Origin of the sequence: Nocardia sp. CWNU-33 (assembly GCF_046764895.1) — a bacterium.
GTDB lineage: Bacteria > Actinomycetota > Actinomycetes > Mycobacteriales > Mycobacteriaceae > Nocardia.
In genome coordinates this window covers 1-57,539 of record NZ_JBKOQN010000034.1, presented here as the reverse complement: position 1 = coordinate 57,539, position 57,539 = coordinate 1, and the positions used below count along the sequence as shown (strand labels likewise).

Sequence of the window (57,539 nt, the reverse complement as noted above, 5' to 3'; positions counted from 1 at the left end):
GACGGTCTTACTGCTAATGTGGGCCAGTCGTCGAGTTTCGGACGACTGGAAGGGCTTGCTTTGTTCGGTCGGTGATTATCGAAATCATCTGTCCTGCAGGGACTGTGAGACGACGATGGTGAGACTGTGGTTGGCCTCGCCAGAACTCCGGTCCTCGGCACTGATCTCTTTGCCGGGGTCACGATGGTCGGCAACTGCGAGGAAGGACTGAACGAAGCGATGTGGCGGGAGGCTGTAAGTCGATGATCGAAGCGCGCAGCATGCCGTCGAAACCCCGGCGAACCCCTGACCTCTCTCGACGCACGTGACCGAGGCGAATGCCCGCATTCACCGATTTCGTCGAGTTTTTGATCCATCGTCTGGAGTCACGCCTATGACCAAGCCGCACTCGCCGTTGTCGGCCGCGCCCAACGCAACCACGAACGGAACCTGCCCCGTCGCGCACGGCTCACCGATCCGTACCGATGGTCCCCGTGTCTCGCTGCACACTCCGGAATTCGCCGCCGACCCGCACCGTGCCTACCGCGAGATGCGCAGGCAGTACGGTTCGATGGTGCCGATGGAGCTGGCCCCGGATGTGCCGGCCACCTTGGTGATCGGCTACAACACCGCACTGCGAATCCTCAACGACCCGGAGCATTTTCCGGCCGACCCGCGGACCTGGCAGCAGCACGTGCCCGACGACTCCCCCATCAAGCCGATGATGGAGTGGTATCCGAACGCGCTACGCAACAGCGGAGCCGCGCACGCGCGCTATCGCCAGGCCTACACCGCGAGCATCGACGGAATCGACCTACACGCTCTACATTCCACGGTCGAAAAGGTCGCCGTTCCACTGATCAATACTTTTTGCGAGGCCGGTTCGGCCGATCTGGTGTCGCAGTATGCGTTGCCGCTGGTCTTCGAGCTGCTCAACCAGTTGGTCGGCTGCTCGACGGAGCTCGGACAGCGGGTTGCGACCGGAATGGCCGCACTCTTCGACACGGTCAACGCCGCTTGGGGCATGCAGACGCTCAGCGAGGCGCTGATGGAGCTGATCCATCAGCGCCGCGCCGAGCCCGGGGACGATGTCACCTCGCGGCTCGCGCACCACCCCGCCGAACTCGACGACACCGAAATGCTCTCCCAGCTGATCAGCTTCTACGGCGCCGGTATCGAGCCGCAGCAGAATCTGATCACCAATACCCTGCTGCTGATGCTCACCGACGACCGGTTCGGCGGCGAGGTCCTCGGCGGGAGCCTATCGACTCGCGACGCGCTCGATGAGGTGCTCTTCAACGACCCACCGATGGCGAACTTCTGCATGAGTTACCCGAAGCAGCCGATCCTCATCGAAAACACCTGGCTGCCAGCACATCAGCCGGTCCTCATCAGCCTTGCCGGCTGCAACAACGACCCCGAGATCCGCGGTGGCGACCGCACCGGCAATCGCTCGCATCTGGCGTGGAGTGCTGGGCCGCATGCGTGTCCGGCAAAGTCGGTGGCCTACATGGTCGTGCAGGACGCTATCGATCAGCTGCTCGACGCCCTTCCTGAGATGCAACTGGCCGTGCCGCAGGACGAATTGGTCTGGCGGCCGGGTCCTTTCCACCGGGCGATGGCCGCACTGCCGGTCGTGTTCCCCAAGTCCCCTCCGTTGAACCTGGTGTAAGGAGCGTCTGATGGAGCATGAACCGATAGTCCTGGACACAGCCGGTCTCGACATCCAAGGCGAGTCCGCCCGGATCCGCGCGCGCGGGCCGGTGGCGCTGGTGGAGTTGCCCGGCGGAGTGCCTGCGTGGTCGGTGACCGACGCTGTGGTGCTCCGTAGCCTGCTGGCCGACCCGCGGGTATCGAAGGACCCGCGGCAGCACTGGGCGGCGTACATGAACGGCGAGATCACCGAGGCGTGGCCGTTGCAGCCGTGGGTGGCGGTGGAAAATATGTTCACTGCATACGGCAGCGAGCATCGGCGGCTGCGCAAGTTGGTCGCGCCGGCGTTCACGCATCGTCGGACTGCGGCACTGCGGCCGCGGATCGAGGAGATCACCGAGAATCTGGTGGCACAGCTCGCGGCGACACCGCGTGGTGAGTCCGTCGACCTGCGTGCACGATTCGCCTATCCGGTGCCGATCCAGGTCATCAGCGAGCTGATGGGTGTGCCCGACCATCTCGGCGCCAGCATTCACAGGTGCGTCGACGGGTTCTTCGACACCTCCTTCACACCCGAGCAGGCGCAGGCCAACTACCTCGAGATGTACCAGCTCATCAGCGAACTGGTGGCCTACCGGCGCCAGAGGCCCGGCGAAGACATCACCAGCGTGTTGATCGCCACCCGCGACGAGGACGACGGCACACAGCTGACCGAGAAGGAACTCGTCGACACGCTGATGCTGGTCATCAACGCCGGACACGAGACCACGGTCAACCTGCTCGATCAGGCGATCTTCGCACTGCTGACGCATCCCGGGCAGCGCGCTGATGTGGTCGAGGGCCGGGTGCCCTGGTCGGATCTGGTGGAGGAGACGCTGCGCTATGAAGCGCCCGTCGCTCATCTGCCACTGCGTTATGCCGTCGACGACATCGACATCGACGGCATCCGCATCCCCAAGGGCGAGGCGATCCTCGCCTCATATGCAGGCGCGAGCCGCGACCCGAAGGTGCACGGCGCGACTGCCGACGAGTTCGACGTGCACCGCGCGACCAAGGACCAGCACGTAGCCTTCGGCCACGGCGCTCACCATTGCATCGGCGCTCCCCTCGCCCGCATGGAGGCCGCGATCGCGCTGCCTGCGCTGTTCAACCGTTTCCCCGACCTGCGTTTCGCTGTGGACCCGAAAGATCTGGCGCCGGTAGGCAGCTTCGTCTCCAACGGACATGCACAGCTGCCGGTCTACCTGGATTCAGCGGAGTAACACAGCGGCCAGTACTTGGCGGAGTTCATTCGCGGAATGACATAGGTGGCCGCCCGGGTCGGGTGTCCTCGGTGGCCACCGAATCCGGCCACAGCCGGCCCGGGCGATACCAATTTCTATGTCCGCCTGCTCATCACGCCCACAACACTTCACGCAACCGCGGGGCGAAGGCCGCCGGGTCCTCCACGAAACCGGTATGGCCGCCCGGAAAGAGCACGGGCTCGACCCCGAGCATCTCCCCCAACTCCTGCGAGGTGCGCTCACACAACTGTCCGGCGGAATCCGCGCCGAGACCGATCACGATGCGTGCGGCCGTCGCACGCAACGCCGCCGAATCGGGTTCCCACGAGGTGGTTGCGCGGAGCTCGTGCGCGAACCAATAACTCTCGCTTGCCTGCTGCCCGGGCTCGCGCTCCCCACCGAAGATCTGTTCGAGCACCGGCTCCGGCATCCGAATGTTGGCCTGCGCCATGAACTTCCGCCAGGCGCCCAAGGTATCGCCGCCCTGATGGGTGGCAATGATCTCTTCGGTTTTCGCCCGCTGCTCCGCGCGGTCGTCGAGCAGTGCGAGCAACGGCGGCTCGTGCGCAACGACCGTAGTGACCAGATCGGGCTGGGCTTGGGCCAGCGCCAGGGCGGTGACGGCGCCGCCGCTGGAGCCGAACACCACGGCCGGGCCCGCGCCGACGGAGGCGATCAGGCGGGCGAGGTCGTCGGCGCGCAACTCGGGGGTCGAGTCCTGTGTCGGGTCGTCGAGCAGGCTGCCCTGGTGGCCGCGCGGGTCGGTGGTGAGGACGGTGTGATCGGTGGCGAGCAAATCCGCCAGCGGCGCGAAGGCCGCCGCGTCCATGGGCGCACCGACCAGAACAACCAGTGGTCCGGTACCACGCAGCTCGTAATGCAGGCGGGCGCCGGGTACGTCGAGAGTGCCGGTAGTCGCGGGGGCGGTCGAAGTCGAGGTCATTGATTCTCCTGGTGGAGTAGTCCTGCAGGTCCATGAGTGTTGACTGTGGCCACGCCGAAAACTCATCGGTCGGTCGGATATCCCCTGGACAATGCTACTTGCACCTAGAGATATTAGGTTTTAACCTAGGAGTCCTAGGAAGGTAGGTGTGCATGTCCCCACGCGCCGGTCTCACGGCCGACAAGATCGTCCATGCGGCGGCCGATCTGGCAGACGAGGTCGGTTTCGACAACATCACCGTCTCGGCACTGGCACGGACTTTCGACGTCAAAGACGCGAGCCTGTACTCGCACATCAAGAACATCAAGGATCTGCGCCAGCGGGTGTCCCTCCTGGCCGCCGAGGAGAAGACGACCCTGATCGCCGCGGCGGTCGCCGGTCTCGCGGGCCGCGACGCGCTCGCCGCCTACGCCAACACCTGGCGTCGGTATGCACTCGCCCACCCTGGTCGCTACGCGGCGACCCAGATGCCGGTAGACCCCGCCGCGGCGACCGCCTCGCCGGGCCTGCGCCGGGCCATCGACCTGACCTACCGGATGCTGCGCGCCTACGGCCTCGACGAACCCGACCTCACCGACGCGGTTCGCCTGCTGCGCAGTACCTTTCACGGCTACACGAACTTGGAAGCCACCGGCGGCTTCGGGCACTCGCGCCCGACCGAGGCCTCCTGGGACCGCATCATCGACGCACTGCACATCGCACTCGAACAGTGGCCGTCGACCGACAACAAGGAGTAGAAGTAATGCGAAGCGAGACATTCAAGGTCCCCGGTGCGACCCTCTTCTACGAGATCCGCGGCAGCGGCCCGCTGCTGCTGATGCTGCCGGGCAGCGGCGGCGACGCCGCCATCTTCGACCAGCTCGCCGAGCCGCTCGCCGAGCATTTCACCGTCGTCGCCATCGACCCGCGCGGCTATTCACACAGCACTCTCGACGATCCGGAACGCGGGGATCTGACCGCCGAAGTGATGAGTGACGACGCCTACCGCCTCCTCGAACATCTCACTCCCGCAGGCGAAGACGCCTACGTCTTCGGCGGCAGCGGTGGTGCGGTCGTCGCCCTCGATCTGCTCGCGAAGCACCCCGAACGCCTTCGACTCGTCATCGCCCACGAACCCCCGATATTCGGAATACTGCCCGACGCGGCCGCACATCGCGCGTTCATCGAGGAGGTCTGCCGGCTGCTGCACACCAAGGGCCCCGCCGCGGCAGGCGCTCGGTTCGCGGCAGGGGTCGGCGTCACCATGAAGGGCTTCCCCAACCCTGACGACCTTCCGCCCCGCCCGGCCGGGTTGATTCGCCGGCTCTTGGCCAACGGACCAGTAATGATGGCGCACGAACTGCGACCGATCACCTCGTATCTGCCCGACGAGGCCGCGCTCGCGACCGTTTCCGACCGCCTCGTCCTCGGTGCGGGTGAGCTGACCCGCGGGAAGCTGCCGCACCGCCCGGCCGCTGCCCTCGCCGAAAACCTCGGTCTGCCGCTGACGATATTCCCGGGCGGTCACAGCGGATTCACCGACGAACCGGAGGCGTTCACACAGCTTTTGCTCGACCTGCTGCTGGGTGCCCGCAGCGCCACGAGCTGAACCGGCCGGGCCCACTGCAACAGCGGTGGGCCGGTCTCGGCCTAGGGTTGACGGTATGCGCGCCAACAAAGGTTTAACCTTCGGCATCTACGCCGCAAGCCAGGTAGGCACCAGCACCGGAGCCCCCGACGATGTCGCGGCGATCGACACGCTCGTCGCCGCGCTGCAGTCCGGCAAACCGTTCGTCGTCCGCGAGTACCTGCATTATCTTGGCGCCGAACCGGAGCCGGAACGCGTCGCGGTGGTGGATCCGGAACGTGAGCTGCGCGGTCTCACCCTGCCCGACGAGTGGTACGTGGACCAGCGCCGCCAACTCGATCTGGTCCTCAGCTATCTGCCGACCACCGCCGACATCCCGGGCTGGCTGGCCTTCATCGATCGCGCCATCCACCGCTACGGCGCGATCACTCGATTCCTGCAGATCACCCTCGAACCCAATTTCCCCATCCCCTGGATCGACGGCAGCTCACCCGCGGTTCTCGACGCACTCACCCACGGTATGGCCCACGCCCGCCGCGCACTGAACCGCCTCGGCCACACCCACGTCGAACTCGGATTCTCGGTGGCCGAACCGCCCGAATGGCTCGGCGGCGACACCGACTTCTGGCAGCACCTGTCCAAGATCCCCGCCGCGGACTTCGCCGACCACGTCGATTACGTCGGCCTCGCCCTCTACCCCGACGCCTTCTCCCCCGTCGCCCCCGCGGGGACACCAGGCAACCTCATCGAACTCACCGAACACGCCATCCGCCACCTCCGCGAAACCAGCCTCCCCACAGCACATCTGGATTTCGCACCACTGCACATTGCCGAAAATGGCAGCCCCACCGGACCGGACCGCTCCCCCCGCCACCAAGCCGACAGCCTCGAGCAGATGCTCGAAACAATCATCGACGCCGCGCCTGTTCACAACATCACCCACTACGAATTGTTCGGCCTACGCGACGCCGACTCCGCAGCCCCCGAACCCACCAACCAGCTGGGTATCACCACCGACGACTACCGCCCCAAACCCGCATTCACGCTGTACCAAACGTTGATCGACGAGCACTCGCTACCCTGATAGGAACTATCTTTCGCGTTCACTCGCAACAGCCGCGACCAACCCCTCCAGGTTGTCCGCCGCAACACCCTGTTCCTGCTCGACGCTGACCCGGGCGGTCACAAGTCCGGCTGGGACTGTGGATCTAAGGGTGTTTCCGGCCTGATTCGCTGAACAAGGTTCAGCGGGAAGGTGCCGTGATGACGACACTCGATGCCGTGGCGAGGAAGAAGAGGCCGGAGGCCTCGGCGGCGGAGCTGGCAGCGGCGCCGCTGGTCCAGATGGCCAAAGAACAGGGCTTGTCCCTGACCGGGCCGGATGGGCTGCTCGAACAGTTCACCAAGACGGTCCTCGAGACCGCGTTGAACGAGGAGATGACCGAGCACTTGGGTTTCGAGCCGAACAGGCTCCTGAGGACCGGGACTCGGGCAACGTGCGCAGCGGGACCAGGGCGAAGACGGTGCTGACCGAGACGACCGGGCCGGTGCCGATCGAGGTGCCCCGCGACCGCGACGGCAGTTTCGAGCCGCAGATCGTCCGCAAGCGGCAGCGCCGGTTGACCGGGGTCGATGAGATCGTGTTGTCGCTGTATGCGAAAGGACTGACCACGGGCGAGATTTCGGCGCATTTCGCCGGGATCTATGCGGCATCGGTGTCGAAGGAGACAGCCTCGCGCAGCACCGACAAGGTGGTCGCGGAGATGCAGTCGCGCGCGACAGGCATGATCGGGCCGTGCTGACGATCATGCCCTGACCTGAGAGCGCACAACATCTCCGCGGACGGCAGAGCCGCAGCCAACAACGTCGTCAGTCTGCCGCGGGGCGCTGCACACGCACGCGCCCCCGCGACTATCACTCGCGGTAACTTCTCGATGTGCACGGCCGAACTAGGGCCCGAACTTCGGTCCGCGGCCAGAAAGCAGGCGGGTGCGGTGGTTACGAGGATCCGGCGCTGCCGGTGGGGAGGAGCATTCTCCACGGCCAGAACGCGTCGCCCGAGCCGGTGGAGTCCCGGCAGAATCCTTCGTGACAGGTGAATGGTCCTTGGACGTCGGTAGCCGTCGAATCGGGAGGACCGCCGACGAGAAGGCTTGCCATGGCGAGAGCGGGCGCGGCGACGGAGAGTGCGAGTCGAGCACGCACGTGGTTGGACATATCCTGTTCCTTTGAAATACCTTGTGGGCAAGGTGATCCGGAGATTTTTGGAAGGGTTGGCGCGGTTTATCGTCCGCCGAGTCCGGTGGTGGCGATGCCGCGGAGAAAGGCTCGTTGGGCGATCGCGTAGACGATGACCAGCGGTAGCAGGATGAGCATCGCCGCGGCCATGAGCACGGGCCATTTGGATACGTATTGGCCCTGCATCCATACCAGGCCGAGGGTGAGGGTGCCGATGCTTTTGCGTTGCACCATCACCAGGGGCCACAGGAAGTCGTTCCAGACGTTGACCCAGGTGAGTACGGCGAGCACCATGGCGGCGGGTTTTGCGTTGGGTAGCAGGATCCGCCAGTAGATCTGCCAGGGCGAGCACCCGTCGAGGACGGCAGCCTCCTCGAGATCCTTGGGCAGCGTGCGGAAGAACTGCCGCATGAGGTAGGTGCCGAAGGCGCTGCCGAACAGGCCCGGAACGATCATCGCCCACGCCGTATCCATCCAGCCGAAGGCTCTCATGAGGATGAACTGCGGGATGACGGTGACCGTGAGCGGGACCATCAGCGTGGCGAGGTACAGGACGAACAGGGTGTCGCGGCCGGTGAACTGCAGTCGGGCGAACGCATATCCGGCCAGCGAACAGAAGAACACCTGACCGACGGTGACGGCGCCGGCGTACACCACGGTGTTGAGCAACATCCGCCAGAACGGCATCAGCGTGAACACGTCCGCGTAGTTGGACCATTGCGGATGCGCGGGAAGCAGAACGGGCTCACCGACCTCGGCTTCCTTTTTCACCGAGCCCGACAACGCCCACAGGATCGGAAACAACGCACACCAAGCCGCCGCGATCAATGCGGTATAGAGCGCGACGCCGCGGACGACGCTGAGCTTGATCCTTCGTTCGGTCGACCCAGCCATCAATCCTCCAGAGAGTACTTGCGCGACAATCGCAACTGCAGCACCGTGAGCACGAGCAGGATCGCGAACATCACCCAGGCCAGTGCAGAGGCATAGCCGAAGTCCAGGAACGCAAAGGCGTGCTGGAACAGCATGATTCCGAAAACGTAGGTTCCGGTCTCCGGTCCGCCGTGGCCGCCGGTGAGCACGTAAACCTGGTCGAATGCCTGGAAGGCGTTGATGACCGAGATGACCACCACGAACGACAGCACGCCGCGGATCAGCGGCACCGTGATGGAGAAGAACCGCCGTATCTCTCCGGCGCCGTCGATTCTGGCGGCCTCGTACAGCGATTCCGGCACATCTTGCATCGCGGCCAGCAGGACGACGATGGCGAACGGCACGCTCTTCCACACGCTGACCAGACACAGCGAGACCATCGCCCACGTCGGGTCGACCAGCCAGGGAACCGGACCCAACCCGATCCAGCCGAGCATGATGTTGAGCAGCCCGCCATCTGTGTTGAACACGAACTGCCACACCACGGCCATGACGACCGATGAAACAGCCAGGGGCAGAAATAGAATCGTCCGGAAGATGCCGATACCTTTGATCTTCCGATTCAGCATCGCCGCCACGACCAGACCGATCACGACTGTCGGCACGAGTGTTCCGAGGGTGAAGATCACCGTGTTGCGCAACGCGATGAAGAACAGCGGGTCCGCGGTCAGCAGGGTACGGAAGTTGGTCAGCCCGACGAACTGCGGCGGCGTGAAAAGGTCCCATTTCTGCACACTCATATACAGCGAGAACCCGAGCGGGAAAACCATGAACACCGCGATCGCCGCCAGGTTCGGTGCGATGAACGCCAGCCCCCACCGCCGGCGGCGTCGAGCCCGCGCTCGGCGCTCCGCCGATTCCGCCGGAGTGGGGTCCGTGGTGATAAGTTTCGCGAGCAGAGTCATGGTTTGCGCAGCACCTCATCGACGTCGCGGGACAGGCCGGTCTTCAATGAGGTCGCGGGCTTCGTTCCGCGCAGCACAGGCCCGAAGCTGCGGTCCATCAGTGCGTCGATTTCCTCCCATACCGGGGTGACCGGGAGGTAGCCCGACTGGGCCGGACCGTCCGTGAGCACCGCGAGGTTGCCTACTCTGGCATGGGCTTTCGCGAATCCCGGCGAGTTCACCGCGGACCTCAGTACCGGCACGAAAAGGCCGGATTCACCGATGAGGGCTTGGCCGACCGGCCCGGTCACGAACTTCACGAACTCCCACGCCTGTTGTTTTCGGGGACTGCTCGCCGCGATGGCCAGTCCGGTCGTTCCGATATTCGAATGGGCGCCTCGGCCTTTCGGACCGGCGGGCAGCACCGTGACGTCGAGATCCAAACCGTCGGCGTGGGTGAACGTGCCGTAGCGCCAGTGTCCCCCCATTGCCATGGCGGCCTTGCCCAGCGCGAACATGTCCATTGTGGACATGGATTGTTTGTCGACCGGCGTCGGCGCCACCTTGTGCTTGTTGGACAGGTCCGCGTAGAACTGGACACCGTCGAGGAAGGCGTCGTCGTCGAAATTGATGTGCGCGGGATTCATCCGCGGGGTCGACCACGGCGTGCCGTTGTTCATCCCGAACAACCCTGCCGAGTAGTACGGCACCCAGGTATCGACGAAACCCCATTGGGTGACCTTCCCGGATCGGTCCCGTTTGGTCAGAGCCCGCGCGGCGGCGAGGAACTCGTCGAAGTTCCACGGCTGATCCCACCGCGCCGGCGGCGGCTTCAGCCCGGCGTCGGCGAACAGCTTCTTGTTGTAGAACAGGAAGTTCCCCGACCACTGCTCTGGGAACGCATACTGTCCGCCCTCGAACTGGAACGTTTCGTACAGTGCGCCGACGCTGTCGGTCTTCAGCTCTGCGGCGAACGCCGGATCGGAAGCGAGCATGGTGTTCAGATCGAGCAGCACCCCCCGGTCCGCCAGCCCGGCATAGGTCAACTCCCACGCCATCAGCACATCCGGGCACTTGCCGCCCGCGCAGAACGTCGACATCTGCTGCATCGGATCGGGCCCGGACAACACCGTACGCACGCTGATCTCGGGACGCCGACGCTGAAATTCGTCGATGATCTTCATCCGGCCCTTCACCTCTTCCGGATTGGCCTGGAAGAAGAACGTCAGCGCATCATCGTCGTCGTCACCACACGCCGCCGCTGGCAGCGCCCATGTCGCGACACCCAACGCGCCGGCACCACGAAGAAAACCTCGCCGCCCGAACGACTTGTCGAACATGTGGCTCCTGGATGTCCGTGACAACCGGTCATATATAGCTACCCACTTCGCGTCCCGCTGTTTAACGTACCGCTATATCGCGGCATATCTCAATGCATGTCAGCGCTGCCGAGCCACCTCCGGTCAGCCCGGCCGGAGGGCCGCATGCGCGGTACGTCAACGACCACACGCTCGTTCGTGACGACACCGGGCGGTGGCATCTGTTCGGGATCACCCACCCTCCAGGGCACAACCCTCCGTAGTCACGATGTTTGTTGCCCCCAGTCAGTGGCGGTCATCATCCTGTCGACCGGCGGCGAGCCATCGTTGGTGGCGAAGATCCAAACTTCACTAAGGATTTCACGCACCGGAGTCTTGGACCATGCGGTCCTAGATCTGGCCGATAGCCAGGTCGAGCGCGCCGAACCGGCGCCCGCGCGCCTTGAGTGCGGTGACAGGCCGCCGGCATCGGCCTCGTGCCGGTCGCCGACAATAGGCAACCAATGGTTGCGCAATGGCCGATGGCCGACTAGCGTGATGCGCAACCAAACGTTGCACATAGAGGAAGTGGGATGAGTATGGAGTACGGCAGCATCGAACGAGAGATCCACGTCGACGCCTCGCCCGAGGTGGTCTTCGAGGTCGTCAGCAGCCCTGAGCACATTTCGCAATGGTGGACCGACGATGCCGAGATCGAAGCGACTCCCGGCGCGGTCGGTGAGCTTGTCTGGGGTGACAGGGTGGAAGTCGTCCCGATCACCGTGGTGAACGCTGAGCCGCCTCGATTGTTCTCGTTTCGCTGGTGCTATCCCGAGGGCAAGGTCGACGACTCCGCCAACTCGATGCTGGTCACCTTCGAGCTCACCCCGTCGGGCACCGGGACCAAGATTCGGCTCACCGAGACCGGGTTCCGGGAGATGGGCTGGGAGGCCGCGAAATTGGAGGAGCAGTACCGCGAACACAGCGTCGGTTGGGACACCTTTGTTCCCCGACTCGGAGAGTACCTCGCGCGGCTGGTGTCGACCCCGTGATCGGCGCCGTCGACGACGACCTGTGGTCCGCGGTCGGGGATCCGACCCGTCGGCGGATGCTCGACCTGCTCCTGGCCGACGGCGATGGCACCGCTACCAGCCTCAGTGAGCGGCTACCGGTGACACGGCAGGCCATCGCGAAACATCTCAGCGTGCTCGACCGCGTCGGCTTGGTGTACGCCACGCCCGCCGGGCGAGAGAGGAGGTACCGAGTGGACGAGGCGCAACTTGCTCGTGCGGTCGCACAACTGTCCTCGGTGGGGGCGGCGTGGGACGCCAGGCTCCGACGCATCAAGCGGATCGCCGAAGCGATTCAGCGCGAGAAAGACCAGCGCGGCGTATAGCCGTGAATTCATTTAGATCCTACGGGAATCAGCACTGGAAAGAGGAATCGAAAATGGTGGACATCCTGCACAGGGTTGGAATCACATCGGCTCCGGCCGAGGTCTACGCGGCCTTGACCACCACCGAGGGGCTTGCCGACTGGTGGGCGACCAACACCCGAGGTGAAGGCAACGACGTCGGCGGTGTGCTCCAATTCCGGTTCAGCGCCGGTGGATTCGACATGAAGGTCCTCGAGCTCGTCCCGGACAAGCGCGTGCTGTGGGAGGTGGTCGATGGACCCGAAGAATGGATCGGCACACATGTGAACTGGGACCTTGATCAGGTCGACGACTACACCATCGTTCTCTTCAAACACGAAGGCTGGAAGGAGCCGGTGGAATTCATGCACCACTGCAGCACCAAGTGGGCGGTGTTTCTGATGAGCCTGAAGTCGCTGATCGAAACCGGGAAAGGCGCTCCGGATCCCCACGATGTCCAGATCAGCGACTGGCACTGACGGTCCGCTCGAATCGGAAGGAAATCCGGGGTCTCGCACGCCGGAGTCACGACAGCACCTCCACCGACAGCATCGCTGCCGGTGGAGGTGGCGTCATGCAGCGGCCCCGAATACCCGATCGATCGAATTGACCCCTCGCTCGATGCAGCCAACACCGCCATTCCGTTTCAGCGAACCTGTTGCTGCCCACCGCCGGTTGCGCTGGGTAGGATCTCGCTCTCGGATTCGCAGACGCGCGTGACGGGATGGTCGGCGGCCTTGAAGTCGCACGCACCCTTGGCTGTGAATGGTTCGACGAGCTGGGCGAGGTAGCCGACGGGGTAATCGGGTTTGGCGGCCATGCCGAAGTCGGCGCTGCTGAACTGGCGGGCGGGATCGTAGCTGTAGGTGCGCAGCAGATGGTCCCAGATGAGGGTGAACAGGCCGAAGTTGACATCGCCAATGCCTGCCCATTTGAGGTGGTGGAATCGGTGGCCTTCGTTGAGGGCGAGGATGTACTTGAACGGGCCGACGCGATAGTCGGTGTTCGAGTGCTGCAGCAGCAGCTGCACCGCGACCGCAAGAGACAACGCGGAAGCGACCGGGACCGGGAGGCCGACCACCACGAGTGGAGCGACCCCTACGGCCATTTCGATCATTTGGTGCAGGGGGTGTTTCATCAGCCCGTTGAGCCCGTAGAACCGGGTGACGCTGTGGTGCACAGCATGAAACCGCCACAGGACACCGATTTTATGGCTCGCGTAATGGGTCAGGGTAATACCGAGGTCGGCGACCAGGATCGCGATCAGTACCTGGGCGACGAAGGGCCAGCTGCCACGCCAGATCCCCGCACCAGGAACGAGGGCAGCCAGGGCCGGGATGACTGCAACGCTGGCAAGGATGAGGGTCTCGTTGACGAAGGTGTGGGCCGTATCGCGGCCGACGTCCCCGCTGGGAGTGTTCCAGCTCTTGCGATAGGGCAGGACGCGTTCGGCGGCGAATGACAGCGCGATGGCAGTGCCGAGCAGGGCCAGCAGCCATAGTTTGTCGGCGCCGCTCGCGGCTAGAGCAACGCCGAGACCGTTGATGCCCAGCAGCATCAGCGGTGCATAGCCGTAGCGGATAAGGGGGCGGGCAATCGTTGACATGGGTTCAGCGTCGCCGCCGTACCCTGGCGGGGGCTTGTAGAAATCAGCTGACCTGCGCTGGAGGTGGGGGCCGCCAGCCGCTGGCGATGAGGGCTTCGGTGGGGGTGATGCCGAACAGGTCACGGCAGGTCTTGGTGAGGTGGGCGCTGTCGGTGAAGCCCGCGGCATGCGCGGCGTCGGTGAGTGAGCCGCCCGCACGGACGCTGTTCACGGCCAGTTGCAGCCGGGTCCAGCGCCGCCACGCCGCATACGGTAGCCCGACTTCGGCGGCGAACAGGTGCGACAGACGGCTCGGAGACATCGCCACCGCCGTGGCGAGCGCACCCAGCGACGGCGGGCCACCTGGAGTCGTGGCAGCTACACGCAGCGCCTCGGCCACCACCGGATGCGAGGACCGTCGCGGTGGTGGGGGTGTCGAATATCGTAGCGGCAGTGGCGGTGTGGATCGCGGTATGGCGGCGGTGATCCAGCTCGACACCTCGCCAGGAGGTAGGCCGTTCAGTCGAGCCAGGGCGGCGCGGCCGGTGCTGCTGCCCGAGTCGAGGTAGGCAAGGAATCCCGTGGTGGCTGGGGTGGCGCGGACTTCGTGGCGGGCCCCGGGTGGGATGATCGCCACCTGAGCAGCGGCGGTGTGGCCCGTGGTGTCGGTGAGTGTCAGCGCGCCCGCGGTGACCAGAAGGACCTGGATAGCGGCGTGAGAATGTGCTGCGGTGTCACCGATTTCACCGGTGAACGCCATCAGCCCAGGAGTGAACACCACCCCACCGAGCCACCGCGGCACGCTCACCGCTGCTCACTGCAACAGGGCAGGCGCGCGGCGTTAAGCAGAGTGAGGGCGGCGCCGGCCCAGAACACAGACGACATTGCGTGAGTGTAGGCATCGGCGGCCGTCCCGAGCAGCGGCGTCGGGGTTCGGGCCACCTGGAGGCGCTTTGTCGAGATCAAGGCGCGACGTCAGGAACGCTTGAAAAAAGACTAAGACCATGTCTCATGTGGATGATTTGGCCTTCGCGAGTTTCTTGTAGCCGGTCAGCGCTGCGGCGAGGGTGAGGAAGCCCAGGAAGTGCGTGGCCTTGCGGTCATAGCGAATGTTGAGCCGGTGATAGCCGGTCAGCCAGGAGATTGTTCGTTCGATGACCCAACGGTGGCGGCCGAGGCGGTCGCTGGATTCGATGCCCTTGCGGGCGATCCGGACGCCGATACCCCGGTCACGGACCCATCGGCGCAACTCGACGTGGTCGTATGCCTTGTCGGCGTGCAGTTTTGCCGGTCGGCGGCGGCGTGGCCCGCGCCGCGATCGTACCGCGGGGATCGCCCGCACGAGCGGGCGTAGCGCTTCGGCGTCGTTGGTATTGGCCGCCGAAATACCCACGGCCAGAGGGATTCCGGCGCGATCAGAGAGCACGTGGATCTTCGATCCGGACTTACCTCGATCGACCGGGCTCGGGCCGGTCATATCGCCCCTTTTTTCGCTCGCACCGACGCCGCGTCGATCACCGCCCGCGACCAGTCGATCAAGCCCTCGCTGCCCAGCTCGTCCAGCACCGCGCGGTGTAATCGCCGCCAGAGACCGGCCTTGGTCCGGGCGGTGAACCGGCGATGCGCCGTCGGGACGGTGACCCCGAACGAGGCGGGCAGCATCCGCCACGCACATCCGCTGGTCAGCACGAACACCACGGCGGTGAACACCTCCCGCTCATCGACCGGCGCGGTACCGCCACCCTGCGAGCGGGTCTCGAACTTCGGCAACAAAGGCTCCACCAGCGCCCACAACCCATCCGGCACCAGACGGTGCGACAGATCATCGACCACGACCAGACATCATGCGGCACAACCGGTTACGACACACCTCGAACGAATGACAACGACGTGAGACACGGCCTAAAAGCGCTGCAAGAATCCGGAAGAATTGATGGTCGACTTGTCGATTGGGCTACTCACCTCAGGAATATCGGCAACGAGGGCGCACACGATCTCGACTTCGAGCCCGATCGGGAGGAAGCTCTCGATTCACAGGCGTTGCTCGAGGGCGTAGTCAGATATGTCTACATCGACCAAGCTCGTTATGAAGATGCCAAGCGCCGGTGGGAGTACCGACGCCTTCCCGCTCTGGATATCACCTACGAGATCAGCCAGTACCAAAACGGATGTCTGGTTCTCACGATTGTGAAGCCGCCTGAAGCGGTGGACCAACAGAATGACGATGGTAAGCGGGCAATCGGGGGCTGGGTTCATCACAAGATCGGGTTCACGCGACCGGGTGAAGTTCCGGGCATCGAAAGCAGGATCTGGGCATCGTGCCGAACGACAACCACCGTGTGGTTGCAGGTCCGGAACTTTCGGGTCGGAAGCTGGAACAAGGTGCTTGTCGACACGCCTCTGGGGCACTGCAACGCCGACGTGCACAACGATGAGCCGCCCTTCTGAATCTTCGGACTGATGACGCGCGGCATGGGGCATGATCGGGCGTTCAGTGTGATCACACACGTACGCGTACACGCCTGTACAGCAACGGATTACGCCACGCAGGAAATACTGCCTTACCTGGTCTTTATCGGTACAGAGACATACACAGGCGGACAAACGATTACGTCGCTTGACTCACTGTTGATCGGCAAGCTCATCCATGAGAACGCCTACCGCACCTTCGACTTCGGCGCCGTCTCCGCATTGGTCGACAAGGTGGCGAACGGAATACGCAATCAATCTCCGCCTCCGACAACGACACCACCACCACCACCGACCACAACGACGACCACCACGACACCGCCGCCACCCGATCGATCTCCTGACGGAAATTGTGGAAACCCATGGGAATGGAAGGATTACTGGGTCGGGTGCGTAGTTGTATGGCGCAACGAACCCATCAGCGTCGGCAGCGCAGGGAACTACTCGATAACAGATACGAACATGCCGACCGATATCGTGAGCTATCACTACACGCCCACGGGAAGAGTGCAACTGGGTGCGCTCGGCCTGACGACAGGCACCCCCACCGAATGATGCGACGCAAGCAGCGGCCAGTCCGAAACCCTTGGGGCACATCAACTGCAGCGGCAGGAATCTACATCACGCAAGCCGAATACGTCACCGGCAGCGGCAGCCGCACCGTCGATTGGTACTTGGAGATCGTCGAACGACCATGACAACCACGTGTGTCACGCCGCCCATTCATTGTGGCGACCGCGCGTGTACCCGTCGCCACGACGGGATCGACAGATAGGTCGCCGCGCGTAGCAACCACTCGACGGGACCGTAGGAATGCGTGCGCAGCCACCAGCTGCTCACTGCCAACTGCGTGGTGTAGGTCAGTAGGGCGATGCCGATTACCCCGGCGGGCGGGATGGTGTCGACCAACGCGAAACCGTAGCCGGTGTAGACCGCCATCAACACCACCGATTGCGCGATGTAGTTCGACGCCGCCATTCGGCCTGCAGGCGCGAGCCATCCGATGACGCGAGCGGTGCGCGCCGACTGCGCAAGCAGCACGATCCCGGCGATGTAGGCGAAGGTCATCAGCGGGTTGATCAGTTCCTGCACACCACCCCAGAAGGACGGCACCGGGCACCAATCCATCGAGCCGGCGAACGACACCGCCGAGACCGGAAGGCCGACACCGAGACCGAGCCACAGCGCGCGAGGCGAGCAGCGGCGCAACGTATCTCGGTCTTCGAACAGTTCGCGTCGGCCTGCCGCCATGCCGATCAGGAACAAGCCGAGACTGGTGATGCCCTGAGTGAACCAGATCAGCACACCAGGAATCCCGGTGCCAGCGACACTTGGGTGGCAAAGGTGTCGGCCGAGCTTCCAGTGAACCCCTCGTGAATCTCTGGTAAGTCGAATACCTCTGCGAGGCCGCTGATCACGTCGGCCGAGCCGGGCAGAAAGGCCCAGACAGACCACATCGCGTAGAGGATCGCGCCGGTGATGACGGCGGTACACGGTGGGAGCTTACGCAGCAGGATCAAAATCAGGCACAGGACCGCATACAGTGTCAGGATGTCGCCGATCCACAGCAGGAAAACGTGGGCGAGCCCGATTGCCATCAGCGCGGGGGTACCCGCCGCGGTTGTGATGTCGCGCTCGTCGGTGAACCTCAGCGTGCGGGTATGGGTCCCGTTCATGAGGAGGCTCCTTTCCCTCCAGCCCCTCGGCTAAGGATGCCGCGAACCGACCGCGCTGCAACGAGTGTCGTGCTACTCGAATCGGCGCGATCCGGCTACTCACCGGTCGGGATCGGAAGGTGGGCGGGACCACCGACGGCGTCCATTGCCGCCGTGGAAGCAGCGATCGACGCTTCAGTTGTAGGTCTGTGTGACACTGGCGAGCAGGTGCTCGAGTGTGTCATAGGTGGGTGTCTCGATCACGTCGATCAGATCGGCGGGCACCGGGACGTGGTTGTCCGCCGTGACTTTGGCGAACGGGGCGGTGTCGCCGGTGCGGAAGCCGTGTTCGGCGGCGAGCCGCTGCAGCTGCGGGTCGGTCGACAACAGCCGCCCGATTCGGTCGCCTTCGGCGTTGAGCGGCACCAGTGTGTGTTTGGACAGCACCGTCGGCGACGGGTAGGTCAGCACCATCCCCGGCTTGACCTGTCCGCGCGCAGCAGCCTCGACGAACTGAGCTTCATAGATCAGCACCAGCGGGGTCGGGCCCATGCCTGCCGAGAGGTACTCCTTGAACGGGCCATCACTGGAGTTCTCGGTGTAGCCCTGGCGGGCGAACAGCTTCGACACCGAGGACAGTACGGCCTGCTCGGCGGCGGGGCCCTGCACGACGGTGTTGTCATTGGCGACGTAACTGGCGATAGCCAGGTACATGACGGCGGAGTTCGAGCTGCGCGGATCGGTCGTGGACACCACGATGTTCTTGCGCACCGGATAGGCCGTGTTGCCCGGCAGGAAATCCCACTGGGTATCGGTGCGGGCGAGCTCGAGGTAGCGGGCCATGTCGAAGGTGGCGACCGGACCGGGACGCACGACACCCGCCGCGGTCAGCAGATCCGCGATCGGCTGGAAAGTCGCGATCGCCATCGGCGAGGAGAACGGCGTGTATTTCGCGGTGATGTTGCGGGCACGCTGGATGCGTTCGGCGGCGGGACCGCTCGACGGGAATGCGAAATCGTATTTGCTCAGGTCGACCGAGGTGGCGATCTGCCGGGAACCGGCCGGATCGACCTCGATCTTCACACCGTTGCGGGCCAGCGCCTCGACAACTTTCGGGTCGGAGAAGAACGCTATCTTCTCCGACCCGACCACGCCGTGCAACGTGGCAGGCGATTGCGCGACAGGCCCCGTGATGGCAGGTGAATCTGGTTGGCGCACAGCAATTGTCAGCACAATGGCGGCGACAATAGCGGCAGCCGCGATCGACAACGCCGCGATGCGCTTGCCGGCAAAGACCGCGCCGATGGACTGTCTCAAATCCGTGTTCCGCAGTCTGCCAGCGCCCGATTGCGCTGTCGAGGAACCAGATTCGGCCACCGGGATGACCGCGCCGTCCTCGGCCGAGGACGGCGCCGCCTCCAGTTCCCGCCGGGCAATACGTTCGACCAGAATGGGGACGAACTCTCGAACGGGATGGCCGTCGAAGCGACTGCGGGCGGCGCCGACCACGGTCTCGACGCGCTCGACAGGGTAAGTGTCGGTGAAGCTTTCGACCAGACGATCAGTCAACCGGCGGATCGCCTGCTCTTCGCGAACGGTAGGAACACCCACCACAATCTCCTCGGCCTCGAATCGGTCTGGAGTCGCGAGAAGCTCACCCGGCCTGCCCGCGCCGCGCCGAACGCTACCGGCATTTCCGGGGGGTCGACACCGCGGCGTTCACCACTCTTGGAGACATTCGACGCAATAATACGTGCGCCGACGGACTGTCGGAATATCCGGATTCAACGGACTTTTACCAGTTCAGAGCCTTGCCGGAACAGCGATCTCCGCACCGAAGAGCAAGTTCGGCATCCGCGAGACGACTTCCGTCCGCCGTCCTTGTGGCACGCAAAGTTCAACGCCCCCACGGATACTCGCCACCAGTCGTTGCCCTGATGTTTGCAGTGCCGCGAAGACACCCCACCGTGGCGAGCGCCGCCGGACCGAGCCGTCACGTAACCAGCATTTGCTCTGTCACAACCCTTTTCGCCATGCCCGCCAGTCCCCGATGAAACCGAGGACGGCGAATCACGACCGCCCACGGTCCGATCAGCCAGGTCAGCATCGCCACGGTGGCGACGAGACCAGCCGCCGATCCGACGTCGCGATATGAGTGGAACTACACCTCGGGCGTCGGTTCGATCAGTGTGCGCAGGTCGGGCAGATTGCCGATGCGCTGGGTCGCGGGCCGCTGTGGCGCGTCGGTCTGCGGTGATCCGGTTTCACGCAGTCGCGCGCGAATCTGCGCCGGCGTCTTGCGGCCCGAGCTCGCGGCAGACATGCCCTGGTAGGAGGCGACAGCGCCGACCACGATCGGCGACGCGCTGGAGGTGCCGCTGAAGACGTCGGTGTACCAGAGGTCCTCGTCGGAGCCGCCCTGCAGGTCGCCGTATCCGGTGGTGCTCACCTCACGCCCCCAGCCCTGCACGTCGACGCGAGAGCCGTAGTTGGAGAAGGCCAGTCGCGACCGCGCCGGTCCGTGATCGCGGCCGTGGAAGCCGGGTGGCGGAGCGCCCGCACCGACGACGATGGCGCCGGAGTCCACGCTGCCACCACGGAACGGATTGCGCCACGACACCGGGAAGTCGGCAGGACGCGTGTCGTACAACGCATCGTCCAGGTTCTCGGCCCCGTTTCCGCCTGCCTCGACCACGATGACACCGCGGCCGATGGCGTAGCGGATCGCGGCGTTGTCGTCGGGCCACCATTCGATCGCGATGTAGCCGCGCTGATCGGGCCGCCCCGCATAGTTGAATCGAGGTCCGGGCCGGTGGAGCTCGAGCAGGATGATGTCTCCGGCGCTCAGCGCGTCCGCGGCCGTGCGAATCGCGGCCGCGGAGCCGGCTCCCCCGAAGATCGACACCGCCCGGATACTCGCCTCGGGCGCAATGCCGGTGATGCCGAAGGCATTCACGTCGCCGCTGATCTCACCGGCCACCGCGGTGCCGTGGTCGCGCCAACCCAGGTCGGCGGACGGACTGCCGCCGATCACGCCACCCTGGTTGTCGAGCAAGTCTTCATGGGTGAACCGCCAAGCGCCCTCGACGTCGACGATGCGAATCCCGGTGCCGCGGCCGCCCGGTCGAGTCCAGGCCCAGCGTGCGTTGACGCCTTGCGGCGCCGCGTCCAGATAGCCCTGGCGCGCTTCGAAATTCGGAGTCACCGGCGGTGCGTCGGCGATCGAGGGTGCGACATCGACACCCGCGTCGATCGGCGGCGCGATGGGCGGTTCGGCGGGCGGCTTGATGTAGGCGGCAGCCACCGAGTCGTCCGCGCGCAGCCAGGCGGCAACGGCTTCCGGATCGGCAACGCCGTTCACCGAGAAATAGTTCAGATAGTCCGCACCCTCCGGCTCCCCCGCGGTATCGACCAACTTGCGTCGGAGTCGACTGGCGGGCCCGAAGATTCGGACAATCTCGGCACCCGGGGGCAGCAGGTCGGCCACATGCGATTGGGTGGATCGGCTGGTGTCCAGTGCGATCTCGTCGATAGCCGATGTCGTGCGTTCGGTGACGACGATCAGCTCCGCGGCCGACCGGGTCGCCCCCGCCTGCGCCGACCCATCCGAACTGTGCCGCCGGTCTGTGGATGCCATGCGCACAGTCAACCAATTGCCCGGCCCGCTCGCCAGCTCAGTTGGGCGCCACCGGAACTCGAGCCGACTCCGGCAGTCTCACCAGACCGCCGCGGCCACGGCCGACCGAGAGGATCTCCAATGCGCCGAACACCGTGAGCAGACCACCTGCCACCAGCGCCAAGACGTCCAGCGAATCGAAGGGCACCACGATCACCACGATCCCGATCACCATCGTGGCCACGCCGAACAGTTCCTGTTTACCGCCGTCGGGCAGCCCGTCGTGCCACACCGCCACGGTGGCCTGGGTGACCCCGCGGATCGCCCAGCCTATGCCGACCCACAGGGCAAGCAACAGCACCGAATTCCCGCTGCGCAAGCACAGTACCGCCAGGCACACCGACATCGCGCCACTGACGAAGATCAGCACCCGCAGCGGCATCGCGAACCGCGAGCCGATCGCGATGGTCATCTGTAGTACGCCGCTGAGCACCAGATACAGCCCGAAAAGCAGCTCCGCGATCGCCACCGATTTGTGTGGCCACACCGCGATGACCACACCGAGGATCACCGAGCAGACACCAGCGACAAGAACCGCCTGCCTCGCCCCATGAACAAGCACACCGTCACGCCCCGCACTCTCGTTTTCGGGCATAGCTACATGATATGACCCCGATGTGCAGATAGCCGGTTGTTTGCAATCACATTCGCGCGGTGAGAATAATCCCGCGCGTGTCGGTGCCGCCCGGTAGGCGCCACGGTGCGGTGACGTGCGGACTCTGCGACACTCCGTCGGAGCGCAGAAACCGCTCGACACGCAGGATCACACCATCCTTCGTGGCGATGTCGGTGCTGTCGGCCCCATCGATCACCGACGCCGATTCCACGACCTGCGACACGATGTCGGCGGCGGCCACGATGACCGAAAGATCCGTTGTGTCGCTGTCGTTCTGGGCCTGCGGCTGCGCCTTCCCTGCCAACATCGCGATCAGCTGCGCAACCAGCACCGGGTCATGAGTTCCGTCGTAGATCCACCGTTGCCCGAGCACGCCGTGCAACGAAGTGCCGACGAGGCCATCCTCGGCATTCTCGAGCGGGCCACCTCGATAGGTGAGCGGAACAAGATAGACAGCCGGCTCGACACCGGAACTGTCGGCGATCACCATGAATTCGATGCCGACCTCGCCTGCCGGATCATCGAGACGGAACCCGCCGGCTTTGCTCAGCTGCGGCGGCCGACCACTCCCGTGATACCAGGTCCGCGTTGGCAACCAGGATGCGAGCAATTCCAGCTTGCCCGGCGACAGGGAGGTCTGATGGATAACGGCCATGCCGAACCCTAACCTGATCGCTCAACGCGGCGATGCAAGCCGGAGCAGGATGTCGCCATCGGATCATCTACCCGATGAAGGACCTCTCGAAATGCCCTGGCTATTACAGCTTTCGCTCGGCTTGCATCCAGCGCCGACCTACGCGGCCCCTGCTCCGCTCGCGCCGGAAGCGGATACTCCAGGTCCGGCCCGGCTGTCGCCACACCGGAAGCGTTGAGACTTCCGAAGATTCGCTCAGCCGATTATTCTGCGGCCGGCGAAGCAGCCGCCACAGCCTGCCCGGTGAGCTCGACCGATCGCACTCGGTCGTTGATCTGCGTGGCGTGGTGGGCCAGGATCAGCTCGTCGGCCTGGCTGGACGCGGCGAATTCGTCGAGGTAGTCACCTACTTCGGCGGGCGTGCCGACCGCGGTGTAGCGGGTCATCGAGGCGAGCTGACTGCCGTTCGGCGAGGCAAGAAACGCGTCGATCTCTGCATCGCTGAACGTGCTGCCCGCAGCGCCACGCGACACCATCGCCCGCGCCCGAGCCCGATACGCAATCGCCTTCTGCGCCGCTGCCTCGTCATGGTCCTCGGCCGCGAACACATTGACACCGGCCATCACGTACGGTTCGGCCAGCTGATCCGACGGCCGGAAGCTGTCGCGGTAGACCGCGACCGCCTGATGTAAAGCGTCCGGCGCGAAGTGGGACGCGAAGGCGTATGGCAGACCGAGCTGCGCGGCGAGCTGCGCACCGAACAGTGACGACCCGAGAATGTAGAGCGGCACCACCCCGTCCGCCCGCGGAACGGCCTGCACGCCCGGTATCCGCGACCGCCCGGCCAAGTAGCCCTGCAGTTCCAACACATCCTGCGGAAAAGAATCCGCCGAATTCGGATTACGCCGGAGCGCGAGCATCGTCTTCTGGTCGCTGCCCGGCGCGCGGCCGAGCCCGAGATCGATCCGCCCAGGAAACAACGTCTCCAGGGTGCCGAACTGCTCCGCGATCACCAGCGGCGAGTGGTTGGGCAGCATAATGCCGCCGGAGCCGAGCCGAATGGTGTCGGTGTGGGCCGCGACGTGGCCGATCAGAACGCTCGTTGCACTAGACGCAATGGAGCGCATGTTGTGATGCTCGGCGTACCAGACACGCCGATAACCAGAGCGTTCGGCGGCCCGGGCCAGCGCGACGCTGTTGTCGAAACTATCGCGCGCGGTCTGGCCCGGCGCGATCGACGCGAGATCGAGAATGGATAGTGCGGTGGGCATATAGCTGCCTTTCCTGGGTCAGAGCACGCGCTGAAGTTGATCGGTGAAGGCGCCGATACGGGAGTCGTCACGTCGGTAGTAGGTCCACTGCCCCCGCCGCGTGGCGCACACAAACCCGACGCGCTGCAGGATCGCCAGATGCGCCGACATGGTCGACGCCGACGTCCCCGCCTTCTGCTGGAGAAGACCCACACAGACCCCTAGCTCAGCGGTCTCCCCCGCCCGGTCCGGGAAGCTCACATCCGGGTCCTTGAGCCACTCCAGGATGCGCAGCCGGGTCTCGTTGGCCAATGCCTTGCACTCGTCGAGCACACACACCACCCTTCGGCATTTCGCTAATTAACGAATTTACTCTGCGACCGCTCCACGGGCACCATGACACTGCTCACTGACAGGAAGACCCGGCGGCCCTGTGCGGCGGCTTCGGCACGTGCCTCATGTGCAGTCTGTCCGGGCGGGGAGCCGCCACACTCCGAACAGCGGCACGAGCCGACTCTGAAACCTCGGACCACCCCGGCGCTCTCCAGGTTGGGCGACGAGCGGCTGCGAGGCCTCCCGGTCACCGGCGTTCACCCATGCGGGCGGGTCTACAACGCGGGAACCCGCGCGAAACCCAGAGGAGGCGTTGGGTTCGAGCTGGTGCGCAGGACCGGGCGGAAGTCCGGGAGGGCGGCGAGAGCATCGACATTGCGGGCGGCGTAGCAGCGGACGCGCGGAAGCGCGCGCTGGACCTCGGCGCGTTCGATGGGCTCGGCGTCGATGAAGCCGATGGTGTCCAGGGCGAGGCCGAGGGTTGTGGCGATCCGGACGAGCGAGGAGGACTTACGGCCCCAGCCGATTTCGATCGCCGAGAACATCTCGTAGAGGCCGTGGCGGTACAGCTTGTCGAGGGTTCGCTCCCGGTCGCTGCGGCTGGCGACGGCGTGCCAGATACCGCGGTCGCTCAGCACCTGGAGTGCGCGCACAGCCTCGGGGCGCGGTATGGTGCTCGTCGCATCGCACACGACACCGTCCCACAGGGTGTTGTCCAGTTCCCAGACAAGACATCTCAGAGCCGGTCTCATCGGCCTGCCCCTATCGCTCGGTCATCGCTGCCTTCTCACCGTGCCGGGCACGGCAGATGGGTACTGCACACCATCCAGGCACGGCACGTACCGGGCAAGCCCCCGGTTTCTCGGGAGGCTGTTCCGGCTCGGGTGATCCTACCGGTACCGCCGAGGGTTGCTCCTGTCAAAAGCCGTAGTAACGCAGAACTAAACGTTCATAAACCCTGGTGGGGACGAGGCGGCGGGTCCAGAACGACAGCCGAACGTCGGTGCCGCACAGATAGGTCTGCCGCGGTCGGACCGCTTCGAGAATGCTGCGCACCTTCCTGGCGACCGCGTCGGCGGGCTGGCCTGCCGCGAGGTATCCGCTGACCCGTTCGAGCACCGCGCCGCGATCGGGTGTGTAGGCGTCGATGGGGTCGGCCACGCGCACCGCGGCATCGATGATCGGCGTCACCGTCCAGCCGGGGGCGAGCACCGAAACGTGGATTCCGAATGCCGCGGTTTCCATGCGCGCGGCCTCAGCGAGGCGTTCGATGGCGGCCTTGGTGGCCGAGTACCAGCCGCCGTAGGGTTCGGCGACCGCACCCGCGCCGGAGCTCACCACGACCACCCGACCGTGACCTTGCTCGCGCATGATCGGCAGCACCTCGCGCAGCACGCGGTGGGTGCCGATCACATTGGTGTCGAGGATCGCGGCGGCCTCGTCGGGGTCGGTTTCCTCCACCGACCCGACCACGCCGTAGGCGGCGAAGGTGACGACGGCGTCGATGCGGCCGTGCCTGGTGTGCGCGGCCCGCACCCAGCCGCGTACCGCCTCGGCATCGCGGACGTCGACGACGGCCGTGTCCGCTCCCGCGATCCGGTCGCTGCCTTCGACCGTATAGCCAACGCGCGCAAGGTATTCGACAGTCGCGGCGCCCATCCCGTTGGCGGCGCCGGTCACCAGGACCACCGTCATGCGACGCACACTTTCAGCACTTCGGGCAACACCTCGAGCCGCGCGGATTCGACGATCGTGATCTCGCCGTCGAGCTCGAGCGGGACAGCGTGCGCCGGCCGCAGTTCGACGACGCTATCGCGATGGCAAGTCGCCAGCGCCGACCCCGAGAATTTCCCACGGTAGAGCCCTGCGATGAGCCCGAGGATTCGGGCGCGGCCGGCAGCCTGCCAGATGTTCACGTCGAACCGGCCGTCGGCACGGGTGACCGGAGTGTCGTAGTACATGCCGCCCGCGAAGTGCACGCTCTTGAGGACGCCGACGTTGGTGATCGGCGCGGCGTGCTCCCAGTCGCTGCCGCGCACCTGGACGGGCAGCGGACGGTGCGTGGCGATATTGCTCAACGCGGTCGCGACGATGGCGGCTTCGACATTGCGCGATTTGAGCCAGCCGATTACACCGCGTGCGTGGTTGAACGAATGATTCCCTGCCGCAACGAGTCCCATGCTCGCGTTGAGCAGGAAGTAGCGGACGGCTCGGGTGCCGTCGGGCAACAGCATGGTGGCTTTGCCGACATCGACGAGTTCGGCACGTTCGGTGTCGATACACGCGGGGACATCGGCGATGACGGCTGCCTTACGCATCGGTTTATGGAAGTCGTTGGAGCTGCCGAGTCCGATGGCGCCCAGGGCCAGCGTTTCCGCGCCCCGCCGTGGTCGGTCGGTGGCCGGATCCATAAGCGCGTTGAGCACCAGATTGACCATGCCGTCACCACCCGCGGCCACGATCACATCGGGTGTCACGCCGTCGGCGGCCTCGATGCGGGCGCGCACCAGTTTCGCGGCTTGTTCCGCGTCACCGGGCATTTCGACTTCCAGGTCCGTATGGCGTTCGCGCAGTGCACGTTCCACCGGCCGCCACCGGTCCCGTGCCGTTCCGGCATTTGACTGTGGATTCAGGACGACGAGCATGACTCCTCCTCGATACCCAGCCACGTGCGTAGCCGGCGCCAATCCCCGGTGCGGACCAGACCGGTCTGTGCACAGTTCGGTGGGACAGCAGATTCCGACACACCGACCAGGAAAACGGGTATGCCGATCCGGGCCGCCGGCGCGTCCTTGGCGGCATCGTTGCCGATCATCACGCACTCCCCTGGTTCGGCGCCGAGCCGGTCCAGGAGTTCGCGATAGAACTCGATGCGCGGCTTCGCGCTGCGCATGTTCTCGCCGCTGGTGTGGAAGGTGAAGATCTCGGGCGCATAACCGCCCCAGCGCAGCCGCGTGGTCACGGTACTCAGCGGCCACAGCGGGTTGGTGGCGACTACTTGCGTTATGTCCTTGGCATGCAAAAGATTCACCATGTCAACCGCTTCGGGTTGCGCAGAGAAGCACCTGCGCAAGCGCGGAAAGTCGACCTCGGCCAGGCGGTGCAGACGTCGCGCCGCAAGAGACTGTTCGATACCCATCCGCTCGGCCAGCAGCCGGATCATGAGATCGGTGTTGGTGTACTCGGTGTCGTTGGCGCGGACGGCTCCCAGCACACCGTTCAACATGCGCAGGAAGCGGTGCGGGGGCACCACATCGCGGAATGCGCGCGCCGCCCCCAGCGGCATCAGCACCTTGAATGTGCGCTGGTGAAGGCCTACGAGGGTGCCGTCCAGATCCCACAGCACCGTGCGGTAGCCGGTCATCGGGTGTTTGGCGCGGACACTCCCTCGTTCATGAGGGAGAAGAAGCGCCATCCTCCTATCAGAGGTTGGGTCGCGAGGATTTGTCGGTGGTGTTGGTTAGGTTGTCGAGTGTGGATGAGGTGGTGCGGTACAACTTCCGACTGCGCCCTGGCGCGCAGGCGGAGCGGGCGCTGGTCTCGGAGTGGCATCGGTGCCGGTTCCTGTGGAATGAGGCTGTGCATCAACAGAAGTCAGGTGGACCTCTCACCTTCGGCGAGCTCGGAAAGTTGCTGACCGAGGCGCGTGGCCGGACGGCGTGGTTGCGGGATGGGTCGCAGGTCGCCCAGCAGCAGACTCTGCGCACCTACGCGCAGGCCCTCGTCCATTCGTTCACGGTGAAAGGACGCGGTCGGCCGAGGTTCAAGCCACGTAAGACGGCGCTGCTGTCGCTGGAATACACCGTCCGTGGGTTCACTATCCGTGCCGGCAGGCTGTTGCTGCCGAAAGGGGTGAGTATCCCGGTCGTCTGGTCGCGGGATTTGCCGTCGGAGCCGACGTCTGTCCGGATTACGCGGGACTGTCTGGGGTATTGGTATGCCTCGTTCGTTGTCCGGCGTGAGGTTGAAGCTGTGCCGGCGGCAGAGGGTGGTGTCGGTATCGACTGGGGTGTGAACGCCACGGCCACAACCACCGACGCCGAGTTCGATCTGCCCTTTCTGGGGCATCGGAGACGGTGCGCGGCGGAACTGGCGAAGGCACAGCGCCGTATGGCCCGTCGGCGCAGCGGTAAGCGCGGCCCGCAGTCGCGCGGTTACGAGCGGGCTGCCCGCGAGGTTGCGAAGCTGCACAAGAAGGCGACCCGCCAAACTCGACATGATTCGCGGGTGTGGGCGAAAGGTGTTGTCGCCAATCATGCGTTGATCGCTGTGGAGGATTTCAGGCCGAAGTTCCTGGCGAAGTCCAGGATGGCCCGCAAAGCGGCGGATGCGGCGATCGGTGGGGTGAAGCGGGAGTTGATCGAGCGTGGTGTGCGGGCTGGCCGGAAGGTGGTGTTGGTTCAGCCCGCTTATACGACGATGACGTGCAGTGACTGTTTCGCGAGAGCCAAGCGACTGGAACTGCGCGAGAGAACTTTCCGATGCCCCGGCTGCGGTTACACCGTGGGTCGGGACCGGAACGCTGCCAGAGTGATTCTGGTTGTGGCAGAACGCGGCCACGTCAGTGTTGAGGATGTGAGACAAGCGGGTCACCTCCTTCGGGTGGGTGGTTCGGTTGCGGTCTGAGCTGTGAATCTCCTGCCTTCAGACAGAGGAAGCGTTAATCCTGACTATCCAGGACCGATTGGAGGTCGGCGCGGGTCAGGCCGAGTTGTGCCGCGTAGTCGTCGATTCCCGGTCGATCCCGGTGCGCCGCAGCAATACCCGTTCTCGCCGCGAGTTCCAGACCGTACGCGGCACCGAGATCGAACACGGTCTTCGCCAAGGCCGCCGGGAACAGCCAACGACCGAGGTCGCGTTGGAAAACCCGGGTGAGCCGGTACGGTGCGGCGACCCTGGCACCAAGGCCCGAGAGCGTCGACGGTTCCCGCAGCGAGCTCATCTTCGCCGCTTCCCCGCTGGGGACAAGCAGTAGATCCGACCACAGCCGCCCGAACGCCGCGCGCTTCTCGTGCGCGACCGCCGTCATGTTGAACTCGGTGTAGGCCTTTTCGATTCGTGAGGTGTGTGTCGAGCGGCTGCGTAACAGAGTGTGCAGGTCGGCGGTCTTGCGTGCAGTGTCGTATCTGGTGAACCAGTTGATCCGCGGGGCGATCCGCGCGAGGAGAGCCGCGAAGTCCGGAATCGGAACCAGGCGATGGGTCAGCGAGAGTGCGTGATACATCAGGCTTTCACTGCCCGCCTTCGCTATCTCGGCGGCGAGCAGGTCGTAGTCCAGGTCTGATGCGGCATGGCGGGCGAGGTTCCAGATATCGGCGAGTTCGCGGACCCCGGTCTTGTAATAGGGCAGATGAACACCCAAGTGGTGCAGGTTGTCCTCGTTCGACATGGCCCAGGCGGGCACACCGTAGAAGTCGATGCGACGCACACGATCCCAGATCGCGGGATAGTCGATGTGATACCCGGCCAAGGGAGTGATCAGGCCCCAGTGCGTACCGACGACCAGCGTGCCGTCCCTGGAGACAAACGACGGGAGATGATGCGAGCGCTGGGCGCGCACATTCGGCGCCTTACCGAGCAGCTCGGACGTGGCGAAAAGACCCATCTCGCGGTAGATCTCGATGACCGTATCCACCTGGCCGAGTTCGACGAGGATGTCGAGGTCGTTCATTCGCTTGTAGCGCGGATCGCGGTAGATCTCCGAGGAGAACAACATGCCCTTCAACACAACGCAGCGCACACCGCGTTCGTCGAACCGGCGCAACAATTCCAGCGCACCCTCCAAACGCCGATAGTTCGCGGCGGCAATACGTTCGATGAGGTCGGCGAATCGCGCACGCACCTCCTCGGGGACGAAGTGGTACAACTCTTCGGCCGCCAATCGGCGCTGCACCAGCGGCACAGTCGCATTGACCCGTGCGAGCTCGAAAACCTCGAACCAGTCGGTTATCTCCTGTGCGAGCTTGGCCAGATCGGCACGCTCGTCGGTGCTCGGCGCAGCTAGCGCCGCGTGCACGAGCAGCCGTTCGGCGGCAGTGCCGCCCGCGGCGATCTCGGGTGCGGTCATGTCCTGCTTTCCTGTTCGGGATGGAAACCGAAGCGACGAGCAACGGTCGAAATCTTTTCCAGCGCAAAGTCCAGCTGGTCGCGGGTGAGGGTGGCCATCATGCTGACGCGCAGTCGTTGCTGGTCGCGGGGGACGGCCGGGAACTCGACACCGTTGACGAAGACGCCCTCGGCGTGCAGGGCGGCCACCACCTCCGCCACCGCCAGCCGCGGCGGCACCAGGATCGGGATGATCGCGGTCTGCGGGTCGACGGCGAAGCCCATGCGGCGCAGTTCCTGCACGAAATAGCCCACATTGTCGTGCAATTGGCGGATGCGTTCTGGGTGCGCGTCGATGAAGTCGATCGAGGCGAGCACCGAAGCGACCACCGCGGGCGCCAACGAGGCCGAGAACATGTAGGAGCGCGCGAAGAAGCGCAGAGTGTCGACCAAATCGGTGGATCCGGCGACGAATCCGCCGGTGGTTGCGAACACTTTCGAGAAGGTGCCCATGTACAGCTCCACCGAGCCGTCGCCCATAGCGAAATGCTCGGCGGTGCCGTGCCCGCGAGCACCAAGCACGCCGGTGCCGTGCGCGTCGTCGATGGCCAACCAGGCACCGAAGGAATCGCACAGCGTCCGAATGTCCGGCAGCGGCGCGATATCGCCGTCCATCGAATACACGCCCTCGACGGCGACCACGATATTCGCACCCGGGTTGCGCCAACGGATCTGCATCAGCCGGTGCCGAAGATGCCGAAGATCGTTGTGATCGAACGCCATCGAGCGCACCCGGCCGAGCTGGATGCCGTCGTAGAGGCTGGCGTGGCTCTGCTCGTCGTAGAGCAGGATGTCGCCCTTGCGCAGCAGTCCGGTCACCCAGCCCACGTTCGCGGCATAGCCGGAGGAGAACACCAGCGCAGATTCGCAGCCCTTGGTCTCGGCGAGGCGTTCCTCCAGCCGCCGGTGCACCGAGGTGGTGCCGTTGAGCAGTGGGGGCCCGCCGCAGCCGATGCCGAATTCGCGAGTCGCCGCGACGGCCGCCTCGACGATCTCCGGTTCGTTGCCCAGGCCCAGATAGTTGTTGGAGCCCAGCATGATCAGGTCGCGGACCTCGGTGCTGCCCGGATCGCGTACCTGTACGACAGCTCCTGCGGGACCGGTGATCTCGCGCAAAACGAATCCGGTGCCGCGGGCCTTGGTGACGTAGGGCCGGAATTCGTCGAATCGCTGTTCGAAGGTATGGGCGGCGGGATCGAGGTAGTGCTCGAGGCTGAAATTCTCGCCGTGGACGGCTTCGGTGGAGGTCATGGCCCTTCCTCCTGAACGATGGTTGCGGTTCCGGCCTTACCGTCGAGGATCAGCGTGTCCCCGCTGGACACCCGGCGGGTGACGCCCGCGACGCCGACGACGGTGGGGATGCCCAGCTCACGGCCGATTATGGCGGTGTGGGAGAGCACGCTGCCTTTCTCACTGACCAGCCCGCCCGCCGCGACCATCAGGAACACCCAGCCGGGGTCGGTGGTCGAGGCGACGAGGATCTGGCCGTCGATGACAACGTCCGGGTGCGGTGTCGCGAGAACGAGCGCGGGTGCTTCGACTCGTCCCGGTGCACAACCGATTCCGCGGAGCACGGCACCGGACGTCACGGTAGGAGTCGGGTGATCGAAGGACGGGTCGTTGATGGTGGTGGCGGCAATGCCCGAGGTGATGATCCGGGACGGCAGTTGCTCGGTGTGCCAGACTTCGTGGTCACGTTTTCGGGTGGCGACGGTGCGGGCCGCGTTCGTGTCGACCGCGGTGCCCCGGGTCAGTGCCGCGATCTCCTCGTAGGTGAGCCAGAAAATGTCGCGCGGCGCTTCGAGCAGACCCGTTGCGTGCAGCTGCCTGCCGTACTCACGGAACACCCGTTTGACCAGCCCGAACGAGCGGCTGCGGCCAAGGCGCATGTTCTCCCGCTGCTTCACGTGCTCACGGGCTCGAGCCAGCGCGAATCGGAACACCATGCGCCTGCCGAACTTTCCGCGGAATACCGTGGCGGCGGTGTCTTCGGCCGCACGCCGAATAAGTTTCTCCCGCGCCGCCATCTCGTCGATGTTCTGACCACCGCGCAGGTAGTTGCGCAGCATCGGCACCAACCGTTCGGGGTGTTCGCCGAGCGGGTCGGTTTCCAGTTTCAGTTCGTCGACGGTGCGATCGCCGAACAGGGCGATGTGACGCAGGCAGGCGGCGTGGAAGTCCGTGAACCCGGGCTGCGCCAGCGCTTTCCACACCTGCGGCGGTGCCAGCGGGCCCTCGAACAGTTCGCGCAGGGCCGCATCGTTGCGGACGGTGGCGGTCAGGGTCAGTGCCGAGCGAACCGGGTCGACACTGTCGACACCCTCCTCACCACAGAACAATTCATTGCGCAGGGTGATCGCTTCCGCTTCGCCGAGACCTTCCCGTTCGAGGAGGAGACCGACGACATGGAACATCTGTTGGGCAATGAAATCGTTGAAAATCTGTACCGAGTACACGGGGACGAGTTCGTGCAGGCAGCGTTCCATCCACTCCAGCAGCGCATGCGGATCACGCTCCCGCTCCGGCGTTTCCGGCGCGAGCCGGTGGTCGAGGTCTGTGGTGAACGCGGCGAGCTCGACGAAGAATGCCCGCAACCGGCGTTGCAGCCGCAACCAGCCGAAGGCGATGATCGCGATGACCCGCATTCGCAGCAGGTACATCCGCACGTGGGCCATGCCGCGTTTCGGTGCGGCTGGGCGCTGGTAGCGGTTCTCGATATTGAGCGCCGCTTCCCAGCCTTCGATGGCGAATTCCATTCCGGGAATCTGCAGGAACAGCCGATACCAGTTGCTGATGTTGTAGTAGATGCGGCCGTGCGCGGTGCCGACGAGGTACGGATAGAGACTCGCGGCATTGCGCTCCACGATGGTTTCGGTGGCGCCGAAGTCCCGGTGGCAGGCGCGGAAAACCTGTTCGTAGGCGGCCCGCAGAATGGAGAACGTCAGCGGGCTGGACATACCGGGATAGGACTCGGCGACATTGACATTGTCGAAGATGGTTTCGCGCGCGCCGGTCGCAGTGACCGGTCGTGCCTGGAGTAGGAAGAGGGTGCCGTCGGCGTCATAGGCCCACTCGACATCCTGTGGCGCACCGAAGGTTTCGGCGAGTCCGGTGGCGGTGGCGGTGAGGTCGAGCACCTGGAGGTCGGTCAATGCGGCGGTGGCGACGGTGTCGGCCAACTGCTCGATCGTGGTGCCGGAACCGGATTCGGCGACGACTCTGCTCTGTTTGTCCGCCACGACCCGTGAGGTGATCGTGCGCGACGCGTTGTCCACGAAGAAGGTGTCGCACTCGACTGTGCCCGCAACCACGCCTTCCCCGAGGCCGAGGGCCGCGGAGACCACCGCTTCGGCGGGATCGCCGGTCTGTGGGTGACAGCTGAAGACCACTCCTGATACGGCGCTGTCGACCAGGACCTGAATCAGGACGGCGCAGTCGATGGCCGCGTTGTCCAGGCCGCGATGTGCCCGGTAGAAAAGGGATCGCTCCGAGTACGCCGAGGCGAGAACATCGAGCACTGCCGCCGCGACGCCCTCGGGCGCGACGTTCAGGAGGGTGTCGAGCTGACCCGCGAAGGAGTCCGTTGCCGAATCCTCGCCGCTGACCGACGAGCGCACCGCCAACCGCACTCGACCTCCCGAACCGACGACGGTGTTGTTGCGGGTTCCAGCCGTCTCCGAAGCCGAGTGCCCTTCGGGCCCGGGCGATGTTGCGGAGCGTTCGATGACGGCCTTGCCGTGCTGGGCATCGGCCGACTGTGCGACCGTGCGCTCCGCGCGGGCGGTCGATCGCGGGCCGGGCTCGACGAGCGCGTCGACGGCGTCGTCGAGCTCGGCGCGAATGTCATCCGGGAAGGTCCGAGCGGTGATCAGTGCGCAGATCGCCGCCGACACCGACCGCAGCGACGTGGGATCGGTGTGGTCGAGGGTTGCCAGTAGGTCGGCGATGGAGTCGGCGACCGGGGCGACGATGCGAGCACACGCATCCGTGCTCAGGACCGCGAAGGCTGGGACTCGGTGGCCGGCGGCCAGCAGGCGTCCGAGGTTGGCGGCCTTCGCCCCTACCCGAGCGGCATTCGTCTGCGCAGTGGCCGAATCCGCCAGTACGGCAGCCAGCACGACCGCGCCGAGAGTTGTTTCGGTCATTGCGCAGCCTCCTGCATCGTCCTGGCGACTGGGACCGACGGCTTGCGTCGGGTCAGCCGCACCAGAACCGGGTCGGGGGTGTTGGAGATTTCCGGGTTCTCCCGAACCCGGATGCCGTTCACCAGCTCGATGTCGTAGCGGGACAGCAGCATCGCGATGCCGACCCGCACCTCCATGAGGGCCATATGCTGGCCGACGCACAGGTGCGCGCCCCAGCCGAACGGGAAGTAGTGAAAGGGCGGACGCGCCCTGCTTCGTTCCTTGGTGAACCGGTCCGGGTCGAAGGTCAGTGGTGAGTCCCAGAATTCGGGCCACCGGTGGTTCACGAACGGGCTGATCACCACGATCGAGCCCGGTTCGAGGTCGAAGCGGTCGAAACTGTCCCGCTCGAGCACGGTCCGGCTGAAGGCCCAGGCAGGCGGATGCAGACGCATGGCCTCGGCGATCGCGTGGCTGGTCAGTTCGAGGGACGGCAACGTGTGTGCGGAGATGCTTCCGACTCTGTCTGCGCCGCTGGGCCGGTCGACGCCGGGTTCGGCCCCCGATCCTCCGAGGCCCGACACGGCACTCGACCCGCCGACACGGTCTACGCCGGCCAACCCGTGAGTGCCGGGCACTCCGCTCGGCTCACCGACACGAGCTGCGCGGTTCGACTCCCACCCCCGCTCGGTCGACCCTTTCAGCACCGTGTCGACTTCGGCACGGATCCGGCGGATTACCAACGGATTTCGGCACAGCTCGTAGATGGTCCACGCCATCGCGCCGCCGGTCGTCTCGTGACCGGCCAGCAGGAAGGTCAGTACCTCGTGGCGCAGTTGTTCGTCGTCCATGGCATGGCCCGCGTCGTCACGGGCCGCGAGCAACCGGGCCAACAGCGATGTCGCGTCCGTTGATTCGGCTTGGCGGTGCTTGTGAACGACGTCGTCGACGACGCGATGCAGTCGAGCGCGCACGCCGTTGAAGCGCCGATTGGCGGGTGTCGGCACGCTGGGCGGCAGCTGAACTGGCGCGGCCATGTGGCCCATAACCCACGAAACCCCCTCGCGCACATCGTCTTCGATCTGTGGCAACACACCGTCGATATCGGCGCCCATGACCGCGCGGCAGACCACGTCGGCGGCGAACCCCATCACCTCGGGGACCAGATCGAACACCTCGCCGTGCGCGGCGAGTGCGTCCAGTCTGGTCAGCATTCGCTCTCCGCATGCCACCATCAGCGGAATCTCGGTCTCCACGTGACGGCGAGCGAAGGCCGGTTTGATCAATGCGCGCTGCCGTTTCCACAGTTCGCCGCCGCTGGTGAGCAGGCCGGGGCCGAGCAGGTAGTTCAGGCTCTGATAGCTGATCCCCTTTGCGTATTTGGTCGCATTACCGACCAGCACCTGGTTGATGTGCTCCGGCTCGACCAGCAGATGCACATGTTGGTGCGCCAGTCGCAGCCGCACGCTGCCACCGTGAGCGACGGCCTGTTCGTAGAACAGCGTCAGCGGGTCGTTGCGGTATTCGAGATAGGCGCCCAATGGGTGTCGTAGTGTGGGGCCATCCAAGCGGCGAACCTTCGCCGAAGCAGTCATGCGGCACCCCCGGCATCGATCAGGCCGTCATCGAGCAAGAACAGGCGTCGCGCCTCGGCACGCTGCACCTTGCCGCTGGTGGTCTTGGGAATACTGCGCGGTGGCACCACCCGCACCCCGGCAGGCAGCACTCCGGTCCGCTTGCTCACTGCGACGCGCACCGCCCTGCGCAATGCGTCGTGTTGTGCTGCGTCCGAGCCGGATTCGACAATGAGGTGTAGTTCCTCCGACAGACCCGCGGTATCGGCGTGACCGACGGCCGCGACACCGCCGAGCCGGACACCCGCCACCTCCTGGGCCGCGATCTCGAAATCGGTGGGCAGGTAATTCGCGCCCCGGATGATGATCAAATCCTTGTGTCTGCCGGTGATCCGCAATCGGCCGTCGCGCAGGTACCCGATATCGCCGGTGTCCCACCAGCCATCGCGGGTGGCCGCCGCGGTCGCCTCGGGCAAGCGGAAATAGCCGACCGTGGTCGACGGGCCGCGGAATTGGACGCGTCCGACGATGTCGTCGCCGCACGGGGCCGCATCCGCGTCGACGATTCGCACCTCGGTCCCGTCCACCGGCGCGCCGCAATCCACGATCTGCATCGCATCCGGGTCACCGACCGGAACATCCAGCGCCACACCGCTTCCGGTCAATGCTTCGCGCGACACCGAGTCGAAGGCCACCGGCGTGTGCGGGCGGGCGACGGTGACCGCGAGGGATGCTTCGGCCATGCCATAGCAAGGCACCAATGCGTCCTTCGGCAACCCCCATGCCACGAAGCGGTCCACGAAATGCTGCACGGTCGGCGGGTGAATCGGCTCCGCGCCACAGAACAGGAATCGCCAGCTGGACAGATCCACATCGGCCAGTTCCGCATCCGGCACCCGTGCCGCCGCATAGCCGTAGGCGAAATTCGGTGCGGCAGTGAGGGTTCCGCGATAGTGTCCGACCGTCCGCAGCCAGTCCCCCGGGCTGCGCAGGAATCTGCTCGGCGGCATCAGAACTGCGTCGAAGCCACAGAACATCGGTGTCAGGAAGCCGCCGATGAGTCCCATGTCGTGATGCAGCGGCAGCCAGCCCACCCAGGTGTCGCCGCGGCCCATTGCCGCAGCCGCGGCGATCTGCTCGCAATTGGCAGCCACGTTGCTGTGCGTGATCTGCACCCCCTTCGGCGTGCCCGTCGAACCCGAGGTCGCTTGAATGAACGCCAGATCGCCGGGGGCAGGCAACCGCGGGGGCAGCGCGGGCGCATCCGGTGCGCAGGCCAGTGCGTGCAGCACTGCACCGTCGATCGCGGCCACGGAGTCCGGCATCGGTGCGGCGTTCAGCACTGCCACGCTCGCCACGACCGCCGCCGGTTCCAGATAGCCGAGCAGGCGGGTGAACTTGTCCAGGAAAATGTCTGCCGAGCCGAAGCCACCCGGCGTGGCGACGGCCGTGGGTACCGCACCGAGCAGCAGCGCACCGAAGAACGCGGTGACGAACTCGGGTGAGGTGGGCAGGCACAGCATGACGCGGTCGCCCGGCCCGACGCCTTCGGCAGCCAGACCTGCGGCGACCCGGGACGCCGCCGCCGCAAGTTCGTCGTGCCGCCAGCTCACGTCGCCCGCACCGTCGATGGCGCGCTCCGGGACGAAGACGGTGGCGGGAGCGTCGGCTCCCAGTTCGGCATTGGCCAGTAGCGCGTGCACGATGCTGGGCCGCTGGGGCTCGAGCCCGCCGATCATGACTGGTCCTTCACATAGTGCACGATCTGTTCGATCGTGTTCAACTGTGCCGCAGCATCTTCGGGAATATCGATCCCGAACGCCTGCTCCAGCTGAATCGTCAGTTCGATGGCTGTCGGGGAATCCAAGCCGTAGTCGATCAGTGGTGTGGACGCGTCGAGATCGTCCGCCGAGACCCACAGCACCTCGGCGACGACGGCGCGCACCTGCACCTCGACGTCGGCCGCCGGGATTCCCGCATTGTCGGGAGTCCGTGTGTTCAACCGAGTAACTTCCCTTCCGTCACGCAGGCGCGCACCGACTCCTCGATGTCGACACCGTCGCCGGTGTCGATGCGGTGGAATCCCACTTCGGGAAAGGCCGCGGCGAGGGTGTCGCGCACCCGTAGATATCCGTCACGCAGGGCTGCGAGCCGCTCTGCTGTTTCATGGGCCTCAGTGGGCCCGTCCCCCGAGCGTTCAGCGCACCGCGCCGCGGCCTGCTCGGGCGGAGCGTCCAGCCAGAGCACGGCATCGGGCAGTGTGGTGCGAAAGCGGGCAGCGAAACCGGGCACGGACGCGGTCACGTCCCGTCGCACCAGATCCGCGATTTCCGACAGCAGATCCCAGATATCGGGCGAGCTGCCGAGGCGGGTCGACTCCGACCGCTGCCAGGCCAGGATGTCGGCGAAGGTGCCGGGCCGGTGCCGCTCCAACACAGCGGCGATCTCGTCCTGCCGGTCGTGGCCGTTCCAGTCCGGACGCGCGAGCGCGACGTACAGCGGACCGTAGACGAGCAGTTCGATCAGTGGATGCCGTTCGAACACCAGCACATCCGGCGACCAGGTCTGCACGAAATGCCGTTCGACCGGGCCGAACAGCGTCATCTGCAGGTACATCGCGGTAGCCTTCATCTCCAGACTGGAGATTTCGTCACAGCCGACGCTGAATGCCTTGAGCTGCTCGGACAGCTCGGTCAGCGGCACGTTTCTGGTGTTGTGGAAGTCGGGGCATGTCATCGACGCGAAAGACCCGTCCCCGGCCGGTGCGAGCTCACGCAGGCGGGCCATCACCGAAGACTTGCCCGCGCCGTCGATGCCGACGATGGCGACGCGGCGCGTGGATGTCGCGGTCATCGATCGCCCTCCCGCAGCTGTGCGAGCACGGCCTCGGTGATGTCAGCGGGCGCAGCGGTGCCGTCCAGGCGCACCCAGTCGAACTCCTCCGACAGTGCCTCCAGGGCATCATGGCTGCGTTGCTGGAAGGTGAGGAAGGCTGCCTCGTCGCCGTAGCCGCTTTCGTAGTCACTGCGTAACTGCTTGCGCCCCAGTGCATCCTGCGGGCTGACGGTCAGATAGAAGGTGCGGTCGGGCTCCGGGAAGCCCGCTGCAAGTTGCCGCAGCACCGCGGGGTCACCGCCGTGCGCCACCTCGGTGGCAAAGTACTTGTACCAGTATGCATTCGCCAGCATGATGTCCACGCCGCGCTCGGCGGCCAGATCGAACGACAGCTGCATCGCGTGGAACAGAAAGTGCGCGCGACTCAGCGGCGACAACAACTTCAGGTAGCCGTAGATTTCGGCGGGGCTGCGCCACGGCAGCTTCGAGGAGACCTTCGGATCCAGGAACGCATCCCAGATCGTCACCGCGGCAACGGTCTGTCCCTGTGCCTCGAACTCCGCGGCGATTCGTGCCACCTGCGTGGTCTTGCCCGAGCCGTCGCCACCGGCGATGCAGATCAGGCGTTTGCGTGCGCTCAGTTGCTCATCCCTACTGCGAGTCGGGTGCGCCAGTGGCGCAGTGTCTTTCGGTGCTCCTGTCCCGGCATCCGGCACGATCGTCACGGCTGCGGTCGGCAATACCGTCGCGTCGGCCGTCGGCTGATCGACCGGCACCCTCGCGCGCGGAGCCGCCGTTGCTGTCCGAGGCTGCGCCGCCGTGGATGTCGTGGATTGCGCCGCCGAGCCAGTCCCCGGGGCGGCGGCCGACTCCGTCGAGGCCTCGGGGTCGAGCACGCTGACCACACCCGCGCGGCCGTCCACCCGGATCCGTTGCCCCGACCGAACAACCGAGGTGGCCCCGGCGACATTGAGCACCGCGGGAATGCCGTACTCGCGCCCGATGACCGCCGCGTGCGAGAGCATCCCGCCGACCTCGGTCACCACCGCCGCGACCAGCCCGAGCGCCGGGGTCCAGCCCGGGTCGGTGAACCGGGTGACCAAGATGTCGCCCGCACGCAGCTGGTCGATGTCGGCCAGTGACGTGATCACCCGCGCGGAGCCCTCGGCAATGCCGGGGCTGCAACCGAGTCCGGTCAGGTCGCCGTCACCGATTTCACGGATCGCGCCGACGGTGACGCCGCCGCCGAGTTCGTGCGGCGGCAAGAGATCGCGATATCCGGCGTACACCGCACGGCGGTAAGCGATCTGCGGTGCCAGTGTGGCGACGTCGATGCGTCCGGCGGCGAGATCGGTGAGCTCATGGATGGACAGCTGGAACACGTCGTCTGCCTGCTCGATGGTTGCGGCCGCCGCCAGCCGGACCCCGGACTCGACGACATAGGCGCGCACGATCGCGTAGCACTGGGAGGAGAACTCCCGCATCCGTTCGCGCGCAACGAGGTACCTGCGCATCCGGTCGACCTGCTTGTCCAACGCCTTGGCGTGCTTGAGTCGGGTGAACGGCTTGGCGCGCACTCGCGCGCGCACCGCCGCGAGCTCGTCTTCGTAGCGCCTGCGCTGATCCACCAGCGTCACATCGGGATCCGCAGGCGGGGTGCCGTGTGCGAGCATCGTCGCGATCATCGATCGCACCCGCTCGGGCGCCTCCGACCAGCGTGGGCTGGTGAGGTCGAGTTCCGCGTCGGCGTGGAACCCCTGCTCATCGAGGAACGCGTCGAGTGCTGTGGTCCATTCGGCGCTGTCGAGGCCGTGATCGGTGGCCACCCGATGCAATTCGACGATGCCGCGTTGCAGCTGCATGTGGCTGATATCGGCGAGCCCGCCCATCAGATCGATGACCGAGGTGCTGCCGCCGGACGCGGCGTCGACCTTGTCGAGGAGTTGTTTGAAATCCGTCTGCACGCTGGAGTTGTTGTAGATGGTGGTGAAGTAGGTGCGTTCGGTGGCCGCATGGAAGGTGAGCAGGCAATCGGCCAGGTCCGCGACGAAAGTAGCCTCGTCGGTGTGCGGCAATTCGCGCACCCGATCCCGCCATACCGCGTACTTCGCAGGCCATTCGGCGGCGAATGCGGCGACCTCGTCGAGCTGCGCACGGTAGCTCTGCTGCACGGCAAGCGCGACCGGCAGTGCGCGGGCAATGGTTTTCGGGTTGTTCGGGGTGCGGACTGGCCCCTCGGGCCCATACTCATTGAGCACACCGAGGTCGTCGTCGAAATGCTGTTCGTCGAAGCCAGGGATGCGCCGGAAGCACTTCTTGACCGCGCTGACATTCCAGTAGGCCCGGCCGTAGTACATCGCCATCCAGTCGGGTTCTTCATTCGGGTCCGCCAGCCCCAGGCGCTCGAAGAACTGTTGCATCGAGAACTGGAATGCGTTGTCGTACAAGGAGAACATCATCGGCGTGCAGACCCGCGCCGAGACGCCACCGTCACGCAGGTCGGCGTCGGAGAACTGGTCGATGTCGGTGCGCCAGGAGATGGCAGTGATGGCCCGGGCTTGCAACAGCCACAGCTTTCCCGCGCCATCGATGGCCCATTCGATGTCCTGCGGGCGATGTCGATGCGCCTGCACCGCAAGCATCAGCGCCGCGAGTTCGGCGATGGCGGCCGGCGCCAATTCGACGTCTTCGCCGCCTGCGTCGCGCGCCACCACGTCACCACCGAACAGGCGCAGCGTGTACCTCGTCGGCGTGACGTGCCCGGCGACCAGGCGTTCACCGAGGCCGTTGCAGCATTCGACCACCGCGTGGTCTTCGATACCGGTGAGTGCGTCGATGCTGAAACCGACACCGGCACACCGGGCATCGATCATTCGTTGCACGAGCACCGCCACCGACGCACCGGCCTCGCGGTAGCCGTGCCGGGACAAGTACGCACTGACGCGTTCGTTGTGCACCGACTCACGGCATCGCGTGATATACCCGCGCAGCGTCGCCGCATCGGTGATGTCCAAGAAGGATTCGTACTGGCCGGCGAAGCTCGCATCGTCGAGGTCTTCGAGCACGCCGCTGGAACGCGCGGCGACCGGGAATCCGCCGACTGCCTGCACCCAGCGTTGGAGATCCTCGTCGGCGACCTCGGCGAGGTCGAGATCGGCGGTGACGACGAATCCCGGCGGCACTTCGAATCCGGCGACGATCAGTTCATGCAGTGTGCCTGCCTTGCCGCCGGCCTTCTCGACCGTGAAATCGGCGGCGCCCAGGTACATCGGGCCCGGTAACGGGGTGGAAGCGGGATGGGGCACGGTGGGAGCTCCTGTCGGAAGCAGAACCGGGTGCACGTCGTGGCGGGCGGCGAGGTCGCGGGCGGCGCGCACGCCTGCCGCGGACAGGCCGCCATAGGAGGGACTCGCCGTGTGCGGCTCGAAGCCGAGCAGAATGGTTTCGGCCATACACGCGTAGACGACCCCGCCGGGCAGCCCGGTTTCGGGAAACGGAGGTGTCTGGCCGAGCGGCAGCGCCATACGGCCGCCGGAGACCAGGGTGATGTTCGGACGATGGGACACCGCGGGATCCACGTCGCCGGGGACCGCGAGATCGACCACCAGCACTCGATGGTCGTCGGCCAGCGACTCGGCGGTGACCACAGGCACGGCCGAGTTGGTGGCGGTCAGAACAATGTGGCAGTCGCGCAGCGTGGCCAGGTCCTCACTGACCTCGACCGTTCCCTCCAGCGTTGCGGCGACCCGGTCGAGTCGCTTCGCCGATCCGATGCGCCCGATCAGGGTCACCGAATCTGCCAGTGGGGCAAGAAGTTCGGCCATCACGGCGCCGATGTTGCCGAGTGCGCCCAGGATGCCGACCCGTCGTCGACCCGGCTCCAGCCGGGCGAGCTCCGCGCGTACCACCTCGTAGGCGGATGCTGCGGTGAGCGAGTTCCCCGAGGTCACCGTGACGGTGTCCTCCACCACGTCGCGGGAGGCATCGGTGACGATGGAGGTGTAACCGCCGAGCCCGATCACGGTGGCGCCGAGCTCGATTGCCTGCTCCACCGCTTCGAGCACCAGATCGCGCACCCAGGCCCGGTGCCCGGCCCGCAGGCATTCGATGATCTGCTCGGCCGAGATCGGCACCGCGATCAGGCACACCTCCACCTGGGCGCCGGTCGGCGAGGTGACTATCTGCCTGGTCAGTTCGAACGGATCGGCCACTCCGCGCAAGCGTTCGAACAATGCGGCGAACTGGATGTCCGACCATTCGGCGAGTTCGGGAGCGAACCGTCGCAGGTCGGCGGCCTCGGGCAAGTTGGCAAGAAACACCACCCTGGTCGGTGCGTTCCAGTCCCTCGCGACCTCGTGGGTGCGCCGGACCGAGGGCGATGTCCGTTCGGGCAGCGGCCAATTCGTCGTCACCGAGCTCGACAAATGTGCGAGCAGGGTGGCCAGGTCGCCGCGATGCAACAGTGCCGCCACCTCGTCCAGCGCCGTCGCCAACCGAGTTATCTCGGACTCGGCGAGGAAGGCCGAGGGCTGGATACGCAGGGTGGTCGGTGCGGACAGGGTCGGCAGCATTCGAATGTCGTGGGCGTGCAGCAGGTAGCCCGCGACCACGTACCCGAACATGTCCGGATCGCAGATTTTGCGCAGCAGTGCGGATTCCGGCTCCGGAGGGATGAATTCGATGCCCTGCAGCAGCCCGCGGCCGCGCACTCCTGCGATCGCGCGCGGCCAGCGACTCGCCACCGCATCCAGCCGCGCCCGCAATCGAGCTCCGACGTCGAATATCCGGATCTGGTTGTCGCGCAGCAGGTCCAGGGCAGCATCGGCAACCGCGCACGACAACTCGTCGTCGGCGAAAGTGGACGTGTGATACCTGCCGAAATCACCGATCGACTGTGCGCGATCGACGAGCAGGGCAGAGATCTTCACCAATCCGCCACCGAGCGACTTGGACAGCAGGTAGTAGTCGGCAACCACACCCGAGGGCGCCGACGCCAGGAATGTTCCGGTGCGACCCATCCCCGACTGGATCTCGTCGAAAACCAATGCAGCCGTGTGCAAGTCGGCCAGCGCACGCAGCGCACGCAGCGTCTCGGCCGGCACCTCGTGGACACCGCCCTCGCCCTGGATCGGTTCGGCGAACACCGCCGCGATCGGCGAGATCGACATCCAGGACCGCACGGGGCGACCCACGCTGTCGATGCCGATTCGGCACACCAGCCGCAGTTCGCCGGCGAACGCCGCGGCGACTTCGCGCGGCGACCACGTGTCCAGCCTGCGTCGTTCGGGGCCCGGCACCACCAGATCTGGTGGTGTGTCGGCCTGCTCGGTCAGGGCGAATGCGCCTGCCGTCTTGCCATGGAATGCGCCCGCCAGCGAGACGAAAATCGGTCCGCGACGGCGCATCTCCTCGATCTCGTGCAGCGAGTCGGTGAGCAGCTGGGCCACTGATCGGCGGTCGTCCGCGGCATCGTCAGCCCCTGCGACGACGATCGGGCGCACGTCGTGCAGCCCGTCACGGCGAGCGCGACGCAGGGTGCGACGGAACTCGGTCTCGAGGTCGGTGAGCGAACGGGCATGCGCCACCGCCGCGTGCCTGATGGCCGCTTCCACCGCTTCCGCGCCCGTAGCACCGAAGGTCACCACGTACTCGCGATCGGTGGCCGTGCCGACCGACTCGGACAGTCGGCGGGCCAGCCGGGCCGCGCCGGGGCGGACGCTGCCCTGAGACACGAACGGCGACTGCTGATTCAGCCGCGCTGTCGCCACCCGCACCAGTGCCGGATGGTTGTGCCCGAACAGCGCTGCGCCGAACCCGCCGACCAGATCCAATACCCGGGAACCGTCGGCGCGAATCAACCAATCCCCCTCGGCGCCCGGGTAAATCATATCGAGGTGACAGGCGCGCAGTAGCCGGGCCAGGCCGGGGCGGTTGTGCCGCGCGAAATCATCGAACACTTCGGACACCAAGGGACTGCTCGACGCTGCATCCGATAAGTGCGTATTCGAAGTCACGGCCTAGGCTCCGACTCCCGCGCGGCGGACTGCTGCTTGCCCGATCTTCGCTGACACACAGTCGATCACCACGCGTGCGGTGTGCAGCGTCGAAGCCTCCTCATCGGAGATCTCGATGCCGAAGGCTCGCTCGAGATCGATCACGAGTTCGGCCGAACGGACCGAGTCCAAGCCATAATCCAGCAACGGTGTGTCTATCTCGATCTCGGCCACTTGAAGACCGTGTCGAAATAGTTCACACACGCGCTCGCTTACCATCTGTGTCGCTATCATTTCGCACCTCCCATTGCGCTGGAATCTTCCGCTTCCCCCGTGAGCAGAATGCGGACCGATGGGTTTGCCATCGACTCGCGGTAAAAGTGTTTCCCCTGGGTAGCGCAGGATTCGGCGCCAGCCGAGACTGCGATCACTTGCCCTCCGATATCGGCAATCAAGACTGTTATGTCTCATATCTCGTCAACTTGCACAACCGTTATCGACAACATCGGCGCATGCACCCATCTGTACACCGTCGATTTGCGGCCTGCAATCCGAAAACAGCTGCAGCACAGCCAGCCTGATGGATGAGCAACTATTCGGCTAATCAGATCCTGCGCAGTGCGCGAAACGTGGTGTCACGCCCCGGAAACAAGAGCTGAAGACACCGCGTCTGAGACAACAAATTCTGAGATTCGTTGTCACAGATAAGATTCCAATTCCGCCACGATAGAGTGGAACATGTCCTATTTTTGTAAAGTTCGCTGTTCACGCGAGGTTCACAGGTCGGTCAGCGACACTTCCATACCAACCCATCGGTATTTTTCAATTGAATTGGGCTCTATCATAATTCGAGAAGAATGCGAAGTCGCTTAACAGCCTCTTTACCTCGCCGTCGAGGCCCTACCGCCACGGCAGAACGTCCCGCAAACTTCCGGTCCGACAATCAGGTGTGACGGCTTTCATTACTCGCCAGTAGCCCCCATGACGCCTGTGGCCCTTCACAAGGGCACACCGACCGGCCCCCTCGCTGTCACAGAAGATCGCGAATCGATCCACGCCCCGCTTCGGACAGTTACTGTGAATGCCCTGCACAGCTATTCCGGGGGCAAAGGAGTCGCCAATGTCGGTCGACAGTTCGACCTGGCCGAGTCTGACCTTGGCAGGTCAGCCGATGTCGTCCCCGCTGAAAGATGTCCGGACGCTATCGCGCCAGATGGTCGGTCACTTCGTGGAAAATGTCATCCCCTGCGGCACACTTCCGGTGGATGCCATCTCCGGTGACGTCACCACCATCACCAGGACCTGCCTCGAGCTCGCGGTCAGCATGCTCGACGGACAAGGCATCCCGCAGAAGCTGCAGCGGCTCCAGGACGCCGCCGCCGGATGGGCACGCGAGGGCGTGCCCATCGATACGATCCACCACTCCATCCACGAGGGCTTCCAGATGGGCCTCAACCTGGTGGTCTCCAACGCGTCCATCAAGGATTACGACAATCTGGTCGACGGCGCCCACATGGTGGTGCAAATGCTGGACATGATCACCTCGGCGGTCTCGGTCGCCTATGTCAGGGAACTGCGCGCGGTGGTCAGCGAACACCACACTGCCGTCCACACGCTCACCTCGGCACTATTGGGCGGGCACAGCACCTCGACCATGGCGCGTGAATGCGGGATCGCCATCGCCGAGTCGTATGTCGTTGTCGCGGCGGCGATTCCGGCGCATCGCGACGAAGGCAACCCGGCCCTCGACCGTCAGGTCGTGGCCCGACGCAAACTCCGCCGAGTTCAGGCCGAGCTGGCGACCCGCTGCGGCAACAGCGCGCTGTCGCTGCTCAGCGTCGACGGCGGCACCATTCTCATTCCCTCGGCGACCTTCGACAACGAGGGCCTCGACACCCTGGTCAACCAGCTCTCACACGCCGCGCAGGTCGGCATCACCGCGACACTGGTGCAGGCCACCCCCGAACAGATCTCGAACGCCGCCGACCAGGCCCACGAATTGCTCGACATGGTGCAGCGCTTGCAAGCGGTGCCCGGAATGTACCGATTCGACGAGCTGGCACTCGAATACCAGCTCACCCGCCCCGGTCCGGGACGCGAATACCTCGGCTCACTGCTCGATCCACTCGACGAGCACCCCGAACTACTGGAAACCCTGCAACGCCACATCGGCAACAACCTCAACCGCCAGCGCACCGCCCGAGTCCTGCACGTGCACACCAACACCGTGGACTATCGCCTCAAACGCATCGGCCAACTCACCGGCTTCGACCCCTCTCAACCCTCCGGCCTCTGGTACCTGCGTTCGGCCCTGGTCGCCCGCACCTACCGAACCACCTGACGCCACATCCGAGTGATCACCGGGATCGTCCTCCCGGCGCTCGACAGTGGACGGCTGGTCGGCATCATCGTCCAAGCCGACGTGGCCACCGCGCTGAGCCACGACGAGGCAGGCAGCACGGTCGAGGCGATATCCACCGACTTCGACAGCATCTGAACGTCGCGATGTGGACCGAGTTGCTCCTCGAACGGATTCCGCTCGGCGGGCACCGCCGGCTGCCGGGCAGTCGGTTCAGTCCGGCGGAATGCGGTCTAAGACGCCGGTCAGCACGACGTGGGTCCGGCTGACATGCTGCGGTCTTGAGGCCACCGTCGAGCGGCTTCGCGTCGACCGCCAGCTCGAAGAAGCTCTTACACACGGACCGGATCCGCTCCATCTCGCTGTCGTGTTCGGGCTCGACCCGAGCACCGCGATTCGCTACGCCGCGGCGGCACGGCAGCTGTTGCAGGCAATGCAGGAACATCCGCGCGAAAAGTAGCTCTAAGGGAAGATCGCCATCTCGGCAGGTGGTGGGCGGTATTGAGCTGTGGACGATTTCATGTCGCGGTGAGCGATGAGGGCTATGGCCGGTTCTGTGTGTACTGGCGGGTGGAGCTGGAGCGTTTCTTCTACCTCGATGACGAGGGACCGGCGTCTGATCTCGGCGCGTCGCCGAGACTACAACCGGCACAAGACGACCACCCGAGTCTCAGCCCAAGCCGCTGCCACTTGGACCCGCTACGCCTCGGGACCGCGCCTACGTTCCCCTTCGGGCTGGGCACCGAGAACTCGCGATACCTCTGTATCTGTCAAGCTGCGCCGGCGTGGTGGCTGGATTCGGTTGGCCCGGTGCGTCGTTCGTCCCGAGTCATCGTTCGCCAGCACAAATCTGCTAAGCGGCGTTTGAGACAGCGCTTGGCCTCTTTCGGGGTCTTGCCTTCGGCGATCTTCTTGTCGTAGTAGGCGCGGCCCGTGGTGCCGCGCATCCGGATCTGGATCATCGCGATTGTGTGCAGCGCGGAATTGAGGTCTCGGTCGCCGTAGCGGGACAGACGGTGACGAGTCGAATCGGCACTAGCGATCTCGACCGGTGCGGTGCCGGTGTAGTTCGCGAAGGCAGCTGCGGTCGGGAATCTGCCGACCCGTCCTGTGCGTCCGATGACGCGGGCGGCGAGTACCGGTCCGACGCCGGGTATTTCGCGCAGTGTAGTGCCGTGCTGATCGAGCAGGTCGTTCATCGCCGCGGCGTTCTCGGCCAGCTGTGCGTCGTAACGTTTGATATCGGCGACCAGGTCCTTGGCCAACGACTTCCGGACACGGTGGGTGCCACTGATCGGGCGCAGACCACGGAGAACAGTTGTGGCCTTGGCGGCGGTTAGGCCCGTGGGCACCCCGCCGGGCAGCAGCTCGCGCAGCAGCGCATGTAATTGGTTGACCGAGCGAGTTCTGTTCTCGGACAGGGTTTTCCGCCGCTCATCGAGTAAAGCGAGGGAGTCGGCGTGTGTTTCTGGGCATACCGGCCGCGCGTCACCGTGCATCGCCGCGACGCTGGCCGCCGCTGCGGCATCGATACGGTCGTTCTTGCGGCGGCCACCGCGGGAGAGCTGCCGTACTCGCGCCGTCGCAGCAGGTGCTACGTCGACCACAGTCTCGCTGGTGGCGACCAACCAGTGCGCCAGGTGGTGGCCGAGGCCGTCGGCGTTCTCCACCGCCCAGGTGCGTTCGGGCCATTGCCGCGCCCAGTCCACTAGTTTCCGGTAGCCGGCATGGGTGGCGTCGATGCGGATCGATCCCTGATCGGAATTTGTCGCCGGATCGAGAGCGGTCGCGGTGTGGGTGGATTTGTGTGGGTCGACGCCGATCAGCATCATCAGGTGCGGTTCCTCGCCTCGTCGGGTGGGAGATCCACGGCCGACAGGTCGACTTCCAGAACCTCGTCGCAGCGTGTTGTCGTCATACCTCTGTCGAGTCAGACCGTGAACGGAGACCAGGCGGTGGACATATCGCGAGCAAGTCGGCCACACCGGCGACAGACAGTTGACGAGTCACCCCGCCTGGTCACCTGCGGGACGTTACGGGGTAGCTAACCCCGACCACGAACCGCTGCGTATAGATAAGTCGACAGTTGATTATGCGATCTCACCAATATCGACCCCCTTGCAGACTTCCATCGAAGCTGCTCCGGCATTCTGGTGTGCAGTACCACAGTCGAAACCACAGAGCCGAAAGATCTGGGGCGCGTATAGTTTCGTCGCCTGCGGGTCCGTCGAGCGACCTCCATGTGCGGCTATTTGACCGCCCCCTCCACAAGCCCGGAGATGAACTGCTTCTGCGTCAAGAGAAATACGACGAAGATCGGGGTCGTCGCCATGGTCAGGGCCGCAAACAACTGCGGATAGTTTGTCTGTCCCATCTGCTGGCTGAAGTTCAGTAGTCCGACCGGGATTGTTCGGACGCTGTCGGACTGGGTCAGCGTGAGGGCGAGAATGAATTCGTTCCACGTGTTCAAGAACGTGAGGATGACAATCGTGGCTATCGCGGGGCGTGACAAAGGCAGGCATATCCATACGAATACCTGTCCTAGGTTGCAGCCATCCAACCGTGCGGCCTCGTCGAGTTCGGCTGGAAGGCCCTGAAAAAACGAAGTCGCGAACACCACAGAAAAGGGAAGCGCACCGGCAGAATACGGGAGGATGAGTCCCCAATAAGTGTTGATGATGCCGAGGTTCGCTTCGAGCTCGTACATGGGGATGATGAGCAGTTGCAGTGGCATGAACAGGGTGATGATGAACAACCCGAAGATCACTTTGCCCCCGATGAACCGGGTCCTCGCCAAGGCGAAGGAAAGAGGAAGCGAGAGAACGAGGACCAGGAGCACGCTGAACCCGGTCACGATCACGCTGTTCAGCAGATAGCGGCCGATGTTGCCGACCGACCATGCATCGAAGAAGTTCTGGAAGTCCCAGTTGGAGGGCAGGCCCCAAAGGTTCGAGAAGAAGGTGCTCTGCGTTTTGAACGCGCCGAGTACCATCCAGACCAGCGGATAGACGAATAGGGCGCACAACAGGATCAGCGCGACTGCCCTGGGCATTCCGAATACAAATCTGCGCTTACGACGGGTTTTCCGCGCCGGTTCATTCGCAGCGGTCGCCAAGCCCGCGGCGGGAACGGCGACACCGGTGTCGACCATCAATTCGGCCCCTTTCATGCGTTGTAATCCGAACGAAGCAGCCGGATCTGGATGAGGGTGACGACGGCCACGACTACGAACGAGACTGAAGCAAGGGCGGAGGCGAACCCGTACTGCTGCACGTCGAATGCCTGTCGATACATGAATGTCATGACGGTGTCGGTGGATCCGTCTGGACCGCCCTTCGTCATGACGTAAACGAGATCAAAGACATTGAAGCCGCCCGCGATTGCGATGATGAGGTTCAAACCGATCATCGTGCGCATGGACGGCACCGTCACGTGGAAGAACAAGGCGATTCGCCCCGCACCATCGACCTTGGCTGCTTCGTAGAGTTCGGGTCGCACGGCCTGAAGGCCGGCGACGAACAGGATGACGTGATAGCCCAGCCACTTCCACACGTCGACGGCCATTACCGAGCACAGAGCCAAGCCGGGCTGTCCGAGCCACGGCGTGGTGTGCGGCAAGCCGAGCGCGCCGAGCGTTCCGTTGAGAAGGCCCTGGTTTGGGTCGAGAATGAAGGTCCACAGTACACCGACGGCCACGAACGACATCAGTACCGGTATGAAGATGACAGAGCGGAATAGGGCCACACCACGAGCACGTCGGGCAACGAGCAACGCGATGAGGAACGCGAGCACGACCTTGGCGACGCCCGTTCCGATCGCATAGATCGCCGTGTGCTCGAGCGTCTGGTATGTCTGCGATGATGTGAAGATTTGTTCGTAGTTCTGGACGCCAGCGAATACCTTGGGACCGAGGCCATCCCAGGAGAACAGGCTGTTCGCGAAGGCGTTGACCAACGGCCACAACATGAAGATCGCGAAGAGCGTGAGCCCTGGCAGCACCATGATCAGCGCCCAGGGGTCGAAGCGGAACCGGCGGGACCGCCGCCGTGGTACGTGCACAGCTTGCGTCTGCGCTGCCATCGGTTCTTCCTGAGGTTGTCGGTGTCTGGGGTTGGTGCCGACCAGTGAGGGTCGGAGCGGTATCGACCTCGGCAAGGCGTCGCATCACGTGTGTACGGTCGACGAGAACGGCAAAAGGTGTGCCCGGCGCAGAAGGTCGGCAACCATCAGCGGTCGATCGAGGCGGTCGTGGAGCGGGCACGCGGCGACGGCGCGGAGGCCGTACAGACCGTTTTGAGACGACTGCGCGGACTCGCGCAGCAGTGCATCAATTGAATTTCCATCCGCCTGACTTGGCTTGGGTGAATGCGTTCTGCACGTCTTGCGACGCCTGCTGCGGTGTTCTCGATCCGGAGACCACACCGACCATGTTGTTCTGGTAGGCGGCGGTCACCTGCTTGGGCCAGTACCAGTCGAGGTAGGTGCTCGCGGTCGGGACAACGTCGTTCATGAGCTGGGTCTGCAACGTTGTGGATGCCGGCGGCTTGACGGATTTCACTGTCGGCAGGCAGATGGCCTCGCCTCCGGACAGGAGCTGCCTGTCGACAGCGGCCGAAGCCATGTACGTCACCAACTTGTCGGCGAGAGTCTTACGGATCGGGTTGATCTTCCCGTATCTGGCGGCGACGACACCGGCTCCGCCGAATCCTGTCGACGTCACGCCGGGCACGAAATTCGGGAACGGGAACGCCTTGACATCCATCGACGGCGCCTGCTGCACGATGGTCGATATGTCCCAGGAACCGCCGAAGAACATCGCCGCCTTGCCCTGAGTGAACAGTGAGACCGCAGCCGGCTCCTGCAGACCCTGCCACCCGTTGGCGAAGACATCACCGGCACCGAGCCTGGCCATCTGGGCCAGGGCCTGGGTGTACTCCGTCGAATCAAACGCGGGACTGCCGGTTTGCAACGTGTTGAACGTCGTCTCCGTCGAGGTGTTCTTCGTGGTCTGCTGAAGCATCTGCATCATCCACATCGGCCAAAGGTATGTCTGGCCGCCCGGCACGCTGACCGGTGCCACCCCAGTGCCCTGCAGTTTTTTCGCGTCGGCGATGAGGTCGTCGATCGTCTTCGGCACTGTGAGTCCGTACTTGTCGAAGATCGCCTGGTTGTAGACGAACGCCGTCACGTTCACACCACCGACCCCGACCGCGTAGAGGTTCTCGTTGATGGTGAAAGGCTCGTAAGCCGCCGGAATCAGGTCACTGGTGTCGACGTCACCTCTGAGAGAGCCCACGAGCCCGCGGCTCTGCAGGTAGCGGATGTCCTGCCCGTTGGCGAGCAGGACATCGATTTGGCTCTTGCTGTTGACGGCGGGGGTGAACTGCTGGATGAAGCTCGAGCTCGGATAGCTGACGACAGAGATCGAGACGCCGTTCTCCTTGCCGAACTCGTCGAGGACCTTCTGGTAGTTCGGGTTCCCCGGATCTGTGCTGTAGACGACGAGGTGCTTGGCGTCGCCGTCCGACGAGGAACATGCTGCGACACCGATAAGCGCTGCGACGCTTGCGACAAGCGCGACCACCGCATGGAACCTGGATTTGGCCATTTCTAACTCCAGCATCGGGGTAGTGGACCTGTTCGATAGCCCATCTGGCAAACGTTTGCCGAGATGTGTGCCCTATCCCAACACAGCTTGCGGAAGACGGCATGTCCATCCTTGGGAACACGGCGGGTCAGCCGGTAACCGTGCGCAACCTGCTGGAGTCGCGGATGACGAGCTCGGGCTCGAGGACTGCGTGCAGTGGATCGTCGTCGCCACGGACGCCAGCCATGAGGTCTGGCACGGCGATCTCGGCCATGTCGTCGACCGGCTGCCGTACGGAGGTGAGCCCGCTCGCCTGGGCGATAAGCGTGTCGTCGAAGCCTGAGATCAAGATGTCGCGAGGCACGGACAGGCCCTGCGCCGTGAACTCCTGAAGTGCGCCCAGGGCGATGAGATCGTTCGCGCAGATCACGCCGTTCACTTCCGGCCAGAGGCGCCGTACTTTGTGGGCAGCGTCGCGGCCCCACTCGACAGTGAAATCTCCGACCAGGATTCGTCCTGCCGCGGCGGGATCCTTGTCGGGCGCGATCTGCAGAAACGCCTCCTGACGTTCCCATGAGGTGGCGACGGAGGGATCGGAGCCGAGGAACGCCAGATGGATGCGGTTCTGGGCCACCATATGATCGACGAGGAGTTCAATCGCTGCACGTTGATCCATGCGCACGTACGCCTTCTGCTCATCGACGACGCGGTCGAGTTGGATCACCGGAACTGTCTGCGCCGCCATGTCGATCGTTGCTTTGCTCAGAAATCGGTGGCTCGCCGAGATCAACAGTGCGTCGATCCGTTTGTCGAGCAGAAGTCGCACACTTTCGGCCTCGAGGTCGGCGCTGTTCCGCGAGTCGACCAAGAGAAGACCGAAGCCGGCGCCACGCGACCGTTCCACGACAGCCTGCACGAGCGACGGGAAGAACGGATTGGTGATGTCGGGGACCACGAGGCCGAGGGTTCCGGTCTCCTGCCGTCTGAGGGACCGGCCGACAGCATCCGGACGGTACCCGAGCAGCAGCGCGGCCTCCTTCACACGCGCGGCCACATCGGGGTTCACACGACGGGCGCCCGTCAGGGCTCGCGACACCGAGGACGTGGACAGGCCAGCGACCCGCGCCACGTCGTGGATCGTCACCCTACGTTGCAGCGTCATGACACTACCTTTCTGTCGCCCGGGCATTGTCACGAGCGCTTCGGTAATACTACTGTGCCGAAGCACATGGGAAAACGTTTGCCCGATGCAACCAGGCCGCGAAGGAGCCACCGTGGAACCCGAACGTCGCTCTCCTGCGGGCACGGTCGTCGCAGTCACCACCAACCAGTTCCGGAGTCAGCTGCGCGACCGCTCGAGGACTCGTGCGATGCGCAAAAGCTGGCGTCACCGCGGGCCGCGCGATCGTCTCGCCAGTCGCTGTGGTCCGCGGCGGAAGCCAGTTGCGCGGATGGCTGCTCGGCAACATCTTGGCGACCATCGGCGTGGTCGTGCAGGATGGGAAAGAAAGATATGAGCGGCGATATCCGCTGGCTGGAGAGCGACTCGACGAGGGTGGGAATAGCCGCGGACACTGGGGCGCTGGTGGCCTACGTCGATGTCGGCTCAGGGTGGAGCGTGGTCGGACGGGAGCCGCTCGGTATCTCGTTCCGCCTGCTCCTACCGCTCGAAGGACGACGAAACAACTCCGTGTTCGGCGTCCACCAACGACCGCCGTCTATCGAGGCGGATGGAACGTCGATCGAGCTGCGCTGGAACGGCGTGCGGTCGCAGTTCGGCGGAGAGCACGACATCCGGATCGTGCAGCGATACCGTCTTGATGGCCGTCGGCTCACGGTCGAGACAAACGTCGACAACAGATCGGACCTGATCGTCGAGAACGTCTACTCTCCCTATATCGGTGACCTCCGGCCCGCGCCGGGTGACACCCGGCTCGAATCGATCGGTCATGACTACGGCGCCGGGAGCCGACAGCGGCTGTGGCCCACCTATGAGAACAACGTCGGCTATTTCGGAGTCGATGTGCCCACTCAGCTGTCGGAAGGCAACTACGGAACGCCAGCCGCGCCGTACCGACTCATCCAAGGAGATGCTCACGGTCTGTACCTGGGTGTGGCGAACAGCAGCACCGAGCTCGTCGCCTGGCATTCCGAGCTTTGGCCCGGCTACGGTGACTCGCTCGAGGCGACTGTGCCCGAAACCGACGAGATCGACGGTCATCCCGTGACGATCACCTACGCGGCAGTGCATCTGCCGTTCATCCGTCCGGGAGAATCGCGCAACCTGACACCACTGTTCCTGGAGGTCTACGACGGCGACTGGCACGTGGGAGCCGATATCTACAGGAAATGGCGAGACACCTGGTTCCGACGTGCGCCCGCGCCCGAATGGGCGCGGGAGCCGCACTCCTGGCTGCAGATTCAGATCAATTCACCCGAGGACGAACTACGCCTGCCGTTCGAGCGGCTCGTCGAGGTGGGGCGTGAATGCGCCGCAGCCGGTGTGGCCGCGATCCAGCTCGTGGGGTGGAACGACGGCGGCCAGGATCGCAACAACCCGTCGCATCAACCGGAGCCTCGGCTCGGCGGTTTCGACGCCCTCGCGGCCGCGATCGCCGAGGTACAGGCGCTCGGTGTAAAGGTCATCCTGTTCGCCAAGTTCAATTGGGCAGACCGGTCGACGGCCGCATTCCGTGAGCACTTCATCGACCACGCCGTCAAGGATCCGTACGGCGACTATTACATGCACCCCGGATACAGATACGAGACGGTCACGCAGCTACTTGATATCAACACGCGACGCCTGGTTCCGATGTGCTTCCTCTACGAGACCTATCTCGAGGAGTGCGCGCGACAATTCCAGATCATCGTCGACTTGGGCGCTGACGGAATGCTTTTCGACGAGTGCCAGCACCACTCGCCGACACTGCTCTGCTTCGATGAAGAGCACGGTCATCGCTACGGTGCGCCGACATACGCGAACGATCGTGAGCTGATTCATCGCCTCGACACCCAAGCGCCAGAGGATTTCCTCTACGCGGGCGAAGGGATCTACGACTGGCAGTTCGATGCGTACACGGTCTCCTATCACCGCAGCGAAGACCGACACCATCTCCCGCTACATCGCTACACCCAGCCGCACGCGCAGTTCATGACCGCTGTCACCGGCTTCAACGACCGCAACATGATCGCTCAATGCCTGCTGTACCGCTACATCGTGAGCTATGAGCCGTTCAACTTCAAGGGGCGGCTACCCGACTTCCCGAGCACCGTGGCGTACGGCGGTCGAATGGATGCTTTGCGTCGAGAAACGCGGGCCTGGACGTGGGACGGCCGCTTCACCGACACCGTCGGAGCAAGTGTCACGCACGCGAACGGGCGAGCGCACCACCCGTACACGGTCTTCGAGGCCGAGGACGGCAGCCACGCGGTTGCCGTCGCGAACTACGACCCCAGCCCGACTTCTGTCACTATCCGCGTCGACGGATACGACGGGCTGCTCTTCGCCAAGGCAGTCGACACCGACGAATGGCTCGAACTCAGCGGTGGACGGTTGAATCTCGGTCCTCGCTCCGCCGCGGTCGTTCTGCCGCGGGTACCGTAATGATCAGCACGGGTGCCGTAACGATCAGCACGAAATGTCTGCCGTCGGTGACCAGCCGTTCCAGGGTCGTGACACCCGGCAGCAGAGCATTGCGTTCCCGCAGCCGGCCCACCGCGCCCGCGAGCAGGACCTTCGGGCCGTCGCCGGTCATCCACGCCTGATCAGCGATCCACTCCAGCAGCTCGGTCTCGACCTGCGCGAACGAGATCAGCCCCTCCCTGCGCTGGATCTCCCAAGCGTGTTCGAACCTGGTCTTCTCCCGGTCGATGTAGGACTTCACGCACGACGGATCCGCGATCTCCAACTGCTCGGCCAGGTACTCGCCAGCTCGCCAGGAACATCGAGCGGATCAGGCAGGAACATCCCCAAGTACCGAACAGTGACCAGCTGGAGCGCGAATCCCAGGCGATTCGAATCACGCCGGCGGCCCGCGATCAGCTCCCGATCCTTTGTTGTCGAGATAAAAGAACCGCTCCAGCTCGACCCTCGACAGCACACCGAACTGGCCGTACCCGGCCCCGCCCTCATCACCCACAAAACCGACATGCAACCACCACACGCCCGCCAGCACCCGCCGATCCAGCGAATTAACCTCCACAGCAAAGCGTTTCGGTCGACAGCACCCGCTAGCGCCAGTTTCCGTTCAACTGGACCCCTCATGCCGCTCCTGAGTCGGGCTGAACCCGAGGGGCAATTTCGCCGATAGGCTGAATCGCCCCTTGGGTTCGCGACCAACCGCCTTCAGTAATCCTGAACCCGCGGAACTCGTGGACGGTGAGCAGCATGTGGTCGAATGCGGTCTGCTCCTAGGGCTGAACGGGCGGTGTGTCACCTGATCCCTTCGGCCTGCGCGACGGATATCGGCTCGTGATCGACCGCCGTGAAGACATCGATGGACATGTCCTCGTCCCGGTAGTGCGCCAGCGTCGACAAGCCGCGAGTAGTGCA

The 57,539-nt window shown here is 64.8% G+C and carries 50 protein-coding genes and 1 pseudogene; 16 read left to right on the top strand and 35 right to left on the bottom strand.

Annotated features, from left to right (window positions below):
* The first annotated feature begins 373 nt into the window (after positions 1–373).
* Positions 374–1,651 (top strand): cytochrome P450, encoded by a 1,278-nt coding sequence (locus ACLMAL_RS32105; RefSeq protein ID WP_412002497.1) that lies wholly within the window; start codon positions 374–376, stop codon positions 1,649–1,651.
* Between the two features lie 10 nt (positions 1,652–1,661).
* The gene (locus ACLMAL_RS32100; protein ID WP_412002496.1) at positions 1,662–2,894 is read left to right on the top strand and encodes a cytochrome P450 family protein; all 1,233 of its coding nucleotides are present in this window, start codon (positions 1,662–1,664) and stop codon (positions 2,892–2,894) included.
* A gap of 133 nt (positions 2,895–3,027) precedes the next feature.
* On the opposite strand, the gene ACLMAL_RS32095 is transcribed toward ACLMAL_RS32100, so the two are convergent.
* Positions 3,028–3,858: an alpha/beta fold hydrolase gene (locus ACLMAL_RS32095; RefSeq protein ID WP_412002495.1), complete on the bottom strand. Its 831-nt coding sequence runs from the start codon at positions 3,856–3,858 to the stop codon at positions 3,028–3,030.
* Between the two features lie 152 nt (positions 3,859–4,010).
* Here ACLMAL_RS32095 and ACLMAL_RS32090 point away from each other — a divergent pair, with 152 nt between their 5' ends.
* From ACLMAL_RS32090 to ACLMAL_RS32075, 4 genes and pseudogenes are all read left to right on the top strand, one after another.
* Positions 4,011–4,595, top strand: a complete 585-nt coding sequence (locus tag ACLMAL_RS32090) for a TetR/AcrR family transcriptional regulator (protein WP_412002494.1) — start codon at positions 4,011–4,013, stop codon at positions 4,593–4,595.
* A gap of 5 nt (positions 4,596–4,600) precedes the next feature.
* Entirely contained in the window at positions 4,601–5,446 is an 846-nt protein-coding gene (locus tag ACLMAL_RS32085) for an alpha/beta fold hydrolase (RefSeq protein WP_412002493.1), read from the top strand.
* Between the two features lie 55 nt (positions 5,447–5,501).
* Complete coding sequence (locus tag ACLMAL_RS32080; RefSeq protein ID WP_412002492.1) at positions 5,502–6,509, top strand: hypothetical protein; 1,008 nt, start codon at positions 5,502–5,504, stop codon at positions 6,507–6,509.
* A 176-nt stretch (positions 6,510–6,685) separates the two neighbouring features.
* Positions 6,686–7,191: pseudogene (locus ACLMAL_RS32075) on the top strand (transposase); the annotation flags it as partial.
* Positions 7,192–7,708: 517 nt separating this feature from the next.
* Here ACLMAL_RS32075 and ACLMAL_RS32070 read toward each other — a convergent pair.
* Genes ACLMAL_RS32070 through ACLMAL_RS32060 form a run of 3 tightly spaced genes read right to left on the bottom strand, consistent with a single transcriptional unit; the run spans position 7,709 to position 10,820 of the window.
* The gene (locus tag ACLMAL_RS32070) at positions 7,709–8,557 is read right to left on the bottom strand and encodes a carbohydrate ABC transporter permease (RefSeq protein WP_412002491.1); all 849 of its coding nucleotides are present in this window, start codon (positions 8,555–8,557) and stop codon (positions 7,709–7,711) included.
* Entirely contained in the window at positions 8,557–9,501 is a 945-nt protein-coding gene (locus ACLMAL_RS32065; protein WP_412002490.1) for a carbohydrate ABC transporter permease, read from the bottom strand. The genes ACLMAL_RS32070 and ACLMAL_RS32065 overlap by 1 nt, the downstream gene beginning before the upstream one ends.
* Positions 9,498–10,820 carry an ABC transporter substrate-binding protein gene (locus ACLMAL_RS32060; RefSeq protein WP_412002489.1) on the bottom strand — a complete coding sequence of 441 codons (1,323 nt, stop codon included), beginning with the start codon at positions 10,818–10,820 and terminating at the stop codon, positions 9,498–9,500. The genes ACLMAL_RS32065 and ACLMAL_RS32060 overlap by 4 nt, the downstream gene beginning before the upstream one ends.
* 551 nt (positions 10,821–11,371) lie before the next feature.
* Between ACLMAL_RS32060 and ACLMAL_RS32055 the strand changes: the two genes are divergently transcribed.
* From ACLMAL_RS32055 to ACLMAL_RS32045, 3 genes are read left to right on the top strand one after another with little or no spacing between them, the layout of a single operon-like run.
* Positions 11,372–11,830 carry an SRPBCC family protein gene (locus tag ACLMAL_RS32055; protein ID WP_412002488.1) on the top strand — a complete coding sequence of 153 codons (459 nt, stop codon included), beginning with the start codon at positions 11,372–11,374 and terminating at the stop codon, positions 11,828–11,830.
* A complete protein-coding gene (locus tag ACLMAL_RS32050; protein ID WP_412002487.1) occupies positions 11,827–12,174 on the top strand; it encodes an ArsR/SmtB family transcription factor in 348 nt (115 codons plus the stop codon). The genes ACLMAL_RS32055 and ACLMAL_RS32050 overlap by 4 nt, the downstream gene beginning before the upstream one ends.
* A 53-nt stretch (positions 12,175–12,227) precedes the next feature.
* Positions 12,228–12,671, top strand: coding sequence for an SRPBCC domain-containing protein (locus ACLMAL_RS32045; protein WP_328402418.1), 444 nt, complete (start codon positions 12,228–12,230; stop codon positions 12,669–12,671).
* Between the two features lie 167 nt (positions 12,672–12,838).
* Here ACLMAL_RS32045 and ACLMAL_RS32040 read toward each other — a convergent pair whose 3' ends face one another.
* The 3 genes from ACLMAL_RS32040 to ACLMAL_RS32030 all read right to left on the bottom strand — a co-directional run bounded on the left by ACLMAL_RS32040 (position 12,839) and on the right by ACLMAL_RS32030 (position 15,610).
* Positions 12,839–13,798, bottom strand: coding sequence for a sterol desaturase family protein (locus ACLMAL_RS32040; protein ID WP_412002486.1), 960 nt, complete (start codon positions 13,796–13,798; stop codon positions 12,839–12,841).
* Between the two features lie 43 nt (positions 13,799–13,841).
* Complete coding sequence (locus tag ACLMAL_RS32035; protein ID WP_412002485.1) at positions 13,842–14,585, bottom strand: helix-turn-helix domain-containing protein; 744 nt, start codon at positions 14,583–14,585, stop codon at positions 13,842–13,844.
* A 201-nt stretch (positions 14,586–14,786) separates the two neighbouring features.
* Positions 14,787–15,610, bottom strand: a protein-coding gene (locus tag ACLMAL_RS32030; protein WP_412002484.1) for an IS5 family transposase whose coding sequence is annotated in 2 segments (ribosomal slippage) — positions 14,787–15,260 and positions 15,263–15,610 — 822 coding nt in all. Because the reading frame shifts where the segments join, the coding sequence is not laid out codon by codon here.
* A gap of 57 nt (positions 15,611–15,667) precedes the next feature.
* On the opposite strand from ACLMAL_RS32030, the gene ACLMAL_RS32025 reads away from it, so the two are divergent.
* Positions 15,668–16,225, top strand: coding sequence for a DUF4145 domain-containing protein (locus tag ACLMAL_RS32025; protein ID WP_412002483.1), 558 nt, complete (start codon positions 15,668–15,670; stop codon positions 16,223–16,225).
* A 12-nt stretch (positions 16,226–16,237) separates the two neighbouring features.
* Entirely contained in the window at positions 16,238–16,801 is a 564-nt protein-coding gene (locus tag ACLMAL_RS32020) for a hypothetical protein (protein ID WP_412002482.1), read from the top strand.
* Between the two features lie 168 nt (positions 16,802–16,969).
* Here the strand turns inward: ACLMAL_RS32020 and ACLMAL_RS32015 are convergent, their stop codons facing one another.
* The 12 genes from ACLMAL_RS32015 to ACLMAL_RS31960 form a co-directional block, all read right to left on the bottom strand.
* Complete coding sequence (locus ACLMAL_RS32015; protein ID WP_412002481.1) at positions 16,970–17,551, bottom strand: DUF418 domain-containing protein; 582 nt, start codon at positions 17,549–17,551, stop codon at positions 16,970–16,972.
* On the bottom strand, positions 17,545–17,922 hold the full coding sequence (locus ACLMAL_RS32010; RefSeq protein ID WP_412002480.1) for a hypothetical protein: 378 nt from the start codon (positions 17,920–17,922) through the stop codon (positions 17,545–17,547). Before ACLMAL_RS32010 ends, ACLMAL_RS32015 begins: the two co-directional genes overlap by 7 nt.
* A gap of 174 nt (positions 17,923–18,096) precedes the next feature.
* Positions 18,097–19,512 carry a three-helix bundle dimerization domain-containing protein gene (locus ACLMAL_RS32005; RefSeq protein WP_412002479.1) on the bottom strand — a complete coding sequence of 472 codons (1,416 nt, stop codon included), beginning with the start codon at positions 19,510–19,512 and terminating at the stop codon, positions 18,097–18,099.
* A gap of 550 nt (positions 19,513–20,062) precedes the next feature.
* Positions 20,063–21,538, bottom strand: a complete 1,476-nt coding sequence (locus tag ACLMAL_RS32000) for a S8 family serine peptidase (protein ID WP_412002478.1) — start codon at positions 21,536–21,538, stop codon at positions 20,063–20,065.
* Between the two features lie 37 nt (positions 21,539–21,575).
* Positions 21,576–22,172, bottom strand: a complete 597-nt coding sequence (locus tag ACLMAL_RS31995) for an HdeD family acid-resistance protein (RefSeq protein WP_412002477.1) — start codon at positions 22,170–22,172, stop codon at positions 21,576–21,578.
* A gap of 46 nt (positions 22,173–22,218) precedes the next feature.
* A complete protein-coding gene (locus tag ACLMAL_RS31990) occupies positions 22,219–22,848 on the bottom strand; it encodes a maltokinase N-terminal cap-like domain-containing protein (protein ID WP_412002476.1) in 630 nt (209 codons plus the stop codon).
* 242 nt (positions 22,849–23,090) lie between these two features.
* Positions 23,091–24,098, bottom strand: a complete 1,008-nt coding sequence (locus tag ACLMAL_RS31985; protein WP_412002475.1) for an LLM class flavin-dependent oxidoreductase — start codon at positions 24,096–24,098, stop codon at positions 23,091–23,093.
* 18 nt (positions 24,099–24,116) lie between these two features.
* The gene (locus ACLMAL_RS31980; RefSeq protein ID WP_412002474.1) at positions 24,117–24,410 is read right to left on the bottom strand and encodes an ArsR/SmtB family transcription factor; all 294 of its coding nucleotides are present in this window, start codon (positions 24,408–24,410) and stop codon (positions 24,117–24,119) included.
* A 275-nt stretch (positions 24,411–24,685) separates the two neighbouring features.
* On the bottom strand, positions 24,686–25,162 hold the full coding sequence (locus tag ACLMAL_RS31975) for an HAD-IIIC family phosphatase (RefSeq protein ID WP_412002473.1): 477 nt from the start codon (positions 25,160–25,162) through the stop codon (positions 24,686–24,688).
* Positions 25,163–25,328: 166 nt separating this feature from the next.
* Positions 25,329–26,105, bottom strand: a complete 777-nt coding sequence (locus tag ACLMAL_RS31970; RefSeq protein ID WP_412002472.1) for an SDR family NAD(P)-dependent oxidoreductase — start codon at positions 26,103–26,105, stop codon at positions 25,329–25,331.
* Positions 26,102–27,055: a diacylglycerol/lipid kinase family protein gene (locus tag ACLMAL_RS31965; protein WP_412002471.1), complete on the bottom strand. Its 954-nt coding sequence runs from the start codon at positions 27,053–27,055 to the stop codon at positions 26,102–26,104. The genes ACLMAL_RS31970 and ACLMAL_RS31965 overlap by 4 nt, the downstream gene beginning before the upstream one ends.
* Entirely contained in the window at positions 27,040–27,825 is a 786-nt protein-coding gene (locus ACLMAL_RS31960) for an HAD family hydrolase (RefSeq protein WP_412002470.1), read from the bottom strand. Before ACLMAL_RS31960 ends, ACLMAL_RS31965 begins: the two co-directional genes overlap by 16 nt.
* A gap of 35 nt (positions 27,826–27,860) precedes the next feature.
* Here ACLMAL_RS31960 and ACLMAL_RS31955 point away from each other — a divergent pair, with 35 nt between their 5' ends.
* Entirely contained in the window at positions 27,861–29,036 is a 1,176-nt protein-coding gene (locus ACLMAL_RS31955; RefSeq protein WP_412002469.1) for an RNA-guided endonuclease InsQ/TnpB family protein, read from the top strand.
* 34 nt (positions 29,037–29,070) lie between these two features.
* Here the strand turns inward: ACLMAL_RS31955 and ACLMAL_RS31950 are convergent, their stop codons facing one another.
* From ACLMAL_RS31950 to ACLMAL_RS31910, 9 genes are read right to left on the bottom strand one after another with little or no spacing between them, the layout of a single operon-like run.
* Positions 29,071–30,477: a nucleotidyltransferase family protein gene (locus ACLMAL_RS31950; protein WP_412002468.1), complete on the bottom strand. Its 1,407-nt coding sequence runs from the start codon at positions 30,475–30,477 to the stop codon at positions 29,071–29,073.
* On the bottom strand, positions 30,474–31,766 hold the full coding sequence (locus tag ACLMAL_RS31945; protein ID WP_412002467.1) for an aminotransferase class I/II-fold pyridoxal phosphate-dependent enzyme: 1,293 nt from the start codon (positions 31,764–31,766) through the stop codon (positions 30,474–30,476). Before ACLMAL_RS31945 ends, ACLMAL_RS31950 begins: the two co-directional genes overlap by 4 nt.
* Complete coding sequence (locus ACLMAL_RS31940) at positions 31,763–34,660, bottom strand: PEP/pyruvate-binding domain-containing protein (protein WP_412002466.1); 2,898 nt, start codon at positions 34,658–34,660, stop codon at positions 31,763–31,765. Before ACLMAL_RS31940 ends, ACLMAL_RS31945 begins: the two co-directional genes overlap by 4 nt.
* Complete coding sequence (locus ACLMAL_RS31935) at positions 34,657–36,207, bottom strand: cytochrome P450 (RefSeq protein WP_412002465.1); 1,551 nt, start codon at positions 36,205–36,207, stop codon at positions 34,657–34,659. Before ACLMAL_RS31935 ends, ACLMAL_RS31940 begins: the two co-directional genes overlap by 4 nt.
* 23 nt (positions 36,208–36,230) lie before the next feature.
* Positions 36,231–37,952 carry a fatty acyl-AMP ligase gene (locus ACLMAL_RS31930; protein WP_412002464.1) on the bottom strand — a complete coding sequence of 574 codons (1,722 nt, stop codon included), beginning with the start codon at positions 37,950–37,952 and terminating at the stop codon, positions 36,231–36,233.
* Positions 37,949–38,215, bottom strand: a complete 267-nt coding sequence (locus ACLMAL_RS31925) for an acyl carrier protein (protein ID WP_412002463.1) — start codon at positions 38,213–38,215, stop codon at positions 37,949–37,951. The genes ACLMAL_RS31930 and ACLMAL_RS31925 overlap by 4 nt, the downstream gene beginning before the upstream one ends.
* Positions 38,212–39,066, bottom strand: coding sequence for a hypothetical protein (locus tag ACLMAL_RS31920; protein WP_412002462.1), 855 nt, complete (start codon positions 39,064–39,066; stop codon positions 38,212–38,214). Before ACLMAL_RS31920 ends, ACLMAL_RS31925 begins: the two co-directional genes overlap by 4 nt.
* On the bottom strand, positions 39,063–45,014 hold the full coding sequence (locus tag ACLMAL_RS31915) for an aminotransferase class III-fold pyridoxal phosphate-dependent enzyme (RefSeq protein ID WP_412002461.1): 5,952 nt from the start codon (positions 45,012–45,014) through the stop codon (positions 39,063–39,065). The genes ACLMAL_RS31920 and ACLMAL_RS31915 overlap by 4 nt, the downstream gene beginning before the upstream one ends.
* 51 nt (positions 45,015–45,065) lie before the next feature.
* Positions 45,066–45,320, bottom strand: coding sequence for an acyl carrier protein (locus tag ACLMAL_RS31910; RefSeq protein WP_412002460.1), 255 nt, complete (start codon positions 45,318–45,320; stop codon positions 45,066–45,068).
* 841 nt (positions 45,321–46,161) lie between these two features.
* Between ACLMAL_RS31910 and ACLMAL_RS31905 the strand changes: the two genes are divergently transcribed.
* From ACLMAL_RS31905 to ACLMAL_RS31895, 3 genes are all read left to right on the top strand, one after another.
* Positions 46,162–47,382, top strand: coding sequence for a PucR family transcriptional regulator (locus tag ACLMAL_RS31905; protein ID WP_412002459.1), 1,221 nt, complete (start codon positions 46,162–46,164; stop codon positions 47,380–47,382).
* Positions 47,383–47,394: 12 nt separating this feature from the next.
* Entirely contained in the window at positions 47,395–47,538 is a 144-nt protein-coding gene (locus ACLMAL_RS31900) for a hypothetical protein (protein ID WP_412002458.1), read from the top strand.
* An 88-nt stretch (positions 47,539–47,626) separates the two neighbouring features.
* Positions 47,627–47,860: a hypothetical protein gene (locus tag ACLMAL_RS31895; protein ID WP_412002457.1), complete on the top strand. Its 234-nt coding sequence runs from the start codon at positions 47,627–47,629 to the stop codon at positions 47,858–47,860.
* Between the two features lie 310 nt (positions 47,861–48,170).
* Here ACLMAL_RS31895 and ACLMAL_RS31890 read toward each other — a convergent pair whose 3' ends face one another.
* The 5 genes from ACLMAL_RS31890 to ACLMAL_RS31870 form a co-directional block, all read right to left on the bottom strand.
* Entirely contained in the window at positions 48,171–49,232 is a 1,062-nt protein-coding gene (locus ACLMAL_RS31890) for an IS110 family transposase (protein ID WP_412002456.1), read from the bottom strand.
* Between the two features lie 416 nt (positions 49,233–49,648).
* On the bottom strand, positions 49,649–50,569 hold the full coding sequence (locus tag ACLMAL_RS31885; RefSeq protein ID WP_412002455.1) for a carbohydrate ABC transporter permease: 921 nt from the start codon (positions 50,567–50,569) through the stop codon (positions 49,649–49,651).
* A complete protein-coding gene (locus ACLMAL_RS31880; RefSeq protein WP_412002454.1) occupies positions 50,566–51,480 on the bottom strand; it encodes a carbohydrate ABC transporter permease in 915 nt (304 codons plus the stop codon). Before ACLMAL_RS31880 ends, ACLMAL_RS31885 begins: the two co-directional genes overlap by 4 nt.
* A gap of 247 nt (positions 51,481–51,727) precedes the next feature.
* Positions 51,728–53,008, bottom strand: a complete 1,281-nt coding sequence (locus ACLMAL_RS31875) for an ABC transporter substrate-binding protein (RefSeq protein WP_412002453.1) — start codon at positions 53,006–53,008, stop codon at positions 51,728–51,730.
* Positions 53,009–53,135: 127 nt separating this feature from the next.
* The gene (locus ACLMAL_RS31870; RefSeq protein ID WP_412002518.1) at positions 53,136–54,149 is read right to left on the bottom strand and encodes a LacI family DNA-binding transcriptional regulator; all 1,014 of its coding nucleotides are present in this window, start codon (positions 54,147–54,149) and stop codon (positions 53,136–53,138) included.
* Between the two features lie 336 nt (positions 54,150–54,485).
* Between ACLMAL_RS31870 and ACLMAL_RS31865 the strand changes: the two genes are divergently transcribed.
* Entirely contained in the window at positions 54,486–56,591 is a 2,106-nt protein-coding gene (locus ACLMAL_RS31865; protein ID WP_412002452.1) for a DUF6259 domain-containing protein, read from the top strand.
* Here ACLMAL_RS31865 and ACLMAL_RS31860 read toward each other — a convergent pair.
* A complete protein-coding gene (locus ACLMAL_RS31860; protein WP_412002517.1) occupies positions 56,527–56,907 on the bottom strand; it encodes a DUF4158 domain-containing protein in 381 nt (126 codons plus the stop codon). The genes ACLMAL_RS31865 and ACLMAL_RS31860 overlap by 65 nt on opposite strands.
* The gene (locus tag ACLMAL_RS31855; protein ID WP_412002516.1) at positions 56,868–57,119 is read right to left on the bottom strand and encodes a DUF4158 domain-containing protein; all 252 of its coding nucleotides are present in this window, start codon (positions 57,117–57,119) and stop codon (positions 56,868–56,870) included. Before ACLMAL_RS31855 ends, ACLMAL_RS31860 begins: the two co-directional genes overlap by 40 nt.
* Positions 57,120–57,539: the final 420 nt, after the last annotated feature.

What these genes read in the sequence shown, in the direction of transcription:
- ACLMAL_RS31970 (WP_412002472.1), bottom strand. Translation starts at nt 26,105, where the DNA reads ATGACGGTGGTCCTGGTGACCGGCGCCGCCAACGGGATGGGCGCCGCG.
- ACLMAL_RS31930 (WP_412002464.1), bottom strand. Translation starts at nt 37,952, where the DNA reads ATGATCGGCGGGCTCGAGCCCCAGCGGCCCAGCATCGTGCACGCGCTA.
- ACLMAL_RS31940 (WP_412002466.1), bottom strand. Translation starts at nt 34,660, where the DNA reads ATGACCGAAACAACTCTCGGCGCGGTCGTGCTGGCTGCCGTACTGGCG.
- ACLMAL_RS31885 (WP_412002455.1), bottom strand. Translation starts at nt 50,569, where the DNA reads ATGAAAGGGGCCGAATTGATGGTCGACACCGGTGTCGCCGTTCCCGCC.
- ACLMAL_RS31890 (WP_412002456.1), bottom strand. Translation starts at nt 49,232, where the DNA reads ATGATGCTGATCGGCGTCGACCCACACAAATCCACCCACACCGCGACC.
- ACLMAL_RS31880 (WP_412002454.1), bottom strand. Translation starts at nt 51,480, where the DNA reads ATGGCAGCGCAGACGCAAGCTGTGCACGTACCACGGCGGCGGTCCCGC.
- ACLMAL_RS32010 (WP_412002480.1), bottom strand. Translation starts at nt 17,922, where the DNA reads ATGAACGGGACCCATACCCGCACGCTGAGGTTCACCGACGAGCGCGAC.
- ACLMAL_RS31910 (WP_412002460.1), bottom strand. Translation starts at nt 45,320, where the DNA reads ATGGTAAGCGAGCGCGTGTGTGAACTATTTCGACACGGTCTTCAAGTG.
- ACLMAL_RS32060 (WP_412002489.1), bottom strand. Translation starts at nt 10,820, where the DNA reads ATGTTCGACAAGTCGTTCGGGCGGCGAGGTTTTCTTCGTGGTGCCGGC.
- ACLMAL_RS31975 (WP_412002473.1), bottom strand. Translation starts at nt 25,162, where the DNA reads ATGAGACCGGCTCTGAGATGTCTTGTCTGGGAACTGGACAACACCCTG.
- ACLMAL_RS32020 (WP_412002482.1), top strand. Translation starts at nt 16,238, where the DNA reads ATGACGCGCGGCATGGGGCATGATCGGGCGTTCAGTGTGATCACACAC.
- ACLMAL_RS31985 (WP_412002475.1), bottom strand. Translation starts at nt 24,098, where the DNA reads ATGCCCACCGCACTATCCATTCTCGATCTCGCGTCGATCGCGCCGGGC.
- ACLMAL_RS32100 (WP_412002496.1), top strand. Translation starts at nt 1,662, where the DNA reads ATGGAGCATGAACCGATAGTCCTGGACACAGCCGGTCTCGACATCCAA.
- ACLMAL_RS31875 (WP_412002453.1), bottom strand. Translation starts at nt 53,008, where the DNA reads ATGGCCAAATCCAGGTTCCATGCGGTGGTCGCGCTTGTCGCAAGCGTC.
- ACLMAL_RS31870 (WP_412002518.1), bottom strand. Translation starts at nt 54,149, where the DNA reads ATGACGCTGCAACGTAGGGTGACGATCCACGACGTGGCGCGGGTCGCT.
- ACLMAL_RS32040 (WP_412002486.1), bottom strand. Translation starts at nt 13,798, where the DNA reads ATGTCAACGATTGCCCGCCCCCTTATCCGCTACGGCTATGCACCGCTG.
- ACLMAL_RS32095 (WP_412002495.1), bottom strand. Translation starts at nt 3,858, where the DNA reads ATGACCTCGACTTCGACCGCCCCCGCGACTACCGGCACTCTCGACGTA.
- ACLMAL_RS31905 (WP_412002459.1), top strand. Translation starts at nt 46,162, where the DNA reads ATGTCGGTCGACAGTTCGACCTGGCCGAGTCTGACCTTGGCAGGTCAG.
- ACLMAL_RS31950 (WP_412002468.1), bottom strand. Translation starts at nt 30,477, where the DNA reads ATGACCGCACCCGAGATCGCCGCGGGCGGCACTGCCGCCGAACGGCTG.
- ACLMAL_RS32085 (WP_412002493.1), top strand. Translation starts at nt 4,601, where the DNA reads ATGCGAAGCGAGACATTCAAGGTCCCCGGTGCGACCCTCTTCTACGAG.
- ACLMAL_RS32045 (WP_328402418.1), top strand. Translation starts at nt 12,228, where the DNA reads ATGGTGGACATCCTGCACAGGGTTGGAATCACATCGGCTCCGGCCGAG.
- ACLMAL_RS31895 (WP_412002457.1), top strand. Translation starts at nt 47,627, where the DNA reads ATGCGGTCTAAGACGCCGGTCAGCACGACGTGGGTCCGGCTGACATGC.
- ACLMAL_RS32055 (WP_412002488.1), top strand. Translation starts at nt 11,372, where the DNA reads ATGAGTATGGAGTACGGCAGCATCGAACGAGAGATCCACGTCGACGCC.
- ACLMAL_RS31865 (WP_412002452.1), top strand. Translation starts at nt 54,486, where the DNA reads ATGGGAAAGAAAGATATGAGCGGCGATATCCGCTGGCTGGAGAGCGAC.
- ACLMAL_RS31995 (WP_412002477.1), bottom strand. Translation starts at nt 22,172, where the DNA reads ATGCCCGAAAACGAGAGTGCGGGGCGTGACGGTGTGCTTGTTCATGGG.
- ACLMAL_RS32000 (WP_412002478.1), bottom strand. Translation starts at nt 21,538, where the DNA reads ATGGCATCCACAGACCGGCGGCACAGTTCGGATGGGTCGGCGCAGGCG.
- ACLMAL_RS32065 (WP_412002490.1), bottom strand. Translation starts at nt 9,501, where the DNA reads ATGACTCTGCTCGCGAAACTTATCACCACGGACCCCACTCCGGCGGAA.
- ACLMAL_RS32070 (WP_412002491.1), bottom strand. Translation starts at nt 8,557, where the DNA reads ATGGCTGGGTCGACCGAACGAAGGATCAAGCTCAGCGTCGTCCGCGGC.
- ACLMAL_RS32080 (WP_412002492.1), top strand. Translation starts at nt 5,502, where the DNA reads ATGCGCGCCAACAAAGGTTTAACCTTCGGCATCTACGCCGCAAGCCAG.
- ACLMAL_RS31960 (WP_412002470.1), bottom strand. Translation starts at nt 27,825, where the DNA reads ATGGCGCTTCTTCTCCCTCATGAACGAGGGAGTGTCCGCGCCAAACAC.
- ACLMAL_RS31945 (WP_412002467.1), bottom strand. Translation starts at nt 31,766, where the DNA reads ATGACCTCCACCGAAGCCGTCCACGGCGAGAATTTCAGCCTCGAGCAC.
- ACLMAL_RS32090 (WP_412002494.1), top strand. Translation starts at nt 4,011, where the DNA reads ATGTCCCCACGCGCCGGTCTCACGGCCGACAAGATCGTCCATGCGGCG.
- ACLMAL_RS31965 (WP_412002471.1), bottom strand. Translation starts at nt 27,055, where the DNA reads ATGCTCGTCGTCCTGAATCCACAGTCAAATGCCGGAACGGCACGGGAC.
- ACLMAL_RS32105 (WP_412002497.1), top strand. Translation starts at nt 374, where the DNA reads ATGACCAAGCCGCACTCGCCGTTGTCGGCCGCGCCCAACGCAACCACG.
- ACLMAL_RS31990 (WP_412002476.1), bottom strand. Translation starts at nt 22,848, where the DNA reads ATGGCCGTTATCCATCAGACCTCCCTGTCGCCGGGCAAGCTGGAATTG.
- ACLMAL_RS31920 (WP_412002462.1), bottom strand. Translation starts at nt 39,066, where the DNA reads ATGACCGCGACATCCACGCGCCGCGTCGCCATCGTCGGCATCGACGGC.
- ACLMAL_RS31855 (WP_412002516.1), bottom strand. Translation starts at nt 57,119, where the DNA reads ATGAGGGCGGGGCCGGGTACGGCCAGTTCGGTGTGCTGTCGAGGGTCG.